The following is a 56,902-nucleotide window of genomic DNA, read 5'->3' on the forward strand; positions in this document are numbered from 1 at the left end:
AATGCCCGTTTCGATCTGTCGGCTCTTGACCCAACCCGTCAGGTTGAAATTGAGAGCTTTGACTCGCAAGAACTCCCTCAATCCGTGTGGATTCAAGCCGATCGCGATCGACTCCAGCAGGTACTGACCAACATCATCGGCAACATCGTGCGCTACACGCCTCGTTCGTCACCGGTTGAGATCGCCGTCGCGCAGCGCCCCTCCAACGTTCTCATCGAGTTCAGAGATCACGGTCCGGGTATCGCTAAGGAAGACTTCGAAAAAGTCTTCCAGCGTTTCTACCGCACAGAGAACTCACGCGCGCGATCCCTCGGCGGGTCGGGACTTGGTTTGTCGATTGTCTCGTCGATCATCTCAGCCCACGGCGGGCACGCGGAACTCGCCAAGACGCCGGGCGGGGGGCTGACCGTCCGCATCACCATGCCGATTGTGCAGTCCAAGGACCGCATCAACACACAGCCCGATGCATAAACGCGCTGGGAGATAACCGGGCGGGCGCTGTGTTGCCTCTGCGAGTTTTCTCGCGTTAAGATCACGGCCGTGCCAAGTGCCACGAAAGTGGCTAGCATGGCAAAGTAACATTGTCAGACTAGGAGTGAACGCTCATGGGTGCCGATGCACCTCAGTGGCTTTTTAGTTCCTTTGTGGACGCGATGCAAGAGATCGGGGCGAGCGCCCCGATTCCTGTTCTTGAGGCAGAAGCGCGTGACTTGATTTCTCGGTGGAACGCCCGAGGACGTTTTCTTCACAACACCCGCCACCTCCTGAAGACCCTGTCGCGTATTGACGAGATCGCTTCAACCGCGCACGATCCGGATGTACTTCGAGTTGCTCTGTGGTACCAGGGTGCAGTGCTCAATCGTAGTTTTGACATCTTCCGCCGCGGCGAAACGGGCGACGAGCAAGAGTTTGCGTCGCTGTATCACGCACGTTCACGCATGGAAACTCTGGGAGTGAGCGAGGATGTGATCTCGCGTATCCAAGAGCTCATGATGGCTCTCTTCACTCATCGCGCGGATCCTTCCGATATGGACGCTCAAGTCCTCATCGATGCGGATTTGGGAATGCTTGCCGCAAGCCCGCAAGATTTCAAGCGTTTCCGTGAGGCCTTGCGCCAAGAATGTACAGACTTGTGTGATCTTGAGTTCTTCCGCGCACGCCGGTTAGCAATTCGAAAGATCTTGAAGCGCGAGCAAATTTTCCACTCCCCTTTGGCCATCGGCTGGGAAGAAACGGCGCGCGCCAATCTTGAGGCTGAAAGCACGAAGCTGACGCGCCTCCTGAAGGACGCCGAGGCCGCCGGTGAGATCACCGATAGCGACGACGACTTCGACGTCGAGGACGGCCCGCAGGAGACTTCCCTTGATACTCCTGCTTCGGGAACCATGATCATCAGGCGCCGTCATCTCAATATCAAGAACCACGCCCAACCTTTTGACCGCGTCGATGAGGGGCTTTCCGCTCCTAGTCTGCCTTACGCAGTTGTTGAGTTACCAGAGTCAAAGATTGCGCTCACCTCAGAGGATCTTTCCACTGACGAGGCCGCCTCGCAGGAAACCCCTCAGGTGCAGCCGACCGGTGACCTTGGTGGTGTTTCTTCGCTGAGTGATGCTCCTACAGGTAGCCTCCCTGTGGATGCGACGCCGACAGATACTACGCTTGCTGGCGATGCGACCGTCAGTGCCGCGGCCGTCGGCAGCGCACAAGATGACGCTACTGAAGCAAGCACAACGCCTCTTGCCGGGGTTCCAACAGTCGAGCGTACTTTGGCTCCCGCCGCTTCAACAACGGGCTCTGAGATGGCTCCGAAGAATGCAGCGGACGAGGACGATACTTCGTCTTTGGAATCCGCTATTGAGGATCTTGATATTCCTGCACCCCCGCCGTTGTCCTGAGTGTTTTCTTATTTCATGTCTTGTGAATCGGATTTAAGGCGTTGAATCCTTGTATTTGTCCACAGTGCGCGGGTTAATCCTTTTATCCACAGTTCGCAGTACGCGCTCGGCGGCAGAACACTGATTATTCCTAGGCTGTGAGGACCATTTTTCTCACGCTAGGAGGAATTATGACCGTCTATTCGGTTGACTCTGGCCAGGTCGCATCCTGCGCCTCTCGCATCCAGGTAACTTGCGACAGCATTCGCGGGGAGGTTTCTGCTTTGATGCATGAGCTCCTTGCCCTGAAAGACTCGTGGCAAGGAGCTGCCTCAGCGCAGTTTTCGGAGTCTGTGTCGTCATGGCAAACCACCCAAGCGCAGGTCGAAACGTCTTTGGATCAAATATCGACTTCGCTTTCGCACGCCGCACAAGTCTATGCAGATGCCGAAGCGCAAAGTATGGGACTCTTTGCGCATTAAAAGCCGTTGGGGGGCGCGCCGCTTGGCGCGCCCCCCAACGGGACTTAACCAGAAATGGTGTCTGAATCCTTAGCGGATCAGTACATTCCGCCCATTCCGCCGTCAGCAGGTGCTGCAGCCGGTGCCGGAGGCTCAGGCTTGTCAGCAACAACAGCTTCGGTGGTCAGGAACATTCCGGCGATCGAGGCTGCGTTCTGCAGAGCAGAGCGGGTAACCTTGACCGGATCGGAGATGCCCTGGGTCATGAGGTCGCCGTACTCGCCGGTTGCAGCGTTCAGACCGAAGCCGGGCTCCATCTGAGCAACGCGGTCGGCGACAACGCCACCCTCGAGGCCAGCGTTCTCTGCGATCTGCTTGAGAGGTGCGGAGATTGCTTCGCGAACGATGTTGACACCGGTTGCTTCGTCGCCCGAGAAGTTGAGCGAGTCCAGAGCGGAGGAAGCAGCCTGGATCAGTGCGACACCGCCACCTGCGACCAGGCCCTCTTCGGAGGCTGCGCGAGCGTTGCGGATAGCATCTTCGATGCGGTGCTTACGTTCCTTGAGCTCAACCTCGGTTGCGGCGCCGGACTTGATGACGGCAACGCCACCGGAGAGCTTTGCCAGGCGCTCCTGGAGCTTCTCGCGGTCGTAGTCGGAATCGGTGGTTTCGATTTCCTTGCGCAGCTGGCGAATGCGAGCCTGGATGTCTTCCTTTGCACCGAGTCCGTCAACGATGGTGGTCTCATCCTTGGAGACGATGACCTTGCGTGCACGGCCGAGGTCTTCGAGGGTGGCGTTCTCAAGGGAGAGGCCAACGGTCTCGGAGACAACTTCACCTGCGGTCAGGATTGCAACATCCTTGAGGATTGCCTTGCGACGGTCGCCGAAGCCGGGGGCCTTGATGGCGACGGACTTGAAGGTGCCACGAATGTTGTTGACGACCAGGGTTGCCAGTGCTTCGCCCTCAACGTCTTCAGCGATGATGAAGAGGGGCTTGCCGGTCTGCATGACCTTCTCGAGGACGGGCAGCAGTTCCTTGGCGTTGGTGACCTTGGTGTCGACCAGGAGGACGTAGGGATCCTCGAGGACGGCCTCTTGGCGCTCTGCGTCGTTGACGAAGTAAGCGGAGAGGAAGCCGCGCTCGAAGCGCATACCTTCGGTGGTCTCAAGGGTGGTGTCGAAGGAGTTGGTCTCTTCAACGGTCACGACGCCTTCGGAGCCGACCTTCTCGAATGCCTGAGCAATGAGCTTGCCGATTTCGGGGTCGTTTGCGGAGATCGATGCGGTTGCTGCGATCTGCTCGGTGGTCTCGACGGGCTTGGAGTCCTTGTGCAGCTGCGCAACGATGGCCTCGACAGCTGCGTCAATGCCGCGCTTGAGGGCGATGGGGTTCGAACCGGCTGCAACGTTACGCAGGCCTTCGCGAACCAGAGCCTGAGCGAGGACGGTTGCGGTGGTGGTGCCGTCACCTGCGACGTCATCAGTCTTCTTCGCAACTTCCTTCACCAGCTCGGCGCCGATGCGCTCGAAGGGATCTTCGAGGTCGATTTCCTTAGCAACGGAAACGCCATCCTTGGTGATGATGGGGGCGCCCCACTTCTTGTCGAGAACGACGTTGCGGCCCTTGGGGCCCAGGGTGACCTTAACGGTGTCGGCGAGGAGGTTCAGACCGCGCTCCATGCCGCGGCGTGCCTCCTCATCGAAGTGAATGAGCTTTGTCATGTTCTTCTATCCTTCCGCGATGCGGATTGGACCGATGCCCGCGACGGACGACTCAGGTTCCTCCAGAGCCTCACCGGCCTTAGTGCTTATCACTCGGCACTCCCGAGTGCTAAGTCCAAGTCTGGCACTCTCAGCCTCAGAGTGCAAGACGGGCGACATGAGTTCACTGATAAAGAAAAACCCCGGTACCAAGTACCGGGGAGAAGCTCCCGCGACTGGATTCGAACCAGTAACCGTCCGATTAACAGTCGGATGCTCTGCCGTTGAGCTACGCGGGAAAGCGACAAAAAGAAATACTACCGATGAAGTGGGCCAAGAGCAAATCCGAAAAGGGCATTCACTCATGGCCTGCCTCACATACCAATCACACCCATTCAGGATTGTCGGTATCCACACCGCTAGCGCGAGCAGCACACTCGATTGCAGACGCGAGCCACCACGCAAAACCGTCGAGCTGCGAGTCGTAGTGCGAGCGGAAACGCTCGTCGTGAATGTAGGAACGAGAAATCACATAGTGCTTCGCAGGAGTCACCGGGAAAAACTCACTGAGTAATTCCCGATGCAAGGCGACAAGAGCTGCCGCCTCCTCACTATCGGGGGCAACACCCTTGCGAATGGCTTTGATCATATCCTTTTCGACCTGCTGAAAACGGTCAGCATTTCCCTGCCAGTCCGCTGCACTCCACGACGCAGTGCGGCGCTGAGATTCCTGCCAGTCTGCACTGTCACCGTAGAGTTGTTCAGCTTCCTCCTGATGCGCGGCAAAGTCAGCATCCCCAAGGATTGCCCCAACTTCTTCCACGCTGAGAGAATTTTCGTTCATTGCATCCTCCAATAAGGTATCGATTGCTGCGATCATCTTGTCCGTCTGGTGGCGATGGGCAATAAGGCTCTCTCGCTGACGTTTGAGGTGCACAATCGCAGAGTCATCGGATTCAAGGAGCTCCTTGATATCCATCAGTTTCATTCCCGTCGCTCTATAGATGATGATCCTTTGGACCCGAGCACAGTCCTCGACCGAGTAGAGCCGGTAGTTTGACCAGCTCCGTTCGACAGGCGCGAGGAGCCCCTGTGCCTCCCAGTGGTGAAGCGTTCGCACAGTCACCGAAAAGCGCTCAGCGACCTCACCAACGGTGTAGAGATTCTTGTCATCACTCATGTCACTCATTGTGAAGTCTCACGTCGCGTCATGGTCAAGTCGAGTGCGCACGTGGCTTGATTGCGTGGCCGGGTGCGGCGGCAGGGCCTGGCCGGGCTTCGAACCGACGCGCCGAGCGAAAGCTCGCAGCGCGGAAGGCGAGCGGGCGGGCCGTCGCACGCCGCTGCCGACGCTAAGCGGGCAGGCCGTCGCTGGCGCGGCCGGGTGCGGCGGCAGGGCCTGGCCGGGCTTCGAACCGACGCGCCGAGGGAAAGCTCGCAGCGCGGAAGGTGAGCGGGCGGGCCGTCGCACGCGGCTGCAGACGACAGGAGGGCGACCGCGGCTCACGGCGCGGCGTGAAACGCAAAGCGGAAACCCCGCCCTGCCGTAGCAGAACGGGGTTTCACAGCCCATGACGGGCGAAAGTCTGAATGAATCAGACGGGGAAAGTCACTTAAGGGTGACCTTGCCGCCGGCCTCTTCGATCTCAGCCTTAGCCTTCTCGGCGTCTTCCTTCTTGGCGTTCTCGAAGATGGTCGAGGGGGCGCCGTCAACCAGGTCCTTGGCTTCCTTGAGGCCCAGGCCGGTCAGAGCCTTGACGGCCTTGACGACGGCGATCTTCTTGTCGCCTGCGGACTCGAGGACAACCTCGAACTCGTCCTTCTCTTCAGCTGCGGGGGCATCGCCTGCGGCGGGAGCAGCAACGGCAACGGCTGCGGGAGCAGCAGCGGTGACGTCGAAGGTCTCTTCGAAGAGCTTCACGAAGTCGGAGAGCTCGATGAGGGACATTTCCTTGAAAGCTTCGATGAGCTCGTCGTTGGAGAGCTTAGCCATGATTGGCATCCTTTCGATTTTGGCCTGCTACGTGAGCAGATTGTGGATGTGATCGCAAAGGCGGTTGCCTTTGCGGGCCTGTCACGTCAGGCCGCTTCGCCCTGCTTTTCACGCAGAGCATCGATGGTGCGCACCGTCTTGGACGGGAGCGCGTTGAAGGCGTATGCCGCCTGAGAGATCTTCGCCTTGAGGGCGCCTGCGGCCTTGGCCAGCAGGACCTCGCGAGACTCGAGATCGGCAAGCTTCTTGACTGCCTCAGCGGAGAGCTGTGCGCCCTCCATAGCACCGGACTTCAGTACCAGCTGAGGATTCTCCTTGGCAAAATCACGCAGCGTCTTGGCAGCCTCAACGGGCTCGCCGGTGACGAAAGCGATAGCGGTCGGGCCCTTCAGGTCGGCCTCGAGGAAATCGAGACCAACTTCGCGAGCCGCCAGGATCGCCAGCGTGTTCTTTGCCACGGCGTAGGTCGCATTCTCGCCCAGGCCGCGACGCAGCTGCTTGAGCTGGCCAACGGTCAGGCCGCGGTACTCGGTCAGCAGGACAGCGTCAGCTCCGCGGAAACGCTCCACGAGCTCAGCAACTGCTGCTACCTTGTCGGACTTCGCCATGGTCCTCCTTTCAAAACTTCGCCGCCGGACGCGCAAAAAAGCCCGGCACGCAGGAAAGCGGCCGGGCTCAATAAAACCCACTTCGAAAGAAGTCACTCACCTGCGTCGGATGCTTTCGCACTTGGAATCCACCGAGGTGGATGACCGACGGTCTTCGGCAACGAATAGACTAACACGCCCACGCACATGAATCCACCCTGCCGAATGTGGATCAGCACACCTCAAGGAGGAGAACGAGCGCCAGCGGACCGTCTTCAGACGAGGCGCCATCCCGCTGCCCGCGAGCGAGCCTCCCAGAATTCTCGGTATTGCCCCTCAGTTTCCGCGAAGAGCTGCGCATGAGTACCAATTTGCGTAACACGCCCATTCTCGTCGAGGACGACGATCTGGTCAGCGGCCGTGATCGTATCAAGCTTGTGTGCAATAACGATGAGGGTTGCGTTACGACGCAATTTATCCATAGCGGCGGTCACACGGTGTTCGTTCTCGGGATCGAGGGCACTGGTGGCCTCGTCGAAAAGAACAATGGGAGAGTCTTTCAAGAGCGCTCGTGCGATGGATACGCGTTGGCGTTCGCCGCCGGAGAGTGCGCGGCCACCCTCGCCGACTGGGGTGTCCCACCCCAGAGGTAGGCGCGCGACGATTTCATCGACACCACTCAGGTGCGCAGCTTCCTCGATCTCGGCGGCACTTGCATCGGGACGACCGACACGGACATTCGCCTCGAGGGTATCGTCAAACAAGTAGACGTCTTGGAAAACCAGAGAGAGCTGGGCCATGAGTTTCGCAGTATCCCAGCTGCGAACATCTCGATCACCCACACTCACGACGCCACTATCCGCATCATAGAAACGGGCAATAAGACGGGCAATCGTCGTCTTCCCGCAGCCTGAAGGACCGACAATCGCAGTCATAGTGCCCGGCTCGACACGGAAGGAAACGCCTTGTAGGACGGGTTGATCGGCCTCGTAGGAGAAAACAACGTCCTCAAGCGCTACGGAAGCACTCAACTCAGTCGAATCGTCACTCTCCCCGTCTTCCGAGGCGGTGGGAAGCTCGGGCGCAGAAAGGATCTCATGACCGAGGTCAAGGACCGGGCGCCGGGTCTCGAAGGCGGAGGTGAGCATCCCAATATCAACAAGAATCTGCGTGAAACGCAGGAGCAGACCTATCGCAACAACTGCCTCCACAGGACTGACGCTTCCACCGACCGCCAGCAAGCCGATCGCACAGATCAGTGAGACGACAACGACTTGCGCGGCCATACCGTTGGTGATTTGTCCCAGTGTTTCCCGGATAAGCGAGCGTCGGGCGGCCGCCCCATACAATTCTTCCGCCCGCTGGAGAGGCTCATAGGAAGCGGAGCGCCCACAAGCGCGCAAGGCTCCCTGTTTCGTCGCGTATTCGACAATGCGATGAGACAACTCTCGGGCAGGAGCTTCTTTCAACGCCGACCCTGAAAGCAAGCAGCGGCGTGCAACCCATACTCCCCCAGCAACGATCGGAACTGACACAAGGCACACCACCCCTAGAACCGGTGAAAAAACGGTGATTCCCGCAAGCATTGTCAGCGAAGTAACGATCGCTGCGATCAGTGGCGAATACATGTGGGCAAAGATCTCGCCGAGCATCATAAGTTCGCGAGAGACAAGGCGCGAGGTCTTCCCAGCCGTATCCGCACGGAAAGCCCCAAGAGGCAGAGAGGCGATCTTATCTCCGATCGCGCGATGCATATTCGTGAGGAAATCGAAGGCCACCACGTAGGAGCGTATGGCTAGAAAGTACTCCAAGATAAACGAGGCCGCTGCACACACGGCGAGCGCGATGAGCCACCCACGTAAATCCATACCCCACGCTGGCTGCCCTGATGTCAGTGCAATCGCCGCCGGAATGAATGAAATCAGAGAGAAACCCCGAACGAGCCCGACAATACAGGACAGGTACATGACGTGGGAGAATCCTGCGCGCCCCTCAGGAGAGAGAGGCTCACGCAGCCTGGAGATCAGCTCGAACATGTCAGTGTCCTTTCCCGGGTGCAGAAAGTTCACGCAGATACGGATGATCTGCGAGTTCGTCGGGCGTACCCCGCGCAATGAGACGTCCCGCCTCGAGGATGGCAATTTGATCGACACCGATAATCGACGCAGCCCGGTGGGCGATCACCAGAACTGTTTTTCCTTGAACGAGGCGGGTGAGAGCCGCCTGGATCTCGGCCTCGGCTTCGGGGTCTGTGAAGGCGGTGGCCTCGTCGAGCACAAGGATTGGCGCGTCGACAAGCAGTGCGCGCGCAATCGCAATGCGCTGTGCCTGCCCGCCCGAGGGATGGGCGTCTTCTCCTATGACGGAGTCGAGGCCTCGTGGAAGGGAACGCACGTAGTCGTCAATGCGGGCAGCGGTAGCAGCTGCCCAGATTGCCTCGTCCTTGGCATCTGTCCTGCCCAGCGCAATATTTTCACGCACGGATATGTCAAGAAGCTGCGGATCTTGGAGAACAAAAGACACGTGCCGGTAGAGGACGTCGGGAGCAATGGCTCGCACATCAACGCCTCCGATACGCACACTGCCCTGGTCTGGATCAGCAAAGCGGGCAACCAAGGTTGCGAGGGTGGACTTTCCAGAACCGGATGGGCCGATGAGCGCGGTCACTGTCCCTTCGGGAACTGCCAGACTGACCTCGTCTAGGGCACGTGTAGAACCATAAGAGAAGGACACTTTGTCAACCTCGACATCTGCACCTGCCGGTTCTTCACTTCCATCCGCCGATAGAGGGGCAACGGAAAGAAGGTCAACAATGCGCAGTGCGGCAGCTCCAGCGATCTGATAGGACCAAACCGTCGAACCCAACACCTCGATTGCGGCCGGAATGACAAGGGCGATCAACGCGCAGGTAATGACTTGAACGGGGCTCACGATCCCAGTAGCTGCCAGCGCCGAGCCTCCCGCTGTCGATATCAATAGAATCATCGAGGGCGACACAGCAGCCTGTCCGAGTGCTGACCCCTTAAGCAAGGGACCACACCATGCAACGTAGAAGCGCGCAAAATCTTCAGCCGCGTGACTGAAGCGTTCATGTGCACGCCCGACAGTCCCAAATGCTTTTACGACGCTAATACCGGAAACAAACTCAACCATGGTTGCCGAGACACGCGTGAGGTACCGGTCCATCTCGGCAGTTTTCTCGCCCATGTCCCGCATCATCCAGGCATTAATGAGGGCGTAGATCGGCAAGGTGGCGATTGAGAGCAGGCCGAGGCGCCAGTCGATGATAAACGAGTAGATCAACAAAGAGAGTGGCGCGCTCACCGCAGCAGCAGATTCAACTGGTGCATGGGCGATGACCGTATGAACATCGTGGGTGTCGTCCTGGATCGCCTTGCGCACAGCCCCCGAGTTCGTCGAGGTGAACCACGCGAGGGGTGCTGAAGCGAGAACTTTCACCATACGCATGCGGACAAGATGACCGAAACGCACGTCCGCGAAATGAGTGACGCTCAAGGCGACAAAATAGATCCCATAGCGCATGCCAAATGCGCCAATGAGCCACATGAGCAGATTGATAACCTCACCGCGCTCAGGTGAGACCCCCGAACGCGCCGCAGCAAGAAGCACCTCACCTAGCTGGACGAGAATGACATAGGGAGCGACTGCAAGCGCACCGTAGAGGACGCCCAGTATCTGCGCCACGGTCATGGCCATACGGATGGGAGAAGTCAGCTCTTTGAACGCCTTTTGCCCAGCCTTATGTGCAGCGCGCGGGTCGTCGATTTGCACATCGCTAGTGGATGAACCGCGCTCTCCCATGCGGGCTTTCCTCTCCTGATCAGTGACAGTCATTAGTGCTCTCCTTCACAGGCACAGGTTTCACCTAACGGGCTGAGTGTGATGAGCCGATCTGCGCACGCCGAGGCAAACTCACCGTCGTGGGTGACAACGATGACGGCGGCACCTTCGTCGGCAATGCGTCGCAGGGTGGCGGTAATTGAATCAAGGTGTCTGGCATCGACTCCCGAGGTTGGCTCGTCGAGGATGACGATGGGGCGCCTCGCTGCGCGTGCGGCAGCAATGACGAGGCGTTGTTTCTGCCCTCCCGAGAGGCTCAGGGGGTGGCGATCACCTAGGTTTGCGAGGTCGAAGTCGGCCAAGAGTTTTTCTCCGGCTTCTCCGCCGGCATCCGAGGCGCCAATGGTTAGTTCGCCGCTAAGTGTGTCGGAAAAGAGTTGACGCCCGGTGTCTTGCATGACGAGTGCGCACGCCGCGCGCCTGTGCCTGCGCGAGCTAGTCACACCGTCCAAGGAGATCTCTCCAGAGTTCGGGGCCGCCAATCCGCACAGCATACGGACAAGAGTCGTCTTGCCGACGCCATTCTCCCCGGCGATGCAACTGATCTCTCCAGCGTAAAAATCAGCATTAAATTCATTGAAAATTGGGGTTTCCCCGTAGGAGAAGCTCAGGTTGCGGCACGAAAGACGGGGAGCCTCGTCAGGCGCGGACCCTTTCCCACGCCCTCGCGAGGTCACCCAAGTTTCTGGCGGCCCCGGATCAACGAGGGTACGCAAGCCAAGAGAACAGCGTTCTTCATCCGTCATGGAATAGAACTCCTCGCCGCTCCAACGCCTCGTCACCGCGCCAGCTTCCATGAGAAGAACCTGATCGGCAAGTCCCCTCAGGAAGTGAAGGCGATGCTCGACAACGACAATCGTCATGCCCTGTTCTTTGAGGGTGCCCAAAGCCTCGCGTACATCAGCGATGGCAGCGGGATCCAGGTTTGATGTCGGCTCATCGGCGAGGAGGACCGGAGCGCCAGATGCCAGCGCACACGCAAGAGCTACCTTCTGGAGCTGTCCACCCGACAGCGTCGAAAGCTTGCGATCCATGAGCTTGTAGATCCCCATGAGTGTGGCGGCGCGCTCGCTGCTCTCGATCAAGTCTGCACGGTCTCTGCCATAGTTTTCACCGCAGAATGCGAGTTCCTCTGCAACGGTATCGCAGAAAAATTGGGTGCGTGGGTTCTGGAAGACGGAGGAACACAGATGACCAACCTCGGTCAGGGGAACTTCGGAGAGGTCGCGCCCGTCGATCCGAACTGCCCCTTCCAGCTGTCCCGGAGTCATCTGCGGAACGAGGCCGGTGAGGGCCCGCATGAGCGTTGACTTTCCGCAGCCTGAGGAGCCACACACGAGGGTGAGGGTGCCCGGATGGGCAGACAGGTTGACCCCGCGCAGCGCATCGACGCGATCTCCCGTCAGCTCGCTGACGTAGGAGAACGACAGGGATTCAACATCAATCATGGGAGGACTCCCAAGTAACAGAAGAACTCAAGCACGATGACAACAGCCACGCACCCAAGGGCAAGAGCGTCCCAAACGGTTGCGCGTAGAAGCGTCAGAGAGGTCGGCCGCGTCGACCCGCCCAAGCCTCGTACAACGCTGGATGCTGCCAGGTCGTCGGCGACGCGCGCGATCGAGGAAAGCAGGGGAACGAGGAAGCGCTCAGCGATCACCAGCGGGTGACGCAGCACGCCGCGCATCCTCAGGTCCACTCCGCGCATCTCCATGGCCTCACGGATGGCCACTGCCTCGGCCCCCACAGTCGGAATGACGCGGAAGGCAACCACGAGCGCATCAATGAACACACGCGGTAGATGAATGGCACGCAGTGCCGCCTTCATCTGTCCAATTTTCGTCGTTCGATACACGTAGAGGGCGAGGCCGAAACCCGCGAAGAAACGTGCAAACCAGTACATGATCGCGCTGCACGTTCCGATGATGAGAACGATGCTCCGAGGCCAGCCGATCGACTGCATCCAAGCGATGAGAAAAGGGGAACCAAGGGTGACGACGTCGCAGATGAAGCAGCCGAACCCCGTGTGCAGCGCGGACCGAGCGCTCACCTCCCATGCGAGGGCAACCACTACCAAGAGCTGAACGGCAACAAGGGTTGTCGTGGGACTCGCACGCATGACGAGCGCATTGAGCACGAGAAGGGCTAAGAGTTTCGTGCGTGGGTCCAGCCTGCTCGACGACTCACCGGGAGCCGAATCGGCCGGCGAAATCTCAGGCAACGCCGGCCTTTGCGAAGTGCTTGCGAAGCAGGAAGCGCCCGATGAGTCCACCAATGCACGCAAAGATCATCGCAACAACGACCCATACGCTGATGACAGCGGGGCTAAAAAGGGCACGCATACCATCCGCGTAGTCCTGGCCCATCTGGGACGCGACATCCGCGTAGTAAGAGTCGGGAGCAAAGAAAATCGGAGCAAGCGGGCCGATCATCCACAGGGAGAAGAGCATGTATGCTGCGATGTTTCGAGGGGCGCTCAGATATCCACCGCTGTGGGCGATGAGGTCAGCCAGGAAACCGAGGACAAGAGCGAAGGGGACGGTCACCCATGCATGTCCTGTCACGACCATGAGGAAGGCGACGATGCCCGCCATGATCGTGACCGTCCCAAACATGCGCGAGCGCACCATCATCAGCATGATTACCGGCCCGTTAAGGAGAAGACCGACAATCCAGCCAACAAACATGAATGCTGGGCCGAAGAAGCCGAGCATTCCCGAACACCACATGAGAATGAAATAGACGGCAGTAAATGCGCCAATGGTGACAGCTGAGCGCGCCTTTGTAACGCCCGAGCTTGAAACCTGAGTCATGATCGCGACCTTTAATGATAATGAGGTTTATAGAATAAAGCTAAGGATAGCCTATCTTTATGTAGGATCGTAATTCCCTGCGCCTCATTGGAATAACACAAAGGCCCCCACGAGCGTTGCTCGTGGGGGCCTTAGAAAACGACTATCTGCCGTTAACCTCTAGTGCTTCAGGAAGCATCCTCGGAGGTCAGGGCGCGAGTCTTGGTGGCATCCAAGGGAATACCGGGGCCCATGGTCGTTGCGACCGTGGCCTTGATGATGTAACGGCCCTTTGCGGAAGCCGGCTTCAGACGCAGGATCTCATCGAGAACAACTGCGTAGTTCTCAACGAGCTGCTCGGCGGTGAAGGAAGCCTTACCGACGATGAAAGCCAGGTTGGCGTGCTTGTCGACACGGAACTCGATACGACCACCCTTGATCTCACGGACAGCCTTGGCGACGTCCATGGTCACGGTGCCGGTCTTGGGGTTCGGCATGAGGCCACGGGGACCCAGGACGCGGCCCAGACGGCCGACCTTGCCCATGAGGTCCGGGGTTGCAACGGCGACATCAAAGTCGGTGTAGCCCTTGGCAACCTTTTCGATGAGCTCGTCGCCGCCGACCTCGTCGGCTCCAGCGTCGAGTGCTTCCTGTGCACGCTCGCCAACGGCGAAGACCAAGACCCGAGCGGTCTTGCCGGTGCCGTGCGGCAGGGAAACGGTGCCTCGGACCATCTGATCCGCCTTGCGGGGATCAACACCCAGTCGCATAACAACCTCAACGGTTGAATCGAACTTGGTGACCGAGGTTTCCTTGGCCAAACGCATTGCGGCCAGAGGGCTGTACAGTTCGCCAGCGTGGATCTTCTCCGCCGCTGCGCGGTAGCTCTTAGAGCGCTTCGTCATTCTGCTTCTTCTCCTTGCAGGTGTGGGTGTCGGGCAGCGCCTGCCCTACCACGAGGTAATAAAGGGTCAGTCCTGAACAGTGATGCCCATGGAACGCGCGGTGCCCGCGACGATCTTGGAAGCGGCATCAATGTCATTGGCGTTGAGGTCAACCATCTTGGCCTGGGCGATTTCGCGCACCTGATCCATGGTGATCGATCCAACCTTGGCGGTGTTCGGGGTACCCGAACCCTTTGCAACACCTGCAGCCTTCTTGATCATTTCGGAGGCCGGAGGGGTCTTGAGGACGAAGGTGAAGGAGCGATCTTCGTAAACGGTGATTTCAACCGGGACGATCGAACCGCGCTGCGATTCAGTTGCAGCGTTGTATGCCTTCGTGAATTCGACGATGTTAACGCCGTGCTGGCCCAGTGCGGGACCAACGGGCGGAGCAGGGGTCGCGGCGCCTGCAGCGATCTGCAGCTTAATGAGGCCGGTGACCTTCTTCTTCTTCGGTGCCATATTTCGGGTCTTTCTATTTCTTACTGGGCCGCGGAGACTACCGCGGCATGCATCCACGTGGCGCCCACAGGAAGAGCAACCTGCGGACATAGTCCACCCAGACGCACGAATCTACATCATAACGCGATGTCGGCGCTCCCCCAAGTCTTGGTGCTCGAGGTCACGCCACGAGGCGTTTACTCTTCGATCTTCTCGACCTGATCGAAGGTGAGTTCCATGGGAGTCTCACGCTCGAAGATGGTCAGGAGGACCTTCAGACGCTGGGTTTCAGGCATGATCTCAGAAATCACAGCGCTCATGGTGGCGAATGCGCCGTCGATGACGGTGACAACCTCGCCGACCTCGAATTGGGTCTGAATTTCCTGGACGGGGGCGGGAGCGCTCTTCTCCTCTGCAGCCGCGGCCTCGAGAACATTCGGGGTCAGCAGCATGACGACCTCGTCGATCGAAAGCGGGACCGGGTTGTGCTGGTCGCCCACGAAGCCAGTGACCGCGGGGGTTTCCTTCACCACACGGTAGGAGTCTTCGTTGAAGTCCATGCAGACGATGACATATCCGGGGATACGCACGCGACGAACGCGCTTCTTCGCGTTTCCGCGGTACTCCATAACGTACTCATCGGGAACCTCGACCTGGAAAATCGAGTCTTCCATGTTCTGGTTGGTAATACGCTGCTCAAGGTTTGCCTTCACCTTGCGCTCGTGACCGGAGTAGGTGTGAATGACGTACCAGTCACCGGGAGACATGTAGAGTTCGCGGCGCAGCTTTTCTACCGGATCGTCTTCTGACGAGGCCGCCTGCTCGGCTGCCTCTTCAACGCCGGCTTCCGCTTCGCCTTCTTCACGTGCTTCCTCGCGCTCGACGGGAGCATCTTCAAGGCGCTCTGCCACGTCGTCTTCGCGCTGTGCGGCGGTTTCCAGATCAGCTTCGGGCGCGATTCCACCGTCAAAGGTGTCGATCGGGGCCTCTTCGATATTGTCTAGGCTCACGGGTTTTCCTCCTGTGCTTAACGCTCACGCGGTGTTCGCGGCCGAGCCGTAGAAGAAACCCGCCTGCATTCCTGCGGGCGGGTTAACGGTTTCAGCCAAATACCAATGAGTTCAGTCTACCGAATAAGAAATCAAGAAGGCCAGTGAAAGCCATAATTGCGGCAACAAACACAATGACGACGAGGAAGTAGGTCCAGGTCTCAGAACCGCTGGGATAAATGACTTTCTTCATCTCAGCGATCACCTGAGAGACGAAGATCACCATACGCTTGAAAATATTCGGGCGCTTTTCCTTGGTTTGAGGTGCGCCATCGCGCGAGGGGGTTGCACGCTTCTTCGTACGATCCACCCGCGGGGATTCTTCACGGCGAGCCTGGGATTCGCTCATCGTTCCTCCAATAGTTATGCACCTGAGTGGCAGGGCAGGCGGGACTCGAACCCACAACCGCCGGTTTTGGAGACCGGTGCGCTACCAATTGCGCCACTGCCCTACTGCAACTCTTTCGAAAAAGACTTGCTCGGTTGAGTTTAGGGGAGAAGAGGCCTCCTGTCCAACTCACCGCGATGCGCGTGCCGCATAAGTGCTCAAATTGTGACTCACACCAATAAATGGATCTATCCATGCCACAATGTTCGCGTGGACACTCAATCAGCTTCCCGCGTCTCAGTGCGCTTCGCAAATATCACTCCCTCAGCAACCCTTGCCGTCGACGCTAAGGCTAAGGCGCTGAAGGCTCAGGGACGCCCCGTCGTTGGTTTCGGTGCTGGCGAACCTGATTTCGCTACCCCCGATTACATTGTCGAGGCCGCACTCGAAGCGGCGCGCAACCCTGCGATGTACCGCTACACCCCGGCCTCGGGACTTCCCGCCCTCAAGGAAGCAATCGCTCGCAAGACTCTTCGCGATTCCGGATACGAGGTCAGCCCGGACCAGGTTTTGGTGACCAACGGTGGAAAGCAAGCGGTTTTCCAGGCCTTCGCCTCGCTGCTCAACCCCGGGGACGAGGCAATTTTGCCGACTCCCTACTGGACCACCTACCCCGAGGTCATCAAGCTCGCCGGGGCGACTCCCGTTGAGGTTTTCGCGGGCGCCGACCAGGACTACAAGGTCACCGTTGACCAGCTCGAGGCCGCGCGCACCCCTCGCACAAAGCTTCTTCTGCTGTGCTCTCCGTCGAACCCGACGGGAAGCGTCTACACCCGCGAGGAGATCCGTTCGATCGGTCAGTGGGCACTCAAGCACGGCGTGTGGGTGATCACCGATGAGATCTACGAGCACCTGCTCTACGACGGTGCGCAGAGCGCGCACATCGTTGCCGAGGTTCCCGAACTTGCCGACCAGACCATCGTGTTGAACGGTGTTGCGAAGACCTATGCGATGACCGGTTGGCGTGTGGGCTGGATGATTGGTCCTCGCGACGTCATTCGCGCTGCGACGTCCTTCCAATCGCACCTGACTTCGAATGTCAACAATATTGCTCAGTGTGCGGCAATTGCTGCCCTTAACGGTCCGCTTGATGTGGTTGAGCACATGCGCGAGGCTTTCGATCGCCGCCGTCAGACCATGGTGAAGATGCTTCGTGAGATCGACGGACTGGAGGTCCCAACTCCGCGTGGCGCGTTCTACGCCTACCCCAGCGTGAGCAATCTCCTTGGTCGCTCGATTCGCGGCAAGGTTCCTACAACTTCCTCCGAGCTGGCAGATCTGATCCTCGATGAGGTTGAGGTCGCGGTTGTCCCCGGCGAAGCCTTCGGCCCCTCGGGCTTCATTCGGCTCTCCTACGCCTTGGCCGATGATGATTTGGTCGAGGGCGTGGGACGAATTCAGGAGCTTCTTTCACAGGCTCGCTGACTGAGTGTTCCACTATGAAATCCCGCGCGGTAGGCACATTGCTCGCCGTGCGGGATTTTTCTTACTCTTCGTCAACTTACACCCCAATATCGCTACCCAAATGACGCCTTGAGCTGTCACAATTGACACATGGACCTTTCAACTCGGCGCACTCACCTCGATCAGCCTCGCGGGCATGTCCTCATTGCCCATGGTTACGGCGAGCATTCGGGACGTTTTGAAGGACTCAGCACCGCTCTCCTCCAGGCGGGCTACGACGTGTCCACTTATGACCACTACGGTCATGGCACTTCTCCCGGTCCTCGCGCCCAGGTCGACGTAGGTCTATTGATCAAGGACCACATCAGTGCACGCCAAGAGGCTCTTCAGGATTCACGCTGCGATGAATTGATCCTCTTCGGACACTCGATGGGTGGTTTGATTACCGCCGCTTCTGCGCTGATCTACCGCAAGGATCTGCGCTGCATGGTCCTCACCGGCCCCGCTTTCATCCCACTCCCCGAGCTTCCCTCGCCGGTGGTTGGCGGCCTCAGGAAACTGGCTCGCTATCTGCCGGGAGTGCAGATTCCTGCGGCCCAGTCCACGCCCGAGCACTCTTTGCTTTCGCGAGATCCCAGCGTCCAGGAAGCTTTCGACGACGATCCGCTCAACTACCACGGCGCTCCCCCGCTTCTGACGGCCTCGACCATGGTGATTCAAGGCAAGAAGGCACTCGAGCACGCGGATCGCCTGACCTGCCCCACGCTGATTTTCCATGGCAGTGCTGATGAACTGACCTCACCGGAGGGCTCTGCAGAGTTTGTTGCGCGCGTGCTCGAGGCTCACCCCGACGCAGATATTCACCTGCGCGTCATCGATGGGGCTTGCCACGAGGTTCTCAACGAGCCTGAGAAGGCCATGGTCCTACGCGACCTACTCCTGTGGGTCGAGAAGCACTGATGGAGCAGCATCAAGCATCTCGCCAGCTTTCACTAACGGTCCCAGCACCGACTCCCCCCGGGCGTCGGCCGTTGTCCACTCTGCCAAAAGCGCACCTGCATCTGCACTTCACGGGTGCGATGCGACCGCAAACTCTGATCGATATGGCCCGCGAGAAGGGCACTCGCCTTCCTCCCCACCTGCTTGATCTTGATCCCTTAACCGTGCCCGCGGATGCCCGCGGATGGTTCCGTTTCCAGCGCTCCTACGATGCCGCGCGAGCTTTGGTCCGTTCCGAAGCCGCGATGCGACGGATCGTTGCCGAGGCCGCGGAAGATGATGCAGCCGAGGGCTCGCGTCGCCTCGAAATGCAGGTCGACCCCACGTCTTATGCCCCTTGGGTTGGCGGGATTACTCCCGCTTTGGAGATCATCATTGACGAGGCCATCGCCGCGGGGAAGCGCACGGGCGTTGAAGTTGCCTTGATCGTTGCGGCCTCGCGAATTCGCCATCCCCTTGACGCGCGCACACTTGCTCGTCTGGCAGTTCAGTATGCCGGTGACGGGCCCGGACAGGTTGTGGGCTTTGGTCTGTCCAATGATGAGCGCGTTGGCGATACCTCAGCGTTTGCACCCGCCTTCCGTATTGCCCGCGAGGGCGGTTTGGCCTCGGTTCCTCATGGCGGGGAGCTTTTGGGCCCGGAGTCTGTGATGAATGTTGTTTCAGCCCTGCACCCGACGCGTTTGGGTCACGGCGTGCGCACCAGTGAAGATCCCGATTTGCTGCGGCGTTTGGTTGACGCGGATATTTCTTTCGAGGTGTGTCCGACCTCGAATATTCACTTGGGGGTCTTCCCAGATTTTGCGTCGGTTCCGCTCATGCGCTTTATCGAGGCCGGCGCGCGCGTTGCTCTTTCGGCTGACGACCCCCTGTTATTCCATTCGCGCGTGGTTGCCCAGTACGAGGCCGCGCGCGATGTTTTCGGGCTTTCTGACGTTCAGCTGGCAGATTTGGCACGTCAGTCTATTGATGCTTCTTTGGCTAGCGAGGCCTCGAAACGCGTGTGGAAAGCGGAAATCGATCAGTGGCTCGCGGCCCCGCCCGCGGTGTGAGCGGCATTCCGTTCAATAAATTTGCTCGCTAGCTTGTGGACCTGTCGAGTTTCCTTGCTTTCCAGATCCCACGCGCTTAATTCGGTTGCAACCAGGTCTGGGAACCTCTTACTGATATCGCGTAGAGCGTTTCCCACAGATTTTCTGACGTACTCGCTCGGGTCATTTCGAAGCGCCGAAAGCCTCTCGATTGCCTCACATGGGTGCTCTTTAAAATAGGGGCGACTGGTCCATATCCGTAGTCCTTCAGTGACAGCTCTACGAACATTTGGATTGGAATGAGCCAGCCACTCGTCGATCACTGAAAGAGAGTGCTCATACCCCGTAGTGGCGCAGAAAAAGTCAAAGGCTTTCGCCAGGATTTCTTGAACTCTCCAGTTGTCATCCTGGGCGATATTTTCCCTCAAGAAAGTAAGTACTTCCTGATCCTGCGAGAGATACCCGAAGAGGAAAACCGCGTACATTCGCACCTGGTAAACCTCGGAGCGGTATGCGCAATACGCAATTTCCAAAGCCTGGTCGCGATCATGAGAGTCGTAGTCGCTGCGTGCCCGCCGCTCTTCTTCTTTGAAGCCTCCCTCGATCGGGGAAAGGTCTCTTTCCAAGCTCGCAAGGTACTCGTTCACGGCGGTCCTCCTCAGCTCGTTGAAGATAGCCCGAACTACCACTCAATGCCGATGGCAACAGGCTCAGGAACAAGAGTCACGCCATAGGCGTCAAATACGCGCCTGCGCACAGCGCGCGCCAAGGCCTCGATGTCTGCACCGCTTGCGCCCCCGCGGTTCGTCAGCGCCAGCACGTGCTTGGTCGACAAAGATGCACGAGGCGGGTCGCCGGCCTCGGGAAGATGGAAACCCTTGGAGCAGCCCGCGTGGTCAATGAGCCAAGCGGCGCTGGTTTTCACGAGCCCCTCCCCCGCCGGGAAACGAGGAGCCTCTTCTGGGAGCACGGCAGCCACGGCCTCGGGGAGGATGGGGTTGGTGAAGAAAGATCCCGCGCTCCACGTATCGTGGTCCTCCGGGTTTAAGACCATTCCCTTCCCCGCGCGCAGCTCAAGCACGGTCGAGCGGACCAGGGAAGCCTCGGCACGCTCCCCAGCTTCCACTCCCAGGCGCCGCGCAAGTTCGGAATACATGACGGGCGCACTCAAGGATGAGCGCTCGAGGCGGAAGTCGACGCTCAACACGACCCAACGCCCCGTCGGCCCCCACACGCGGCCTGGAAGACCGGGCTGACCAATGCTGTGCTTGATCGCGGAGGAACGGTAGGCAAAACCTAGCTCTGAGGGAAGCAGACGGACGATGCGCTGCTCGAGGCGGTCGTAAGCCTCGACGCTGTGGATTGTTTCAGCGACCTCGTGTCCGTAGGCGCCCACGTTCTGCACCGGGGATGCCCCCGCGCTTCCGGGGATCCCCGACAAGGCCTCGATACCGGACAAGTGTTCGTCGACGCTCCACGCAACAAAGTCATCCCAGACCGTCCCGGCCCACACACGGACGATCACCGAGTCAGCCGCGTCTTCTTCAACGATCCGTGCAATCTCTGCGCCCGGGCGCACAGCAACGACAGTTCCATCAAATGGAGCATCGGATGCAAGCAGATTCGATCCACCGCCCAGGACTAGAAGCTGGCGCTGCTCCTCATCGGCCGCGCGAACGGCAGCAACCAATTCCTCACTGGAAGTCACGCGCACAAGGCGAGAAACCTCTCCGCCCACGCGAAAGGTCGTCAATTCAGCAAGAGTCGTCATGACTCAAGATTAGTCGTCAAGAGGTGCAACGGCTCGCACGCGCCCCCGCTGGTCCGGAACCTGACCGGCCAAGACGATAGCCAGACACACCGGGAGCACAACGAAAACGAGCGCACGGTGGTAGCCAACGTGATCCGCAATAAGACCTAAAATCGGCGGTCCGATGAGCGCCGAACCATAATTCACGGTCGAAAGGACCGACACTCGCGCAGGTGTCATGACGGGATCAACGCTCAGGGCGGAAATACCCAGAGGGAACACCAAGGACGCACCGATACCCCACAAGGCAACACCGACAAGCGCAAGAATATGATGTGGCGCAAAGGCAACAAGCGTCAGGCCGATGATCGCGCAGCCCATGGTAAATCGGAGCAGATGCGGCGCTCCGAAACGCCTCTCCAAACGCGGGGATCCGAAACGCATGATCGTCATCATCAGCAAGAAGAAGGCAAAGATCGCCGACGCGGAAGAAGTCGCAAAACCATAACCGTCGACCATCGACAGGTTCAGCCAGTCGTTAGCGGCGCCTTCCAGGAGTCCGCCACTCATCACCATGAGCGCGATCAGAACCGTGCGACGCTCGCGCCAAGCCAAGCGGGTCAAGCCCTTCTTCGCATTGCCTGCCGAGGCCTCGTCCCCTTCACCCACGAGGCTGTCCTTTGCGGGTTCAAGAGCGGCGACCTCGTCCTGACTGAGGTAGAAGCCAACGGAAACACCACAGACAATAAGCTCAAGAACAGCAAGACCATAAAGGTGCGCTCCGAGTGGAACTCCGACCCGCGAGGCAAGTGCTCCAAGCAATGCGCCACCGAGCATGCCAACCGCGTACATCGCTTGAATCACAGGAACGACGAGGCGTCGGACAGCAGCCTGAACCAGGCCAGCCTCGATATTCATGCTCGATCCCCACAGGCCCGTCCCGGCGGACATGAAAACGAGGGAAGCGGTAAAGAGCACGAGAGAATTCGCAAGCGTTCCCGTCGCTGCTCCGGCGATACCCAATGCCCAGATCGATACACCGATGCGCCCCGCCCAACGTGCGCCGATCTTCATGACGATCGGGCCGGAAGTGGGAAGCGTCAACAAAGAGCCCAAGGAGGCAATCAAGAGCATCATGCCGATGGTTCCCGGAGTCAATCCCAGGTGGTCACGCACATCTGGCAGACGCGAGAGCCATGCTGAGGTTGCAGAACCCAGGCCAGCGTAGACCACAAAGGTTGCACGAAGGGCACTGTGAGCGCGAGCTGAGGGGATAGACATGGTTCGCAATTTTACGCGCGTTCACGCACGTAGATAAAGGCTGAATACAGCGGTGCCCGTGTGAAATACATCCACACGGGCACCACAGAAATTCGGGACGAATCAGCCTTCGACGGCGGCCTTAAACCAGCCGGTGACCGAAGTCGGGTGAGTAATCGCGGTACCCACGATCACTGCGAATGCGCCGAGCTTCATGGCAGCGGCGGCGTGCTCCGGAGTGTGAATACGTCCTTCGCAGATCACGGGAACACCCGGGAATGCCTGGACCGTCTGCTCGAGAAGCTCCAAGTCTGGGCCGTCGGTCTTCGGGCGATCGCCGGTGTAGCCAGCAAGAGTCGTTGAAACAATATCGACACCGGCATCAACAGCGCGCTGTGCATCTTCAAAAGAGCCACAGTCAGCCATCACCAGCGTCTCTTCTTCGCGCAAAGCCGCAACGGTTTCAGCAAAACTACGACCGTCAAGGCGCGGGCGACCCGTCGCGTCTAGAGCCACGATATCGGCACCCGCCATGACGCAGGCGCGCGCGTGACGCAACGAGGGGGTGATGTAGACACCCTCGTGGCCTTCCTTCCACAGACCAATCACCGGGACATCGACACGTCCCTTGATCGCGGAGATATCCGACAGCCCCTGGCAACGGATCGCCGCAGCGCCACCGATTTCAGCGGCGCGCGCAATCTGAGCCATAGTCTCGGGGTGACGCATGGGTTCCCCCGGGTAAGCCTGAACAGAAACGATGAGCTTTCCTTTAAGACCGGCAATAAGCGGATGCATGATGAACTCCTATGCGTTGAGGAAGAAAGAAACAGCCCCGAGCAGCGGCGCATCGCCACCAAGGGAGCCAACAAGAATGGGGGTAGCTGCAACGGGCGTCATGGCGCTGGCTGAAAAGCCCTCGTTGAGACCATCCCACCAGATATCCCCCGAGCGAGTCATCGAACCGGAGATGATGACGACGGCGGGATCCATACAGTTCACTAACGAGGCCGTGGCCTCGCCCAGTGCGTACGCGGAACGCGCGAAACACGCTTGTGCGAGGGGATCGCCAGAATCGGCGAGCTCTTGGAGAGCGCGTCCTCCGTCAACTTCCGGCTTGTCTTGTGGACGCAGCGAGTTATACCACGTGGTAATTCCTGACCCGGAGCAGAAGGATTCGATGTGTCCCAAGCGCCCACACGAACAAACCATGTCCGGAGCGAAATGGTGGTGAACGTGACCCACGTGTCCCGCAATACCGCGAGAACCGAAGGCAACGCGACCGTCTTCGACGAAGGCACCACCGATCCCCGTTCCCACGGCAATAGATAGAACGCTTCGATAGGGACGCCCTGCACCCAAAGTGGCCTCGCCAAGCCCGTGTGCGTGCACGTCGTTGAGGACACGAACCGGGAGCTGCGTATGCGCGGAAAGTAGGTCACCGAGTTTGGTTCCCGCCCAACCGGGCATGATGTCCGTTGCGGACACGATCGTACCGGTCGCCGGGTCGACAACTCCGGCGCTTGCGACCGCGATACCTGTAATAGCCGGGTGCGACTCGATCAGTTCCGAGGCCAGTGCGCAGATTCGCGCAGCAACATCAGCACCGCCCTGAGCGGCCAAGGTCGGGATTGATCCGCGTTCGGTAACGGTGAAGCTGGCTTCGGCCTCGACAATGCCCCAACCGATCTTCGTTCCACCGATATCAAGAGCAAGGAGCGTAGTCATGAAAATTCTCCAAAAGGCGACGGAAGAGAAGACTAATCAGCGAGGCCAAGGCGGGCGCACGCTCGCACGCACGCGAGAGGAAGTACCGCCTCGGCCTCGCTGATGATCAGGAGAGCAGACCAACCTCACGAAGGACGGAGGCGACATGCTCGACGTTTGCACCTTCAAGAGCCTTCACGGGGCGAGGCATCTCGTTGGAATCAAAGACACCGAGGAGCTGCAGAGCAGTCTTGAAGGCACCAACACCGGCGCCAAAGCCCTGAACGCCCTGCACCAAAACGATGCGCATGAGGTCCGCGAGGCGGTCCTGCTCCGCGCGCACAGCTTCCCAGTCGCCGCGCTCGAAGGCCTGCCACTGACGGACGTAGCCCTCGGGGTCGACGTTTGCCAGACCGGGGACGGAACCATCCGCACCCGACATGTAGGCGCCATCAACAACCACTTCGTGGCCGGTCAGCAGCTGCAGCGGGTGGCCAGCGGCCTCGTTCGCGCGAGAAAGCCAGCGGAAGCCCACATCGTCACCCGAAGAATCCTTCACGCCATCCAGGACGCCTTCCTTGCCCAGGCGAAGAACAAGGTCGTTCTGCAGCTTGGTGTGCACGCACACGGGGATGTCGTACGCCCACAGCTCCAGGTCGGTGTTCTCCTTAAGGATGCGGAAGTGATTCTCGATCTCAGCCTGTCCGCCCAGTGCGTAGAAGGGAGCGGTTGCAACCACGCCGCGCGCACCGCCGATTTCCTCGACAGCCTTGATGTTCTCAATGACGCGCTCAGTTTCGGTGTCGATGACACCAACCAGAAGCGGGATGCGGCCGTCGACGATGCGAACAACCTCACGCTGGATCTGCTGACGACGCTCAGAGGTCGAGAAAGCAACCTCACCGGTTGAACCGGAGACGAAGAGGCCGTTCAGCCCCGCGCCAATCATGCGATTGATATGACGCTCCAGCGACACAACATCCAGCTCGCCGTCCTTCAGCGGGATAGCAAGGGGCGGGACAACGCCACGAATCTGCGAAGTCATCAGTTCTCTCCTTCGAGTGTTGGGTGCAGCAGTGAGGGCGCAGCCCCCAGCAGCTTGCGGGTGTAGGGATCCTTCGGGTCAGCAAGCAGTTGCGCAGCAGGCCCTTCTTCAACGACCTTCCCGCCGTTCATGACGGCGATGCGGTCCGAAACGTAACGAACCGTCTGAATGTCGTGTGAGATGAAGACCATCGCCAAGCCCAGTTCACTCTTGAGGTCCGTGAGCAGGTTCAGGATCTGTGCGCGCACCGAAACGTCCAGTGCGCTCGTGGGCTCGTCAGCGATGATCGCGTCGGGGCCGATGGACAGGGCGCGAGCAATTGCAACGCGCTGACGCTGACCGCCGGAGAGCTGACCGGGGAGCGCATCCAAGGCACTCGAAGGCAGACCCACCAAAGAGATCAGTTCTTGCACGCGCTTGGCGCGCGAGGCCTCGTCACCGATACCGTGCACGCGCAGCGGATCAGCGAGCTGATCGGCGACGTGCATACGCGGGTTCAGAGCGGTTGCCGGATCTTGGAAGACCACTGAGACGACGCGTCCGATACGCCGACGCGCATCTGCACCACGCTTCGTGACTTCCTCACCGTTGAAGAACACCTTGCCCTTCGTCGCCATCTGCAATCCGCACATGACGTTCGCAGTCGTGGACTTGCCACAGCCCGATTCGCCAACGATACCCAGCGTCTGTCCACGCTCAATGCGCATGTTGACACCGCGAACCGCGTGCACCTTGTTGGGGCGGAACAGCGAGCCAGTGCGGGAGTTGAAGGTCACCTCAACGTCTTGCAGTTCGATGATCGGGGGTTCGGGTGTCGCGATCACCGTCTCGGTTTCAACAATCAGAGTTTCGGGGCTCATCGCGCGTCCTCCTGACCTTCTTCAATGACGACGGATTCGCTTGCGACACGAACCTCTTCGCGCGGTGGCAGTGCCGCGTAGACGTGCTCGGGACCCACCTCGGTGAGGACCGGGCGAATATCGAGGCCGTAGTCGGGGTGCGAAGAACGAGGAGCGAAGCGGTCGCCCTTCGGGAAATCTCGAGGCGAGGGAACAGTTCCGGGAACCTGGTGGAGGCGTCCGGAGCCGGCTTCGATCGAGAGGACTGCGCCCAGCAGGCCGCGAGTGTACTCGTGGGTCGGGTGCTTGAGCAGTTCCTTGGTCGGCGCCTGCTCGATGACCTGACCGGCGTACATGACGGTGATCTTGTGAGCCACCTCGGCGACAAGCGCCAAGTCGTGGGAGACGAAGATCATTGCGAAGCCAAGCTTCTCACGCAGCTCGTTGAGCAGGTTGATGACCTGCTTTTGAACGGTCACGTCCAGAGCGGTGGTCGGTTCGTCCGCGATGATGAGCTTCGGGTCGCGGGTCAGAGCCATAGCGATGAGAACGCGCTGACGCTGGCCACCGGAAAGCTCGTGCGGGTAGGACTCGAGGGTGCGCTTGGGATCCAGGCCCACCAGTTCGAGGAGTTCCTCTGCGCTGCGGGTTCCGCCGCGCTTGGTCAGCTGCTTCATCTGTGCCTTGATGAGCATTGCCGGGTTCAGCGAAGAAAGCGCATCCTGGTAGATCATTGCCATCTCGTGGCCCAGAAGCGCACGACGCTCTTCAGGCTTCATCTCCAGGAGGTTCTTGCCTTCGTAGAGAATTTCGCCGGTGATCTCTGCCTTGGGATCGATCAACCCCATGATGGTCAGAGCCGTGATCGACTTACCACAGCCGGACTCACCGACAAGACCCATGGTTTCGCCAGCGCGAACCTTGAAGGATACGTGATCGACAACGTTGACATCACCGTGGCGCTCGAACTTGATGCACAGATCCTTGACCTCCAGGAGAGGCTCTCCGGTGAAGTCATCTTCGAAGCGGTCGGTGCGCTTACCTTCGACAGATTCCAGATCGTCGAGGCGTGCCTGCAGGGATTCTGCCTGCTCGGCGTAAGCGCGGCGAGGATCGAGAAGGATACGATCGGCCTCGCGCTCAGAGTTCTTATCGACTTGGGCAACAGCTGCCGTGGAGGGAGCCGCGACCATGGCGTCCGTGATGCCTTCCGAGAGGATGTTCAAGCACAAGACGGTGATCATGATGAACAGGCCGGGGAAGAAGGCGGTCCACCAGTAGCCCAGCAGGACCGAGAGGTAGGACGAGGCCTCGGACAAGATATTGCCCCAGGTGGGAACCATGGTTGCAGGAAGGCCTGAACCGATGAAGGTCAGCGAGGCCTCGAGGATGATCGCATCTGCGACCAAAACCGTGGCGAAGACCAGAACCGGAGCAGCAGTGTTACGCATGACGTGCTTGATGAGGATCCACGGTGCACGAGCACCGGAGACGATCACTGCACGCACATAGTCTTCACCGTATGCGGCCATCACGTTTGCGCGAACAATACGTGCCAGCTGCGGGATGTAGACGAATGCGATCGAGAAGATAATGACGAAGACAATGCCCATCTTGTTGTCGGACTGGGCAAGTGTGCGTCCGAAGACCAGAACCGTGACGGCCGCCATTGCGATACCGGGGACAGCCATGATGATGTCCAAGATGCGCATGATGGTCTCGGAGATGGCCTTGCGCGTCACAGCTGCGATCGATCCGATGATGGCGCCGAAGAAGAGCGCGATCACGGTTGAGCACAGGCCGATGAGCAGCGAGTAGCGACCACCGAAGAGGACGCGAGAAAGAATGTCTCGACCCGCGTGGTCAGTACCAAAGAGGTGAGCCGACGACGGCCCCTGCCACGGCGTATCGATGAATTCGGGCGAATAGGGTGCCACGAAGGGCGCGAGGATTGATACAAGAACGACCAGTGCCAAAACACCGATTGCGATCTTGGATCCCAAAGACATCGCGCTGATGCGTGAGAAATGCGCACCCTTCGCGGTGACCTTTGCGAGTTTTGCTTTTTGGTTCATGACTCACACCGACCTAATACGCGGGTTGATGAGCAGGTAGAGCATGTCAACGATGATGTTGACGATGATGAAGGCGATTGCGACGACCAAGGCGCCACCTTGCACCAGGGTCACCCAGTTCTCTTGGATGCCCTTGAGGAGCACGAGCTTACCCATGCCATCAATGGCGAAGATGATTTCAATGACGACGGCACCACCCATGAGGTAGCCGATACGCAGACCGAGAACAGTCACGGGAGTGATGAGCGCGTTGCGCAAAACGTTGCGGGCAACGACAACACGCTTGGGAATGCCTGCACCGATTGCGGTACGGACGTAGTCGCGGTCGAGTTCCTCAACCATTGAGGTACGCACGACGCGGGTCATTTGTCCGATCACAGGGACAGCCAGTGCGATAGCGGGAAGAAGTAATCGAAGGAACCAACCCGAGGGATCGACGCCGAATGCAGGAATAGGACCGGAAACCGGGATGGAACCACCGACGAAAGCCAAGACCAGCAGCGCTGCCAGCCAGAAGGAAGGGGTACCAATGCAGATCACCGAGATCACGCGGATCAGCTGATCGGGCCAGCGATCGCGGTAGAGAGCAGCAATGACGCCGAGGGGGAAAGCGATGACGACTGCGAACAACAGACCCAAGAAGGTGAGTTGAAGAGTGACAGGCAGCGCCTGCGCGACCAGATCGCTCACGTGGTAATCCGTGCCAGTTGCGTACAGACCGAGGTCACCGTGAAGCATGTTCCACAGATACGTTCCGTATTGGGTGAAGAAGGGCTCGTTGAGTCCGCGTTCAACGCGGTACGCTTCGAGAGCTTCGGGAGTTGCTGTCTCGCCCAGTGCCGAGTAGGCGGGGTCAATGGGAGACAGCGACATGATAAAGAAGACGAGGAATGACACGCCGACCACCATGATCGGCAGCGCCACCAGTCGTCGCGCGATAAGGCGCAGAAGGTTATTCACTGCTAGACCTCCATGTCAAGCGGAATTGAGCAAAATGAAGGAGGGGTGGGGTCCCACTGTGGCATTAGCCCAAGGTGGGCATCCCACCCCTCCTTTCGTCGAAAGCCTGCTAGGGCTTTACTTCGCGCTTACTCCAAGCAGCTGCAAGCCGGTGGAGGAAATCGCCTTGAATCCGTCAACCTTCTTGGGGTTGGAGGCGGTGATCATGTTGCGGAAGACCAGCGGGTAGATCACGGTCTGCTCGGCGAGCAGATCCTGAACCTCGCCCCACTTAGCCTTGGCAGCGTCACCGTCAAGCTGAACAGCCTCATCCATGAGTCCCTGCAGCTTCTTGAAGGAATCGGGATCCGAAACCTGCCAACCGTCACGCTTCTTGGTCCACACGTTGTCACCGTTCCACCAGGAAACGATGATGCCAGGGTCGGTGCCGAAGACCGAGGGGTCACCGGGGGCCAGGACGACATCGTAGGTCGGGTTGTCGACATCGGTCACGGTCGAGTAGAGAGCCGAGGAAGCCATCTGCTGGTGGTTGACCTTCAGGCCCAGTGCCTCGAGATCGGACTTGATCTGGGGAACCAGGGAGAGAACCCACGGGTGGTCCGTCGTCACTAGGTTGACCGTCATATCGGAAGCGCCGGCATCGGCAAGTAGCTTCTTAGCTGCGTCCTTGTTGTAGGACAGGTCGGTTGCGGGCTTCTTGTAGGCCGGGTTTGCTTCGGGCAGGAAGGACTTGGCTTCCACAGCCTGACCGTTCAGAGCCGAAGAGATCAGCTTCTGCTTGTCGATGGCCTTGATGAATGCGCGGCGCACCTCAGGCTTGTCGAAAGGAGCCTTCTGGGTGTTGAACATCATGAAGGGGTTGCCGTAGCCGGGCTTGGCTTCGACGTTCCAGCCTGCTGCCTTGAGCTGATCCTGCGCTGCGGCGGGAACGGCTTCCATCACGTCAATGCTGCCACCGAGGGCGGCGGACAGGCGCGCTGCGTCATCCTTGAGGGCGCTCCACTTGAGGGTGGCTGCCTTCGCGGGGGTCTTGCCGTTGTAGTGCTCGTTGGGAACAGCGGTGATTTCGGTCGCCGAGATTGCCTCGTACTTGTAGGGGCCGGTGCCAACGGGCTTGGCCTTGAGTGCGTCTTCGCTCATGCCCGAGGGAACGACGTGAACGTTGACGAAGCGTTCCTTCAGGTTGGAGAAGGGGTACTTCAGCTTGACGGTGACGGTCTTGTCATCCTTCGCGGAAACGGAATCCACGAAGGTGAAGAACTGACGGAAGATGGACTTGTCGCCAGTGGTGCGCTCGTAGGAGCTCACAACGTCTGCTGCCTTGACATCGGTGCCGTCAGAGAACTTGGCTCCGTCGCGCAGGGCAATCTCGTACTCGGTGTCGGAGACCTTCACGGGGTCACCGGCTGCCAGCGCGGGGCTGACCGAGTAGTCGGACATGTCGAAGCGGTACAGGCCTTCGAGGACCTGCCAGTTTGCGCCCATGCCGAGTGCCGAGGTGGTGATCGGGCTGTAGTCAGTGGTCTCGTAGGCAGAACCAACGGTGATGGTACCCTTGGGCGCGCCTGAGTCTGAGCTACTGCTGCTGGTTGATGGTGAAGTGGAAGATCCGCCGCCACAGGCGGTCAGGACCATGGTTGCCGCTGCTGCCATTGCAGCACCGGTTGCGAAGTGTTTGCGCATACGCATGTTCTCGCTCCTCATCTTCGAGAAATGGGATGTGCGGTCCGTGAATCACGCCCGCTGAAGCAAGCATATGTTGTCTGACAAATTTCCGCAAGGGGTAAATCGACATTCGCGAAAAAACTCCAAAGACGTGCGCAAACACTCGCAGAAAGCTCAGGAAACAGCTGCCTCACTCACGCACACAACCGCCTCCCACACACCACAATTGCGCTCAAAAACAACCACAGCCTCGTCTCCGGAAAGAATCGCATCACTGTAGCCAAAGCCCCCAAACCCAAGAGAAGCAATGCAATCGGCATGCACCGCACCTTCCCACGGAGGCGTTAAACGCAGGATCGAGCCACGCTCCCGTGCGGAAAGCGAATGCGGGTGGACAAAGAGATCCCCCATCGCCTTCGCATTGCACCCGGGGTCCTCGCACTCCCACAGCTGCCCGCCAGCCCAGCTACGGCCATCCCCCCAGGCAAGGTAGCGCCCGCCTGCGCCTCGTCCTTCAAATCCTTGGAGGCGACAATTCGCAACAACGCGGCCATCCCACACCGTGAGCGTTGTTTCGTCGAGCAGGACACGCTCAGGACCCACGAGAGGATCTGAAATCCATTCAATACTCCCCGCTCGAAGAGCGACGACTCGAATATGAGTCTCCTCCCCAACGCGCACAACATAAGGAATCAAAACCGCGCCATCGAAACTCACTGTTGACCCAGAGGTCGCGAAGAGGGCATCTGCTCCGGTCTCCCGGTAAAGCTCATCCGTCAGATCAGTCAAACGCAGGTCCTCCGGGGAAGGTCCCCACGCGAGGATCGCTTGTAGGCGATCACCATCGGCGCGCGAGTCCATGTAGCCGACTCGCCCTTCGCTTGAGGCGCATGCGAGGTGCAGGAAGCCATCGCCGTCCACTCCCACGCAGGCATCTGAGGTAATCGCGGGCAGCGTCGCGGGAAGGTCCCGAGGAGTCGACCACTCCCCCGTCGCGCTGCGTTCCATCCAGCGAATTTTGTTCGGGTTGGGTAGGTCCGAGGCCATGGTCAGCCCGTTGAAGTCCGATCCATTTCCCGAGGCCGGGGCTGGGCGTTCGTCATAGAAAAGAATTGTCCGCCCGCTGGCCACAGTGACAATCGCCGGAATACGCACCTCACCTGAGCCGATGGGGGCAAGGATCTGACGGGGTTCACCACGAGTAGTCATAGGCGAAAGAATAAACCACCAGCGCCGCCGGGATAACAAAAATCCCCGAGGACCTTACGTTCCTCGGGGTTAGCGCGACGCTGTCAGCGGGTCTCGCGGTGAAGCGTAGACTTGCGGCAACGCGGGCAGAACTTCTGCAGTTCAAGACGATCCGGCGTGTTACGACGGTTCTTCTTAGTGATGTAGTTGCGCTCCTTGCACTCCGAGCATGCCAGAGTGATCTTGGGGCGAACGTCCTGAGACTTGCTTGCCACGGTGATTCCCCTTTTGCTTTTGCTTATGTCGGCGTGCGACTCTTCGTTGGTCTGGTAGCGGGGGCGGGGCTCGAACCCGCGACCTCACGATTATGAGTCGTGCGCTCTGACCAGCTGAGCTACCCCGCCGCAGCGGCTGCGGCTGTAGCCGCGACCTGAGCCCCGAAAGGGAATCGAACCCTTGACCTTCTCCTTACCATGGAGACGCTCTGCCGACTGAGCTATCGGGGCAACGCCGAGAAGCCTAACTCAAAATGGAACCACAATGCAATTCCTGTGATTGAGAATGACATCACAACGAGTCTCGAAGAGACTGTGGCAGGTGAGGGATTCGAACCCCCGAAGCACGAAGCGTCTGATTTACAGTCAGATCCATTTGGCCGCTCTGGAAACCTGCCATGCGCCGAAAAAATCGGTGCTGTGGAAGAATAGCAGAATGACCCGGCACTGCGCCAATCAAAGTGACCGAAGTGCGCCACAGCGCACAAAGAAAGGATGATCATGGCAGATTCATCGTTTGACATCGTTTCCAAATTGGACCGCCAGGAAGTCGATAATGCGGTCAATCAAGCCGCAAAAGAGGTCTCAACTCGCTACGATTTCCGCAATGTTGACGCCTCGATTCGACTGGTTGGTGATGCCATCGAAATGGAGGCGAACACCCCCGAACGCGTCATGGCTATTGTCGACGTCTTGCAGACGAAGCTTATTCGCCGCGGAGTTTCACTTAAGGCGCTTGATCTCAAGGATCGCGAACCCAAGGCACAGGGCAAGATCTACCGCCTCGTTGCCCCTCTGCGCGAAGGAATCGAGCAGGATGTTGCGAAGAAGATCACAAAACTGATTCGCGACGAGGGCCCCAAGGGAGTGAAGGCACAGATCCAAGGAGATGAAATCCGTGTTTCTTCCAAGTCGCGCGATGATCTTCAGGCAGTGATCGCCCTTCTCAAAGGCCCTTCCGGAGAAAAGCTTGACGTAGCTCTTCAGTTCGTGAACTATCGCTGAGATTCCTCGAATATCGCAAAGCTGTGGGGGCATCTAGCACTACGCTAGATGCCCCCACATACGTCTATTCAGTTGCCGCACAAGCTTACGCGGCTCAGCTTGATCAGCTTTGCTGACACTGAACAAAGCATGGCATTAGTAACCCGCAATCTGCTCGAGGCGTGCGATTCTCTGATCCATTGGCGGGTGCGTCGAGAAGAGATTACGAATTCCCCCGCCCCTGAAGGGATTGGCAATCATCATCGCCGAGACATTCTGCGTCTGCGGGGTGGCCGCAAGGGGATACTGTGAGTTTCCACTCTCAAGCTTCTTCAATGCAGAAGCGAGCGCCAGCGGGTCTTGCGTCAGAAGGGCACCATCTTCATCGGCATCAAATTCGCGCGTACGCGAGAGAGAAAACTGGATGAGCGTCGCAGCAAAAGGCGCAACCAAGGCAAGGACAAGTGAACCAATCACTGCCAGTCCCCCTCCCTCACGATCACGACGATTACCACCACCGAAGAACATGAGGAACTGAGCAATCGAGGTCACCACACCCGCCATCGCTGCCGCAACGGAGGAGGTCAAAATGTCGCGGTTGTAGACGTGCATGAGTTCGTGTCCCAGTACTCCACGCAACTCGCGCTCGTTCAGTAGCTGCAAGATCCCTTCCGTGCAGCACACTGCAGCATTCGCGGGGTTACGTCCTGTCGCAAAAGCATTGGGAGTCATGGTCGGTGCGACCCACAGCGTGGGCATCGGCTGCCCAGCCGTTTGAGAAAGCTCGCGGACAATGCGATACATAGCTGGTTGCTGAGCTTCGGTGACCGGGTAGGCGTTCATCGAACGCAGGGCCATGGTCGCCGAATTCCAATAGGACCATGCCGTCTGAACCAAGCCGATTCCTGCGAAGATGAAAATCCACACCGCGCGGCCGGTTCCATAGGCGATGCCCGAGCCGATGAGCAAGAGCAGAGCCCACATTCCCCCAAGGAGCAGGGCGGTCTTGAAACCGTTGTGATAGTGACGCGTGCGCATAATCCTCCTTTGCGCGACCGATCCGCTAGATGCGGCTGGGACCCGAGTAATCCTCGAAACGCTCGGGGGCAGAAGGAACTCCCATCTCCCCCATCTGACCGATGAGGTCCTCGTGCACCTGATCCTTACCCAAAGACACATCGGTCATCGCGCGACGCGAAACAACCTTGATGCGTTCACGCACGCCGCGGCCACCGGGAAGCTCACCATACTTCTCACCCAGCGCGGCCTCGTAAGCGTCAAGAAGCTCCCACCCTTCCCAGGTGGTGAACTCCACGCCACGCTCACGAAGCAGAGCAACCATGGCCTCGTGACCGACCTCAGAAGAAGTTGCATGCAGGCGACCTGCCTCCGCGTCCTCAACGAGGTGAGAAATAGTCTGCTGAGCATCCGACTTCGTCGAACCGATCAGGCCAACAGGGCCACGCCTAATCCAACCGGTCGCGTACACGCCCTGGACCACCGGCGCATTGGGGTCTTGTGTTGTGTCCGAATCGATAACGCGTCCTTCAACGTTGGGGACAACGCCTGCACGCTTGTCGAAAGGAAGCCCCGGAACCGGCGAAGAATAGTAGCCAATTGCGCGATAAACCGCCTGAACGGGCCAGGTGGTGATGACACCGGTTCCGCGTACGGAACCATCTCCCGTGAGCTCAGTGCGCTCGGTGCGAATTGCGCTGACATTTCCGTCCTCATCGGCAAGGATCTCGACCGGAGACTGGAAAAGGTGAATGTGGATGCGACGCGAGGCGGTGTGCGATTCGGGATCCTCCATCGCGTAGTTGGTCAAGGTCTTGACGACCTGACGCTGCTGGTTCGAGGCGCGCAGTGCCTCTTCGGAGCCCTCATCGAAGTCGAAATCGTCCTCGGACACAATGATGTCAACGTCAGGAACGTGCCCCAATTCGCGCAATTCCAAGGGGGTGAACTTCACCTGCGCGGGGCCTCGGCGACCAAAGACATGTACGTCAGTAACCGGGTTTTCAGCCAAGCCCTTGGCGACGTTTTCGGGGATCTCAGTGACGAGCATGTCTTCGACGTGCTTGGCCAAGACACGCGAAACATCCAGTGCAACATTTCCGACGCCCAGCACGGCAACGGACTTTGCTTCAAGAGGCCACGTGCGGGGGTAATCCGGATGCCCGTCGTACCAAGACACGAAATCGGCAGCGCCGTAGGACTGCGGAAGGTCAACGCCCGGAATATTCAGCGGAGCATCACGATCTGCGCCCGTGGCAATGATGATTGCATCGTAGTGGGCGTGGAGGTCCTCGATGGTGATATCGCGGCCAACCTCAACATTACCCAGCAGACGGATATCGCCGCGCTGAAGAATCTTGTAGAGGGCGACAATAATCTGCTTGATTCGCGGGTGGTCCGGGGCAACGCCGTAGCGCACCAAGCCGTAGGGGGCGGGAAGGCGTTCGAACAGATCGATATTCACGTCCAAACCAGACTTGGACAGAATGTCAGATGCATAAATGCCCGCAGGGCCTGCGCCGATAACGGCAACGTTGTAGGTGCTCACGCGTGATCCTCTTCTCCGGCTGCGCCCACGCGCAGCCCTCATCCTGCTCCAATCCTACAAGCACACGACCTGAGGAGCAGCCGAGAGGACTTAGGCGACGCGATCCACCATCAAGTGCGCAAAGGCAATAAGCGCCTGCTTTGCTTCCCCCTCGGGAAGATCGGCGATGCATTCCAGTGCGCTTTCGCACCACTCATGAGCAAGCTCACGGGTCTGGGCGACGACCTGATGCTCACGCAGCCGTGCAACCAAAGCAGCCAAGGCCTCGTCCGAGGACAAATCCCCACTCAGCATCGACAAGATCTTCTGGCCTTCGGGATCCAGATTTCCGTTGGACTGTGCGCGGCGAAGCAGCAGCACGGGAAGGGTATCCACGCCTTCGCGAAGATCCGTTCCAGGGGTCTTGCCTGACTGCCCTTCTGCAGGACCCAGGTCGATGACGTCATCTGCGATCTGGAAGGCAACGCCCAGGCGCTCACCGAAGTTCGTGAGCGCTTCGATGGTTGCCTGATCCGCGCCCGCGTGCATCGCACCGAAAGCAGCAGCAGATGCCACTAAGGAACCGGTCTTATCGGCAAGAACCTGGAGATAGAAAGTCAGCGGGTCATCGCCCTCTTCGGGACCGAAAGTCTCATTGAGCTGGCCCATGCACAGGCGCTCGAAAGTGACGGCATGGTGGCGAACCGTTTCATCACCCAAAGTCGCGATCATCGCAGAGGCACGAGCGAAAAGAATATCGCCGGCCAAGATCGCGCGGTTATTGCCCCACAGGTGTTGAGCCGAAGGAACTCCACGGCGGGTGGGAGCAGAATCCATGACATCGTCGTGGTAGAGCGATGCCAAGTGCGTGAGTTCAATGCCGGTTGCTGCGGTAAGGACCTCATCGCTCAGAGCGCGCTGGGGGTCGCCGAATTGCGCTGCAACCAGCGTGAGCAAGGGACGCATGCGCTTGCCACCGGCCTGAGCCAGATGACTGGTGAGTTCAGTGACCAAGTCCCTGGAATCACTGACGGAACGGTGCAAACGGTCCTCAACGGCCTCGAGGCCCGGAAGAATTCGGGCCTCGAGATCAGGAACGTGTAAATCGATTACGGCGCTCACGGGAGAAGCACAACCACCTGATTGAGTAGAGACAGAACCGGACTCGGGAAGAGCCCAAGGGCAATCGTACCCACAGCACACACGGTGATCGCAACACCAGCGAAACCTTCAGAGCGAACGACCGCAACATCCTCACGCGGCTGCATGAAGAACATCACGCGAACCAGACGGAAGTAGAAGAATGCCGTGACAGCCGAGCAGGCAAGCGCAAGCGCGACCAGCCAGACGTATCCACCCGCGAAAGCATCCGAGAACACGACGAACTTCGCAATGAAGCCGCCCGTGAAAGGAATACCCGCAAAGGAGAGGAGGAAGATCAACATTGCCGAGGCCAAGCCGGGGTTGGTCTTCCCCAGTCCCGCCCAGCGGCGCAGATCCGTCACTTCGCCGCCGATATTTCCCTCGCTGTCATTGGAACGAACAAGGGTGATCACGCCGAAGGCTCCAACGGTCGCCACCGCGTAGGCCAAGACATAGAAGAGTACGTGACCAGCTGAGTAGCGCACCAGCGAGAGAATGCCCAAGAGGATGAAGCCCGCGTGAGCGATCGACGAGTAGGCGAGCATGCGCTTGACGTCCATTTGCACGAGGCCGGCGAAAGTTCCAACCAGCATGGTCAAGACAACGACAACGATCATGATCGGAATCAGGCTCCACTGCAGGGGAGCTGCCACAACCTGGAAGAAACGGAGCATTGCGCCGAAGGCTGCGAGCTTAACCGCGGCGGCCATGAAGCCCGTCACGGGAGTTGGAGCACCGGTGTAAACATCGGGAGTCCACGCGTGGAAGGGAGCTGCGCCGACCTTGAAGAGCAAGCCGACCATCACCATGACAGTGCCCATCAGCAAGAGCACGTGCATTCCAGCCGTCTGCGGGGTCGGGGTAGCTGCATCGGAGATGATGAGCGAACCGGAGTAACCGTAGAGGAAAGCAGAACCCATGAGCATGAAGCCCGAGGAGAACGCACCAAGAATGAAGTACTTCAGCGCAGCTTCCTGCGAGAGCTGACGACGCCGACGCGCGGTCGCAGCCAGGATGTACAGAGGAAGAGACATCACTTCGAGAGCAACGAAAAGTGCAATATAGGAATTCGCTGCCGGGAAGATCATCATGCCGCCGGTTGAGAAAAGAACCAGAGCGAACATCTCAGAACGCTGGTATCCCTTCGCGTCCGAGCGCTCCTCATCGGAAGAACCCGGGCGGTCCGAAGGCTGTCCGGCAAAGGCGCCGTCGCCGGCCTCGGAACGATCAGCAATGACGAGGACTGCGAAGAAGGCAATCAGGACAAGAATGCCTTGCGCGGCGATCGTCAAAGGATCGTCAATGTACTCCCCCAGTGACGAGGGGGTCACTGTGACCACTGCCCAGCGCATGACCAGGGCAACCGCCGAAGCAATGAGTGCAACAAGAGCGATTCCGATGACGCTCGAGCGGCGCGCACGCACCGGCACGAAAGACTCAGCGAGAACCGCGAGGACACCGCCACCAAGGACGCACAGGATGGGCGCAAGTGCAGCCCAGGAAATCTCGGGGACCGTGAACGTCACGGCTGTTGCCACAGAATTCACTGTGCGCTCCCTTCACTCAAAACTGCACTTGCAGCGGTCATCAGCTGTTCGCCCTGCGTCGCAATCGGCGTCAGAGCGGAAACCAGCGGCGCCGCCCAGATGCCCAAGACGAGCATCGCAATGACTAGCGGGGTCATAACGGTCTTCTCACGTCCATTCAGATCAGCAATCTGGTCCTTCCCAGCTCGCGGCGGACCGGTGAAGACACGCTGGTAAGGCATCAGCATGTACAGCGCGGCCAGAATCACGCCGAGTACTGCGAAGAGCGCGAGCATCGTCGAGACCTTCCAGGTTCCCATGAGGACCAGGTACTCGGGGACGAACCCGGACAGGCCGGGAAGCGCAACCGAAGCTAGACCCGAGAAGAGCCACAAGCCTGCCAGGACCGGGCTCACGCGCTGCATACCGCCGTACTCACGCATGTCCTGGGTGCCGCCTCGTGCGGAAAGCCAACCGGAAAGGAGGAACATCGCTGCGATCGACACACCGTGGGCGACCATGTAGACCATGGCGCCGGTCAGCGCGATCTGCGAGCCGATGAAGATACCGAGGACCATGAAACCGAAGTGCGAGACCGAGGTGTAGGACACCAGACGCATAATGTCGTTTTGTCCGATGGCAGCCAGGCCGCCCCACAGAATCGAGGCCACGGCGAAGCCGCAGATCCACCACTGCAGGCTGGCCGCTCCCAGCGGGAACAAGCGCAAGCACAGGGTGATCATGCCGAAGGTTCCGACCTTGTCGAGAACGCCAACGAGGAGCACCGAGGTACCCGGACGAGCATTCTGAGCAGTATCAGGAAGCCAGGTGTGAACCGGGACCATGGGAGCCTTAATCGCGAAGGCGATGAAGAAGGTCAGGAAGAGACCGACTTGAATGCCCACGGGAAGGTTCACTGTCCCCGAAGCGAGCGAATCGAGGCGGAAGAGGGTATCTCCACGGCGAGCAGCCAGCGCCCAGATGGCAACGAGGCCACCGAGCATCACCAGACCACCGGCCAGAGAGAAGAGAAGGAACTTCATCGCAGCACGCTGACGTGCCTTCTTTTCACCGACTCCGTAACGACCGATCATGACGAAGAGAGGAACGAGCATTCCTTCGAAAGCCAAGTAGAAGAGCAGGACATCGGAAGCCGCAAAGATCAGCACCATGAAGGCCTCAAGAAGCAGCACCCATCCGAAATAAGCTCCAGCTTTTGCCTCGTCTTCATCGTCGTTCCAACCGGCCAACACGACCAGGGGAACCAAGGCAACGGCAAGAAGAATCATAACCGCGCCCAGTGCATTCACGGCCAGCGCCCAACTCAGGCCCATCTGGGGAATCCAAGAGTAGGCCTCGGAAAGCTGATAGGTGGAGGAAGACGACCAATCGAAGGCGCTGACAAATGCCACGATGGCCGCGGCAAGTTCACACACCGACAAGATCAGGGCGAAGGTACGTCCGGCGCGACGCAGGGCGGGGACCATCGCGAGCATCAAGGCACCCAGCGCGGGAAGCGCGACAAGAATCGACAGCCACGGAAGTGGCGCGCTGGTCATTTGAGAAATCTGCATAACTCTTACTTCCTCACAGCGTGAATGCCAAGACGGCGGCCAGGGCAAGGACTACCCCGCCAAGAATGTAGGAGGCATAGGTGCGCACGCGTCCGGATTGGGTAGCACCCACCGCACGTCCAGCACCCGTTGATGCCTTTTCCACCACGTGAACGATGCCGTCAATCGCCTTGTCATCGCCAAGAGTTGCGGCCTTAACCAGGGCAATACCCGGAGTCATGAAGAGCGCCTCATTCACCGAATCCTGATAGAGATCCTGGCGAGCAGCACGCGTGAGCGCATTACCCGCAGGAATTGCGGTGGGAACCTCACGACGTCCGTACATCATCCACGCAAGGCCAGCGCCCGCAAGCACCAGCAGCAAGGTCACGACCTGAATTGCGATCTCTGGGGCAACGGGATGAGCGTGCTCAACCTCGCCCAGCGAAGGCTGGAGCCACGTCGTAAAAGCGTTTCCGATTGAGAGCACTCCACCGATAGCGGCGGCCGCGATCGCCAGAATGATCATCGGGACGGTCATCAAAGGAGAGGATTCATGCGGATGCACGCCCGAGCCTTCAGCTTCGGTCGTCCAACGAGCGGTGCCGTGGAAGGTCATGAAGAACAGTCGCGACATGTAGAAAGCGGTGATTCCAGCGCCAACCATGGTGACGATGCCGAAGACCCAACCGGCCCAGACGGCCTCGTGGCCGGCAAAAGTGGTCGCACCGAAAGCGGCTTCGATGATCTTGTCCTTGGAGAAGAAGCCCGAGAAGGGCGGGACTCCCAAGATCGCCAACCAGCCAAATGCAAAGGTGATCCACGTGACCTTCATGGCGGTGCGCAGTGCACCGAAGCGACGCATATTGACCTGATCGTTCATGCCGTGCATGACCGAACCCGCGCCAAGGAACATCAGGGCCTTGAAGAAGCCGTGGGTGAAGAGATGGAAGATCGCGAAGGCCCAACCGATGGGGCCAAGACCTGCACCGAGCATCATGTAGCCGATCTGGCTCATGGTGGAGGCCGCGAGCACCTTCTTCATATCATCCTTCGCGCAGCCGACGATCGCGCCGAAGAGCAGCGTGATCGCGCCGACGATGACGACCGCGGTCGCCGCAATCGGTGACGCTTGGAAGATCGCACCCGAGCGAACGATGAGGTAGACACCGGCGGTGACCATCGTTGCCGCGTGGATGAGAGCGGACACGGGAGTCGGGCCAGCCATTGCATCGCCGAGCCACGCCTGCAACGGGAACTGAGCGGACTTACCGCACGCACCCACCAGGAGGAAAAAACCAATGATGGTTGCTTGAACCGGCGAGATCGAAACGACCATCGAGTTGACCTTCTCCATGTTGACGGTCGAGAAGTTCGCGACCATTGCCATCATGGCGATGAGCAGGCCCATATCGCCCACTCGGTTCATGACGAAGGCCTTCTTCGCGGCAACCGCATTGGCGGGAACGTGGTTCCAGAAGCCAATGAGCAGGTACGAGGCCAAGCCCACGCCTTCCCAGCCGACGAAGAGCCCCGCGTAGGAGTCCGCCAGAACCAGGATCAGCATTGCGGCGATGAAGAGGTTGAGGTAGGCGAAGAAACGACGACGATCAGTATCGTGCTCCATGTACGCAATCGCGTAGACGTGGATGAGAGAGCCAACGAAGGTGACCAGCATGACGAAGGTCATCGACAGCGGGTCGAGCATCAATCCGAAGTCAACGGAGAAGTCTCCCGCGGGAATCCACGAGAACAGGGGAAGCGTGATTCGCTGTCCTTGGGCAGGAAGGGAGAGCATTGTGGCAATAACCGCCACGCCCACCGCGAAGGCGGCCCATGATGCCAAGGTTGCCAGCAGGTGACCCCAGCGATCGCTGCGGCGTCCCAACACAAGAAGAAGCGCACTGGATGCAGCTGGAATTGCGATCATCAGCCAAGCCCAGGAGAAGACTCCCGTAGCCTCGACTGGAGCTGCGGCTTGGGCCGCAGCATTCAGCAGTGTAAAGGTCATTCCGGCTTACTCCTCAGTTCTTCAGAAGATCGAGGTCGTCAACGTTGGTGGTAACGCGTGACTTGAAGATGGACACAACGATTGCCAGTCCGACCACGACTTCAGCCGCAGCAACAACCATGACGAAGAAGGCCATGATTTCTCCACTGACGTTTCCGTGGATTCGCGCGAAGGTCACGAAGGCAAGATTGGCGGAGTTGAGCATGAGTTCGACTCCCATCAAGGAGATCACTGCGCTGCGACGGACCAGAACAATCGCTGCACCGATCGCAAAGAGGATCCCCGAGAGCACGAGGTAAGCTGCAAGGCTCATTCTTCTTCCTTCCCTTCTTCACTGTTATCGCTGGCAAGGGGCTGGTTCAAGCCGCTCGGGGCGGGCGCACCGGGCATGCCCCAAGCCTGCGAACGCTGACGAGTCTGCGGGTGTGTGGGATCGAAGATCGTGTCCTCAAGAGCACCGCTCTTGGCAAGTGCCAAGGACTGCGCGACTTCGGGTTCGACCTGTCCAACGACACGCTCCAGACCGCGCACGCGCAGCACCCTGGGGACCGAGGCCTCGACCGGGCCGTGCGTCTCGCCGGAGATTGCCGGAACGTCGACCGCGTTGGAGTGCGCGTAAACACCGGGGGCGGGAAGCTGACCAATCCTGCGTCCCGAGGCCTTAAAGGCGCGCATCTTCGCTTCTGCGGTTGCACGCTGGGTGAGGACCGGGCCGAGCTGATCGGAGTGAGTGAGCAGCATGGCGCCGATGGCCGCGGTGATGAGCAAGATTCCCGCAAGTTCCATTGAGAACCAGTAGCGCGAGAACAGCGTTGCTGCAAGGTCGGTGATCGGAGCATTCGAGTAGGGCTCTGAACTCAAGGAATTAGAGGAGCCTGTTGCGCGCGAGCGGGCAACAGCTCCAATAACGACAGCTGCCAAGCCCAGAGCGATGAGCACCGAAGTGATGATGCGCCCGCGCGATTGCTGCGCGTAATTGTCGGATGCACCCAGACCGATCATCATGATGACGAAGAGGAAGAGAACCATGATCGCGCCGGTGTAGACGACAACCTGAACGGTTCCCAAGAAGGCTGCTCCGTGCATGAGGTAGAGGACGGCCAATCCGAGCATGACTCCGACCATGCAAATCGCACAGTGGACGGCTTTCTTGAAGAAGAGCACGCCCAGGGCGCAGGCAATCATGAACACTGCCACGCAGCCAAAGAGGATCGCCTCCCCCGTTGATGCCATTTCGGGCCAATTCATGAGGGTCATGACTGACGTGCCTCCTCGTAGACGGGACGTGCAGTAGCAAGGGAAGGATCATCGGGACGATGCTCGCGCACCCAGTCGATCTGCGCCTGCGTGGGGCCGTGGACTTCGCCTCGGTAATAGTCGCCGTCGGAGAGTCCTTCAACCTGTGGGTGAGGAGGTTGCAGCATTCCCTCGGAGAGGGGAACTAGGAGCTGTTCCTTCTCGTAGATATCGTCTGCGCGAGTGTATTCGGCCAGTTCGAAGTCGTGACCCATCGTCAGTGCACGAGTCGGGCAGGCCTCGATGCAGTAACCGCAGAAAATACAACGTAGGTAGTTGATCTGGTAGACGCGACCGTAGCGTTCCCCGGGACTGTACTGTTCCTCGGGAGTGTTGGATGCGGCCTCGACGTAGATCGCATCTGCGGGGCACGCCCACGCACACAATTCGCAGCCGACGCACTTTTCGAGGCCGTCGGCATAGCGATTGAGCTGGTGTCGACCGTGGAAACGCGGTTCAACGAAGGGCCCCTCGAAGGGGTACTGCTCGGTAACGGTCGGGCGGAAGAAGGAGGACAGGGTCACTCCGTACCCCGCGAAGGGTGCGAAGAACTGACCGATCGGTCCCTTGGGATCCTGCTCGTAGCGCAGGTTCTCGCTTTGGTTCTGCTCAGTCATTCGTCTCCTCCATTACTGCGTTGACCACGCGAGAAGCGCGCGGCGAGGGCGGGAGCTTTTGTCCGGGAAGCGGAGGTACCGGGAAGCCGTCGGCCATCGGATCGAAGTTCTCGAGGCGTGCGCGCGCTTCTTCTTCCTTCGCTGCTTCCTTACGGGCATCAGCCGAATCTGCGAACCACATGATGATCAGCGCGACAACGAAGATGCCGGCGACCGCGCCGATGAGCTGAGGCAGGGTGAGGGACACCCACTGCGTTACGGCGCGAATGACGGCGACCATGACGAGCCACGCCAAGGAAATCGGGATGAGGCGCTTCCAGCCCAGCTGCATGAACTGGTCGTAGCGGAAACGCAGGAGGGTGCTTCGTGTCCAGATCATGAGGATCATGAAGAACCACATCTTGAGGAAGAACCACAGCATGCCGAACCAGCCGCTATTGAGGAACTCGATGTGCGACAGCGGCCACGGAGCGTGCCATCCGCCGAAGAACATGGTCGTTGCCACCGCTGAAACGTTGAACATGTTGACGTATTCAGACAGGTAGAACCAACCGAACTTCATCGAGGAGTACTCGGTCATGTGACCGGCGACCAATTCGCCTTCAGCTTCGGGGAGGTCAAAGGGAAGACGGTTCACTTCGCCGACCATCGAGATCAGGTAGATGACGAAGGCCGGTGCTAAGGGCAGGAACCACCAGGTTTGCGCCTGAGATGCGACGATCTGCGAGGTCGACATCGAGCCGGCCATGAGGAAGACCGCAACCAGGGACATTCCCATTGACAGTTCGTAGGAGATCACCTGCGCCGAAGAACGCACCGCGCCGTAGAGCGGAAGCGTTGAGGACGCGGACCAACCACCCAGAACGATGCCGTACAAGCCCAGCGAAGAAATCGCAAGGATATACAGGGCAGCGACCGGCATATCTGCCAGCTGCAGGGGCGTTGAGTGGCCGAAAATCGAAACATTCGGACCCATCGGGATGACGGCGAAGATGCTGAAGGCCGCGAATGCGGAGACCGAAGGCGCAAGCAGGTAGATGAACTTCTCGGACTTGCGCGTCCACATGTCTTCCTTGAAGAGCAGCTTCACGGCGTCGGCAATTGCTTGGAACAAGCCGAAGGGACCGGCGACATTCGGGCCGGGACGAGTCTGCATGCGTCCGATCGTTCGACGTTCAACCCACAGTGCGAGCAGAACGTTGAGGATCAGGAAAACAATGATGAAAACGGCCTTGAGGACTGTTAACCACCAGGTTTCCTGCGAGAAGTCCGCGGGAGAATAGTTGGGAACTTCCATGGGGATCATGTTCATCGGGCCACCTCCCCCTTTGCGCTCAGGGTGACAGAAGAACCGAAGTTCCCCAGTGATTCGTGGACGAGGGAGCCTTGGGAGCACTCGGGCACCCAGACGACTCCTTCCGGAAGATCAGCAAATTGCAGGGGAAGCGTCACGCTTCCGCGCGGGCTGCTCAGCGTGAGCAGTTCCCCTTCGTCGAGGCCGAGGCCCGCTACCGTCGCGCGCGCCGCGAAGACGACGGGGCGACGTGCGCTTCCAGCCAGCATGTGTGCACCATCTTGCAAGCGACCGGCATCGAGCATCGGCTTATGGGTGGCGAGGAGCGCCTGTCCCTCTGCGAGCTCAAGTAGCGGCGAGGCTTGAGCAGGAGCGAATTCTTCGCGCTCACCCGCCCAGTTCATAAGCGGGTTGACCTGGTCGTAAAGGCTCACCAGATCGGAAAGACCAAGATCAGCGCCGAATTCGCGAGCAAGAGCATCGAAAACAAGGCGGTCGGTCTGTGCACGAGAAGCGATTGCCTGACCGAAGGGACGCAGGCGTCCTTCCCAGTTGATGAAGGTGCCGTTCTTTTCAAGAGGCGGTGCGACCGGCAAGATCACATCTGCACGATCAGTTACCTCGCTGCGGCGAACTTCAAGGCTGACAAGGAAGTCGACTCGGTCGAGGGCATCGCGCGCAGCGGCCGGATCGTCGAAATCGCGCAGGTCAACGCCACCGACGACGAGGGCCTTGACGCGGCCTTCAGTTGCAGCTTCCAGCATCTGCGAAGCGTCGAGTCCGCGAGTTGCGGGGATTTCGCCCCACGCAAGGCTCTCACGCGCATCTGCGCCAGACACCGGACGACCAAAGGGCAGGAGTCCGGGAAGGAGACCGGCCTCGAGGCCACCGCGTTCACCCGCACGACGAGGCACCCACTGGATGCGTGCCTTGCAGCGCTGGGCAAGACGGACAACTTCGCTGAGCAGACCCGGGGTGCGGCTGGCGCGCTCACCGACCAGGATCACTCCCCCGTCAAGACGCGAGGCGAGATCGGCGAACTCACCACCTTCACGGATCTCAGCAGCAACCTCGACCTCGGTACCCGGAGCGCAACGGAGCAGCTCTCCAGAAAGCTTGGCGAGGCCTCGGGAAGTCATGGGGGCCAAAGAAGCAACGCGAAGCTTGCCCTTGCGAGTGGCCTTGCGCATCCGCAGGAAGAGCGCACCACACTCATCCTCGGGCTCGAGTCCAACCAAAAGGACCTGGCCGGCACTCTCAAGCTGCGAGTAAGTAACGCCCAAACCGCTGCCTGCCACGTGGGAAGCAAGGAATGAACGTTCTTCTTCACTGTGGCTACGCGAACGCATATCGATGGAATCGGATCCCACGACGGTGCGTGCGAACTTCGACCATGCCCAAGCATCTTCAAAGCTCAGGCGGCCACCGGGAAGGAAACCAACCTGATCACCGGAAAGGCCGGCAAGTGCGCGGTAGACACGATCCAAGGCATCCGACCACGAGGTCGGGACAAGCTGACCGTTCTCGCGAACGAAAGGAGTATTGAGGCGCTCAACGCCCGACCACCTGAAGGCAAAACGATCCTTGTCGGTGATCCACTCTTCGTTGACCTCGGGATCATTTCCAGCGAGGCGTCGCAGAACTTCACCGCGGCGAATATCCACGCGGATCGCACTACCGGAAGCATCGTGCTCGGTCACCGAAGCGGTCGAAACCAAGTCGAAGGGGCGTGCACGGAAGCGGTAGTCATTCGAGGTCAGAGCGCCAACCGGGCAGATCTGAATAATGTTGCCCGAGAAGTACGAGGCGAATGCGCGGCCCGAAACATCACGATCGTTGGGGGCAAGATCGCCTTCATTGAAGGAGCCAATAATGCCTTCTTGACCGTAAGGACCCGAAATTCCTGCCTGAACGTTGTCCTTTTCCTGCGGATTGAAGTAATCCAAGACCGCGGTATCGAAGGAGCCAACCTGCTCACCCATGAAGTGGTGGTGTTCGGTCGGCGCGGTGCCACCGCCTCGTCCCTGAAGGTCCAGGAACACGTCGCCCGCAATTTCCTTTCCGAAGCGCACGCAGCGCTGGCACAGGATGCAGCGCTCGCGGTCCAGCAGGATCTGCGAGGTGAGCTTCAGGGGCTTGCGGTAGGTGCGCTTTGCGTCAATGAAGCGCGAGCTCTCGCGGCCCTCGCTCATCGCCTGGTTCTGCAGGGGGCATTCGCCACCCTTGTCACAAATTGGGCAATCCAGCGGGTGGTTGATGAGCAGGAATTCCATCACGCCTTCCTGGGCGCGACGGGCAACCTCGGAGGTGCGCTGGGTCTTCACCACCATGCCGGGGGTGACCGTCTGAGCACATGAAGGCTGAGGCTTGGGCATGAAACGCAGCTCGCCCGTATTGCGATCGGGCATTCCGACCTCAACCAAGCACTGACGGCATGCAGCGACAGGCTCAAGCAGCGGGTGATCACAGAATCGCGGGATGCGGATTCCAGCCTTCTCGGCCGCGCGGATCACCAGGGTGCCTGCGGGAACGTCCAATTCGACGTCGTCGATTGTGACCTTCACTAGGTTCTCGCTCATCGAACTCCTCCCTTGGCAAAGTTGCTCGAGGCCTCGTAGGGGAACAATTCGCGCGCGGGCGTGGTCAGCCCGGCCTCGAATTCTTCGCGGAACTTCTTAATTCCCGACATGATCGGGGTTGCCGCTGCATCGCCCAGGGCGCAGAAGCTTCGACCGAAAATATTGTGTGCGATTTCGTCCAGCAGATCGATATCGCCTTCCTGTCCCTTACCTGCTTCAAGGCGGAGCATGATCTGCTTAAGCCAGTAGGTTCCTTCGCGACAGGGCGTGCACTTACCGCAGGATTCGTGCTGATAGAACTCAATCCAGCGGGTGATCACGCGAACCACAGAGGTCGTTTCATCGAAGACCTGCAGGGCTCGGGTACCGAGCATCGAACCGGCAGCACCGACGGATTCGTAATCCAGAGGTGTGTCAAGTTCGGCTTCGGTGAAGATCGGAGTCGAAGAGCCACCGGGAGTCCAGAACTTCAGCTGGTGTCCTTCGCGAATACCGCCGGCAAGCTCAATGAGCTCACGCATGGTGATTCCGAAGGGGGCCTCGAATTGACCCGGGTTCTTCACGTGGCCAGAGATCGAGAACAGACCGTGTCCCTTGGACTTTTCTGTTCCCATCGAGGCGTACCACTGCGCGGAGTGCTGGAAAATTCCCGCCACCTGGCTGATCGACTCAACGTTATTAATAACGGTCGGGCGAGCATACAGACCCGCAACAGCAGGGAATGGGGGCTTCAGACGCGGGTGACCGCGGAAGCCTTCCAGGGAATCCAGAAGAGCGGTTTCTTCACCACAGATGTATGCGCCGGCACCCGCGTGAGCGGTAATGCGAAGATCGCCCAGCAGACCGGCCTCGGTTGCTTCCTTTACCGCATTCATCAGGCGACGGTAAACGTGAACGACCTCGCCGCGCAGGTAGACAAATGCGTGGTGGCAATTGATGGCCCGCGAGGTAATCGCAATGCCCTCAATCAACACGTGAGGGTTCGCCATAATCGTCGGGATATCCTTACAGGTTCCCGGTTCCGATTCATCGGCGTTAACCACCAGGTAACGAGGAAGACCGTCATCGGGCGGAAGGAAGGACCACTTCAGGCCAGTGGGGAATCCAGCGCCACCACGGCCTCGCAAGCCAGAGGCCTTAACGGTCTCAACGATCTCGGCGGGCTCCATGGTATTGGCCTTCTTGAGTCCCTCGTAGCCGCCTCGGCTCAGGTAAGACTCCAAAGTCCACGAGCGATCGCTTCCCCAGCCGCGGGTCAGAATCGGGGTCAGTGCCACGGTTGCTTCACTCACCGTCCGTCTCCTTTCCTTCTTCCGCGGGAACATCGGCCGGAGCGCTCCAGCCGCGTTCTTCGGCGATCCTCAGTCCCAGTGTCGAGGCCTGGCCTGCGCTGGGTCCTTCGTGTTCGTGACCGTCGAGGAAGCCCGCAAGAACATGCTCGGTCTCCTTGAAGGTCGGCAGCACAGCGCTTCCGCGCGTGGGGTGCAGGGGTTTGCCGGCCTCGATGTCATCGATGAGGGCGCATGCCGACTCGGGGGTCTGGTTGTCGAAGAATTCCCAGTTCACCATGACGACGGGCGCGTAATCGCAGGCCGCATTGCATTCGAGGCGCTCCAGGGTGATGGTTCCGGCCTCGTTGGTCTCATCGGTTCCGACGCCAACCTTTTCGCTGACGGCTTCCCAGATTTCGTCTCCGCCCATGACAGCGCACAGCGCATTGGTGCACACGCCCACGAGGTACTCGCCCGTGGGGTGACGCTTGTACTGGGTATAGAAGGTCGCAACTGCCGAAACTTCCGCACGGGTGATGCCCAGAAGCTCGGCGCACAGCGCGATTCCATTAGCGCTCACATAGCCGTCTTCAGACTGAACCAAGTGCAGCATGGGAAGCAGTGCGGAGCGAGCGTGGCCCTCAGGGTAGCGCGCGATGATTTCGCGTGCCTCACCTGCAAGGCGCTCATAGGTTTCCACGGGATAGCTCATCGATCAACGCCTCCCAGAACGGGGTCGATAGTGGCCAGTGAAACAACGACGTCGGCGAGCTGTCCGCCTTCCGTCATCATGGCCAGAGACTGCAGATTTGCGAATGAAGGGTCGCGGAAGTGTGCGCGGAAGGGGCGGGTTCCACCAGCAGACACCAGGTGGACACCCAAGATGCCCTTGGCGTGTTCAACGGTCTGGTAGACCTGGCCGGCGGGGACCTTGAAACCTTCGGTGACCAGCTTGAAGTGGTGGATCAGGGATTCCATCGAGCTTCCCATGACCTTCGCGATGTGTTCCGCAGAGTTACCCTGGCCGTCCGTTGCGACCGAGAGCTGTGCGGGCCACTTGATGTGCGGGTCAGAAACCATAACAGGCTGACCTTCGGTTTCTTCGAGGCGACGCAGGACCTGCTCGACGATGCGCAGCGACTGGTAGCACTCGTCGAAGCGGACGCGCACGCGGTTGTAGGCATCATTCGAGTCATAGGTCGGGACATCGAATTCGAAGTTCTCGTAACCGCAGTAGGGCTGGTCCTTACGCAGGTCTTGAGGCAGACCCGCGGCTCGCAGGGAGGGGCCGGTCAGTCCCAGGGCCATCATCGCGGAAAGGGGCATGTAGCCCACCCCGATAAAGCGCTGCTTGAAAATGGGGTTGGCCAAAACCAGGTCCTGGAGTTCGCCGATGTCGTGGCGGACCTTGGGGAGCTTCTCGCGGATATAGGGAACCATACCGCTGGGCAGATCCTGGGCAATGCCACCGGGGCGCACAAATGCGTGATTCATACGAAGGCCGGTGATGCGCTCGAAGATTCGCAAGATCTCTTCGCGGCCCCTGAATGCGATGGTCATCATGGTCGTCGCGCCCAGCTCGTTACCACCGGTACCGATAGCAACGATGTGCGAGGCAATGCGGTTGAGTTCCATGAGGAGAATACGAACCAGGTTCGCGCGCTCGGGAACATCATCCGTAATACCAAGAAGCTTTTCGACGGCCAGGCAGTACCCGACTTCCTGGAAGAAGGGAGCAACATAGTCCATGCGGGTGCACAGTGTCACGCCCTGTGTCCAGGTGCGGTATTCCATGGTCTTTTCGATACCCGTATGCAGGTATCCCGTATCGACACGAGTTTCACGAACGGTTTCGCCATCCAGCTCGAGGATCAAGCGAAGAACGCCGTGGGTCGAGGGGTGAACGGGACCCATGTTGAGAACGACGCGCTCGTGGTTGATGCGCTCGATTTCGGCGATGACGTCATCCCAGTCGCCGCCTTGAGCCAGGACCTCGGGGACATCTTCAATGTCCAGGCCCGCACTTGATGCTGCCGCATGCAGTGAAGGAGTAGTCATTAGTTGTACGACCTCCGGGTGTCGGCAGGGGCATTGACTGCTCCCTTGAATTCCACGGGAATACCACCCAGGGGGTAGTCCTTGCGCTGGGGGTGCCCTACCCAGTCATCGGGAAGAGCGGTGCGCGTCAGCGAGGGGTGTCCATCGAAGACGATGCCCATCAGGTCCCAGGTCTCGCGCTCTTGCCAGTCGTTCGCCGGGTAGATATCGACGATCGAGGGGATGTGCGGGTCGGCGTCCGGGCAGGTGACTTCCAGACGAATCATGCGATTATGCGTGATCGACATGAAGGGGTAAATGGCGTGAAGCTCGCGGCCGCGATCTTCGGGGTAGTTCACGCCATTGGTTCCCAAGCACATTTCGAAACGCAGATCTTGGTCATCGCGCAGGTATCGCACAACGCGGCGGATGTACTCGCGCGGAATGAAGATGCTGAGTTCGCCGTGTTCGATGACGACCTTCTCGATGACATCGGTGACGAGCAATCCATCGGCTTCAATGAGTTCCTCGAGGACGTCCACGATCTGGTCAAAGTAGGAACCGTAGGGACGAGTGGCGGCAGGGGCACTCAGAGCAACGGTTTCAAGTTCAGAAAAGCCCGTGGTATCGCCCTGGTCGGCGACCCCGAACATTCCCTGACGGCTCTTGATCACCGAGGGTTCTGCCGCGCCAAAACGGCTGATTTCTTCGCTCATGCCAGCAATCCCTTCATGTCGTGAGTGGGGGTTGCCGCAAGCGCTGCAGCCTCAGCCTTGCGTGCGATTTCGCGACGGTGCGCGCCCAGGGGCTCGCTACCGATCTGCTCACGCAGAGTCAGGATTGCGTGAATCAGCGCCTCGGGACGAGGCGGGCAGCCGGGAAGGTACACATCGACGGGAACGATGTGGTCGCATCCCTGGACGACGGCGTAGTTATTGAACATGCCGCCCGAAGATGCGCAAGCTCCCATGGAGATCACCCACTTGGGATCCGCCATTGAGTCATAGACACGGCGAATAACCGGGGCCATCTTGTGGGAGACTCGTCCGGAGACGATCATGAGGTCGGAGTGACGCGGCGAAGCGCGGAAAACTTCCAGGCCGAAACGCGACATGTCGAAACGGGGAGTTCCGGCTGCCATCATTTCAATTGCGCAGCATGCCAAGCCCATGGTGACCGGCCACTGACTGTGCTTTCGAGCAAGACCGAGGATTTTCTCCATGCTTGCCAGGGCAATGCCTGCAGGCAGGCTCTCTTCAATTCCCATTGTTTTCCTCTTACCTCAGTAATCCAGTCCGCCGCGGCGCCATTCGTAGATATAGGGGACGGTGATCACCGCGATGAAGGTCAGCATGGCGACCAGTCCGAAGAGTCCCAGCTGGTTGAAGCTGACGGCCCACGGGTACATGAACACCACTTCGATGTCGAAGACAATGAACGTCATGGCAACCAGGTAGTAGCGAACGGGGAAGCGTCCGCGTTCCAGGTGCTGTTCGGTGGGTTCGATACCGCATTCGTAGTTATCGGCCTTCGTCCGGTTCTTGCGCGTTGGCCCCAGAATTGCGGATGCGCCTAGCCCGCCAAGCGCAAGGACCATGGCGGCTGCAGCCATGATCAGCAGCGGAACATAGGGATTGGTCATCGTTCCTCCCACATCGGGTGTACCTTCGTGGCCATCATGCTGATGGCACCATCTTGGATAGGGTCGTAATCAGTCGGTCATCGAAATCGCCGCCTTGGCGTTCGAATCCATCCGACAGAAGCTTGTGAACCAGTGTCATCAGGCGCGGGACGGGCAGACCGTAGGTCGTGCACAGACGCATGATCTTGGGGTTTTCAATGAGTCGGACAAAGATGCGCCCAAGCTGGTAGTAGCCGCCGTATTCGTCGCGAACTCGCTGCGGATAGGCGCTCATCGCGCGGTCTACTCCCGCCCGGTGAGTCCGCGAGAGAGCCTGAGCCATCGCTTCGGCGGCGTAGCGCCCCGCCTTCATCGCGGGCGCGATTCCTTCGCCGTTAAAGGGCGAAACCATTCCACCGGCGTCCCCAACAAGAAGGAATCCATTGGTGTAGTGGGGCTTGCGGTTCAAGCTCATGGGAAGCGCTGCACTGCGGAGCTGGCCGATCTGGTTTTCGGCGGTGAATCCCCATTCTTCGGGGAGGTTAGCAACCCACTGCTCGAAAACCTGGCGATAGGGCAGGCTCGTCGCGCTGGCCGTTGAAGATACCGACCCCAGTCCAACGTTGACGATTCCGTCCCCCATGGGGAAAATCCACCCGTATCCGGGCAGAAGATCAGAGTGCCCGGGTTCTCCGGCCCACAGTTCCAGGTGGGATTCCATCCACTCTTCGTTTCCACGAGGACTGCGGAAGTAGGTGCGCGCGGCAACGCCCATGGGGCGCTTGGGATTCTTTTCAATTCCGAGGCGGGTGGCGACCTTTGCGGACACTCCCCCGGCGTCGACAACCAGCTTGGCGCGGATGGCCACATCCTGGGTCTTTGCGCCACGGCCTCGGCGCGCACGAACACCGCACACCCGGTGGGCAGAATCTTGGATCACCTCGGTGACGGTGAGTTCTTCTTCGAGGCGAGCTCCCGCACTCTGCGCACGCTGGACCAGCGCGTGGTCGAGTTCCATGCGTGCACGGGTCATTCCGTATCCGGGAAGCGAGGCCTGGTCTGGCCACTCCATGTGGATTGTGTGGCCGCCTCCAATCACCGTCAGTCCTCGGTTACGAGCCCAAGTAGAGGTATCGACACCCATGAGGATGAGCTCTTGAACGGCGGCAGGAGTAAGCCCATCACCGCAGATCTTGTCACGCGGGAAACGGGCCTTATCAACGAGGAGAACATCAATACCAAGGGTCGCCAGGTGGTAAGCGGTCGACGCACCGCCGGGGCCGGCGCCGACTACGACGACGTCGGCACTCATGTCCTGGGCCTGCTGGCTCACCAATCCTCCTGAACGCTCCATATGACACCCGAATTTCAATCAGGGTCCATTAGACGACGATAGTCACGGCGTCCACAAAGGGCGAAAGAACGCCAAAAAGTCCGTGAGCACAACACTTTGAGGCCGTGAGCGAGCGCACACCCTTATTTAATTTACGCACACATACGTTGCGTTAATGATGTGAAGGACAAGTTCAGGAGAAAACAGCGCCATCTCAAAGCTCTTGAGAGTGCTTCCAGTTGCAACTCAGGAATCCCCAACCACCTGCTCTCCGTCGCAGATTCCCTCAGTTCTTTTCCAGCCAAAAACCGCAGATCACGCGGCTTTCACCCACTCTGAGCACAGTGCAGAGCAAGCTTCGGTAGATATTGTTGCTCAGCGCGCATAAAGGCCAAGGAAAAGACATTTTCGTGAGCACCGAGCTCACCCTAGTGAAAGACCTCTTTGACGATGAGAAAACTCAGCGCATGTGCACTCGCAAGCGCACTCGCAGCCTCGATCTTTGCCGCCTCACTCCCCGCAGAAGCAACCGAGGGGTCAGGCGAAGGACAATGGCAGGAGCTTGCCGGCGCAGACGCTCCCATTTCTAATCCTCTTAAAGGTTTTCTCCCTTTTGCTCCCGAGGTTGGAAGCGAGCCGGATCTTGCTGATCAACCACTCCCCTACACGATGGAGTTCGCACTATTCCCGGTCAACTCTGTTGTCACAGACAAGGGCAGATACAACTGGGAAAACGTCGATAAGATGCTGGACTCCATTGCGAGCCGCGGACACCAGACAGTTCTCCGCTTCTACCTCGACTGCCCCAAGAAGGAGAGCGGAGTCCCCTCCTATCTCATCAAAGAAGGCATCGACACTTCGCGCCAGTACAGCGTTTACGGGAACACCGATTCTTTCTCTCCCAACTACGACGACCCTCGAATCCAAGAGATGCTCGTCGATTTCATTAAAGAGTTCGGCAACAAGTACGACGGCGATCCACGCATTGGCTACATCACTGCTGGCTTGATCGGTTTCTGGGGAGAAGACCACACATACCCCATGAACGGAGAGAAGAGTCCGGAGAACCCAAAGGGCGAAAACTGGATGCCCTCGGGCGAAACCCGCGCGCGCCTCGTCGAAGCATGGGACGACGCTTTTGACACCACTCCCGTTCAATTCCGTCACCCAACCGCCGCGACGAAAGCCCACCATATGGGCTATCACGACGATTCCTTCGCCTACTCGACCCTTCCCAACGTCAGCTGGCACTTCCTGTCGCATCTCAAGAAGAACGGGGAAGAAAACGCGTGGCAACAGGTTCCAATCGGAGGCGAGCTCTACCCATCACTCCAGACCTGCATTTTCTCCGAGCCCCTCAACTGCCCCGATCTTGAAAAAGAGAAAGCGCAAGGACGCAACTACGATGCAGTGACCTCCATCGAGGAAAGCCATGCAACATGGCTCATCAACCACAATGGATTCAGCATCGGTTACACGGGTGAAGACCGCGAGCGCGCCGCTGGAGCGAGTGCTCTGATGGGTTACACATTGCAGGCAAAGAAGACTCGCCTGATCTCCCAAGGAACTTCCGTCACCGTCGAAGCAGAGATCGCCAATACGGGCCTTGCTCCTTTCTACGCCTCGTGGCCCATTGAGTTTGCCTTGGTGGATTCGCAGGGGCACATCGTTTCATCAACTCGCATCGATTCGCCGCTGCCTTCCCTTGAGCCGCAAAGCTCCACCATTGTCGAGGCCACGCTGAACCTCGGCGAAGAATCGGAAGTTTCCCCCGCGCCAAGTTCTGCTTCGGATAACGGACTCACCGCGGTTGTGCGCGTTGTCAACCCTCTACCCAATGGCGTTCCGCTTGCTTTCGCAAATGAGGCGATGGGCGAGACTCTTCCCGGATACCTCACCCTTGGGAAAGTCTCCCCTTCCGCGCAGGAACCTTCTGCCCAGGAAGCTCCCTCTCAAGCCGCTCCTTCCGCAAGCGAGCAAAGCGATACCCAGCCCTCTCCCACGGCCACGGCTACGGCCTCGGCAATGGATAGGGAAAGCACCACGGAGAACTCCAGCGACCTCGCACGCACAGGAAGGATCAACGCTGCATTACTGAGCATTTTCGCTTTCCTAGCGAAGATTGTCTCTTCCTTCAGCGGCTACACATTCGGCTAGCCTCTAGCCGTTCATCACGCGAATCTTTACCGGTGGCCTCGCTCTTGGTTGCCCTCAAAATAGGCAGCAATGTGCGGGGCCACCCGTGGTACATCGAAGGGAATATTGCCCTCGCGTAGCGACTTCGTTGCAAGAACCCCCGCAGCAACGGCCTCGCGCGCACCCAAAGGTGTCGTATCTGTTTGATCTCCGTGAGCAACAAAACGCAAGAATTCGTCCATTGTTGCGAGGTCGGCATCATCGTGACCACGAGCATCACCCCGGATCGGAATTTCAATGTCGCCTTGAGGTTCCCAGCGACTCCGGTGCTTCCACACCCGCACCACTCCGCCGTCACCGTCGCCGAAGTTCTCTGCGCGCCCTCGGGTTCCAATGACGGTGTAGTTTCTCCAGTAATCCGGAGTGAAGTGGCACTGCTCGTAGGAAATCATGGTTCCTGAGACCTGTCTCATCATGAACATCGAGAGGTCTTCAACGTCAATGACGGGGTTGAGTCCCGTGAGGGATTCCGGCGGCCAGTTTTCATAGGAAAACCAGTCACCCATAACGCGATCACGGCCCTGACCACTGCGATCTGTGAGCTTTCCGTAAACCATGAGGTCCCCCATTCCGACGACCCGCTCGGGCACAGAATCGGAGAGCCA

52 protein-coding genes and 5 tRNA genes (2 of these 57 only partly in view) are annotated in these 56,902 nt (G+C 59.1%); 8 read left to right on the forward strand and 49 right to left on the reverse strand.

The window, feature by feature from the left end; genetic code table 11:
* From ACWNMW_RS03215 to ACWNMW_RS03225, 3 genes are all read left to right on the forward strand, one after another.
* Positions 1-471, forward strand: partial view of a sensor histidine kinase gene (locus ACWNMW_RS03215; RefSeq protein WP_034502240.1) — the end only. 1,029 nt of this gene lie to the left of the window's left edge; only the last 471 of its 1,500 coding nucleotides appear in the window; its start codon lies beyond the left edge, outside the window; it ends in the stop codon at positions 469-471.
* A 134-nt stretch (positions 472-605) separates the two neighbouring features.
* A complete protein-coding gene (locus tag ACWNMW_RS03220) occupies positions 606-1,895 on the forward strand; it encodes an HD domain-containing protein (protein WP_449490016.1) in 1,290 nt (429 codons plus the stop codon).
* Between the two features lie 170 nt (positions 1,896-2,065).
* Entirely contained in the window at positions 2,066-2,356 is a 291-nt protein-coding gene (locus ACWNMW_RS03225) for a WXG100 family type VII secretion target (RefSeq protein WP_034502245.1), read from the forward strand.
* A 77-nt stretch (positions 2,357-2,433) separates the two neighbouring features.
* Here the strand turns inward: ACWNMW_RS03225 and groL are convergent, their stop codons facing one another.
* The 15 genes from groL to ACWNMW_RS03300 all read right to left on the reverse strand — a co-directional run bounded on the left by groL (position 2,434) and on the right by ACWNMW_RS03300 (position 16,157).
* Positions 2,434-4,059 carry a chaperonin GroEL gene (gene groL / locus ACWNMW_RS03230; protein ID WP_034502247.1) on the reverse strand — a complete coding sequence of 542 codons (1,626 nt, stop codon included), beginning with the start codon at positions 4,057-4,059 and terminating at the stop codon, positions 2,434-2,436.
* Between the two features lie 206 nt (positions 4,060-4,265).
* Positions 4,266-4,337: transfer RNA gene (locus ACWNMW_RS03235), tRNA-Asn, on the reverse strand.
* A gap of 86 nt (positions 4,338-4,423) precedes the next feature.
* Positions 4,424-5,218: a MerR family transcriptional regulator gene (locus ACWNMW_RS03240; protein WP_449490017.1), complete on the reverse strand. Its 795-nt coding sequence runs from the start codon at positions 5,216-5,218 to the stop codon at positions 4,424-4,426.
* Between the two features lie 429 nt (positions 5,219-5,647).
* Complete coding sequence (gene rplL / locus ACWNMW_RS03245; RefSeq protein ID WP_019126974.1) at positions 5,648-6,031, reverse strand: 50S ribosomal protein L7/L12; 384 nt, start codon at positions 6,029-6,031, stop codon at positions 5,648-5,650.
* Between the two features lie 86 nt (positions 6,032-6,117).
* On the reverse strand, positions 6,118-6,639 hold the full coding sequence (rplJ, locus tag ACWNMW_RS03250) for a 50S ribosomal protein L10 (protein ID WP_034502250.1): 522 nt from the start codon (positions 6,637-6,639) through the stop codon (positions 6,118-6,120).
* A 254-nt stretch (positions 6,640-6,893) separates the two neighbouring features.
* Positions 6,894-8,654, reverse strand: a complete 1,761-nt coding sequence (locus tag ACWNMW_RS03255) for an ABC transporter ATP-binding protein (RefSeq protein WP_449490018.1) — start codon at positions 8,652-8,654, stop codon at positions 6,894-6,896.
* A 1-nt stretch (position 8,655) separates the two neighbouring features.
* Complete coding sequence (locus tag ACWNMW_RS03260) at positions 8,656-10,440, reverse strand: ABC transporter ATP-binding protein (protein ID WP_449490158.1); 1,785 nt, start codon at positions 10,438-10,440, stop codon at positions 8,656-8,658.
* A gap of 32 nt (positions 10,441-10,472) precedes the next feature.
* A complete protein-coding gene (locus ACWNMW_RS03265; RefSeq protein ID WP_449490019.1) occupies positions 10,473-11,927 on the reverse strand; it encodes an ABC transporter ATP-binding protein in 1,455 nt (484 codons plus the stop codon).
* Complete coding sequence (locus tag ACWNMW_RS03270; RefSeq protein ID WP_448750475.1) at positions 11,924-12,700, reverse strand: energy-coupling factor transporter transmembrane component T family protein; 777 nt, start codon at positions 12,698-12,700, stop codon at positions 11,924-11,926. The genes ACWNMW_RS03265 and ACWNMW_RS03270 overlap by 4 nt, the downstream gene beginning before the upstream one ends.
* Positions 12,693-13,292 (reverse strand): MptD family putative ECF transporter S component, encoded by a 600-nt coding sequence (locus ACWNMW_RS03275; protein WP_034502257.1) that lies wholly within the window; start codon positions 13,290-13,292, stop codon positions 12,693-12,695. Before ACWNMW_RS03275 ends, ACWNMW_RS03270 begins: the two co-directional genes overlap by 8 nt.
* A gap of 167 nt (positions 13,293-13,459) precedes the next feature.
* On the reverse strand, positions 13,460-14,176 hold the full coding sequence (rplA, locus tag ACWNMW_RS03280) for a 50S ribosomal protein L1 (protein WP_034502260.1): 717 nt from the start codon (positions 14,174-14,176) through the stop codon (positions 13,460-13,462).
* A 66-nt stretch (positions 14,177-14,242) separates the two neighbouring features.
* Positions 14,243-14,677, reverse strand: a complete 435-nt coding sequence (gene rplK / locus ACWNMW_RS03285) for a 50S ribosomal protein L11 (RefSeq protein WP_009408634.1) — start codon at positions 14,675-14,677, stop codon at positions 14,243-14,245.
* Positions 14,678-14,853: 176 nt separating this feature from the next.
* The gene (gene nusG, locus ACWNMW_RS03290; protein WP_399540539.1) at positions 14,854-15,666 is read right to left on the reverse strand and encodes a transcription termination/antitermination protein NusG; all 813 of its coding nucleotides are present in this window, start codon (positions 15,664-15,666) and stop codon (positions 14,854-14,856) included.
* A 91-nt stretch (positions 15,667-15,757) separates the two neighbouring features.
* Positions 15,758-16,054 carry a preprotein translocase subunit SecE gene (gene secE, locus ACWNMW_RS03295; protein WP_299061426.1) on the reverse strand — a complete coding sequence of 99 codons (297 nt, stop codon included), beginning with the start codon at positions 16,052-16,054 and terminating at the stop codon, positions 15,758-15,760.
* Between the two features lie 27 nt (positions 16,055-16,081).
* Positions 16,082-16,157, reverse strand: a tRNA-Trp gene (locus tag ACWNMW_RS03300).
* Positions 16,158-16,303: 146 nt separating this feature from the next.
* Between ACWNMW_RS03300 and ACWNMW_RS03305 the strand changes: the two genes are divergently transcribed.
* The 3 genes from ACWNMW_RS03305 to ACWNMW_RS03315 all read left to right on the forward strand — a co-directional run bounded on the left by ACWNMW_RS03305 (position 16,304) and on the right by ACWNMW_RS03315 (position 19,548).
* Positions 16,304-17,518, forward strand: a complete 1,215-nt coding sequence (locus ACWNMW_RS03305) for a pyridoxal phosphate-dependent aminotransferase (RefSeq protein WP_449490020.1) — start codon at positions 16,304-16,306, stop codon at positions 17,516-17,518.
* 129 nt (positions 17,519-17,647) lie between these two features.
* Positions 17,648-18,457, forward strand: a complete 810-nt coding sequence (locus ACWNMW_RS03310; RefSeq protein WP_449490021.1) for an alpha/beta hydrolase — start codon at positions 17,648-17,650, stop codon at positions 18,455-18,457.
* Entirely contained in the window at positions 18,457-19,548 is a 1,092-nt protein-coding gene (locus tag ACWNMW_RS03315) for an adenosine deaminase (protein WP_449490022.1), read from the forward strand. Before ACWNMW_RS03310 ends, ACWNMW_RS03315 begins: the two co-directional genes overlap by 1 nt.
* Here the strand turns inward: ACWNMW_RS03315 and ACWNMW_RS03320 are convergent.
* The 15 genes from ACWNMW_RS03320 to ACWNMW_RS03390 all read right to left on the reverse strand — a co-directional run bounded on the left by ACWNMW_RS03320 (position 19,518) and on the right by ACWNMW_RS03390 (position 32,689).
* On the reverse strand, positions 19,518-20,174 hold the full coding sequence (locus tag ACWNMW_RS03320) for a DNA alkylation repair protein (protein ID WP_052040874.1): 657 nt from the start codon (positions 20,172-20,174) through the stop codon (positions 19,518-19,520). The two genes, ACWNMW_RS03315 and ACWNMW_RS03320, sit on opposite strands and share 31 nt — an antisense overlap.
* Positions 20,175-20,209: 35 nt before the next feature.
* Entirely contained in the window at positions 20,210-21,298 is a 1,089-nt protein-coding gene (locus ACWNMW_RS03325; RefSeq protein WP_449490023.1) for a UDP-N-acetylmuramate dehydrogenase, read from the reverse strand.
* A gap of 9 nt (positions 21,299-21,307) precedes the next feature.
* On the reverse strand, positions 21,308-22,558 hold the full coding sequence (locus ACWNMW_RS03330; RefSeq protein WP_449490024.1) for an MFS transporter: 1,251 nt from the start codon (positions 22,556-22,558) through the stop codon (positions 21,308-21,310).
* Positions 22,559-22,660: 102 nt separating this feature from the next.
* A complete protein-coding gene (locus ACWNMW_RS03335) occupies positions 22,661-23,335 on the reverse strand; it encodes an N-acetylmannosamine-6-phosphate 2-epimerase (RefSeq protein WP_034502280.1) in 675 nt (224 codons plus the stop codon).
* 9 nt (positions 23,336-23,344) lie between these two features.
* Positions 23,345-24,265, reverse strand: coding sequence for an ROK family protein (locus ACWNMW_RS03340; RefSeq protein WP_449490025.1), 921 nt, complete (start codon positions 24,263-24,265; stop codon positions 23,345-23,347).
* 106 nt (positions 24,266-24,371) lie between these two features.
* Complete coding sequence (locus ACWNMW_RS03345) at positions 24,372-25,289, reverse strand: dihydrodipicolinate synthase family protein (RefSeq protein WP_448750485.1); 918 nt, start codon at positions 25,287-25,289, stop codon at positions 24,372-24,374.
* The gene (locus tag ACWNMW_RS03350; RefSeq protein WP_449490026.1) at positions 25,289-26,149 is read right to left on the reverse strand and encodes an ABC transporter ATP-binding protein; all 861 of its coding nucleotides are present in this window, start codon (positions 26,147-26,149) and stop codon (positions 25,289-25,291) included. The genes ACWNMW_RS03345 and ACWNMW_RS03350 overlap by 1 nt, the downstream gene beginning before the upstream one ends.
* Positions 26,146-28,203 carry a dipeptide/oligopeptide/nickel ABC transporter permease/ATP-binding protein gene (locus ACWNMW_RS03355; protein ID WP_449490027.1) on the reverse strand — a complete coding sequence of 686 codons (2,058 nt, stop codon included), beginning with the start codon at positions 28,201-28,203 and terminating at the stop codon, positions 26,146-26,148. The genes ACWNMW_RS03350 and ACWNMW_RS03355 overlap by 4 nt, the downstream gene beginning before the upstream one ends.
* Positions 28,204-28,206: 3 nt before the next feature.
* Entirely contained in the window at positions 28,207-29,163 is a 957-nt protein-coding gene (locus tag ACWNMW_RS03360; protein WP_449490028.1) for an ABC transporter permease, read from the reverse strand.
* A 117-nt stretch (positions 29,164-29,280) separates the two neighbouring features.
* Positions 29,281-30,852: an ABC transporter substrate-binding protein gene (locus ACWNMW_RS03365; protein ID WP_449490029.1), complete on the reverse strand. Its 1,572-nt coding sequence runs from the start codon at positions 30,850-30,852 to the stop codon at positions 29,281-29,283.
* Between the two features lie 150 nt (positions 30,853-31,002).
* Positions 31,003-32,037 (reverse strand): sialidase family protein, encoded by a 1,035-nt coding sequence (locus ACWNMW_RS03370; RefSeq protein WP_449490030.1) that lies wholly within the window; start codon positions 32,035-32,037, stop codon positions 31,003-31,005.
* An 83-nt stretch (positions 32,038-32,120) separates the two neighbouring features.
* Positions 32,121-32,291, reverse strand: a complete 171-nt coding sequence (rpmG, locus tag ACWNMW_RS03375) for a 50S ribosomal protein L33 (protein ID WP_034502432.1) — start codon at positions 32,289-32,291, stop codon at positions 32,121-32,123.
* A 52-nt stretch (positions 32,292-32,343) separates the two neighbouring features.
* Positions 32,344-32,420, reverse strand: a tRNA-Met gene (locus ACWNMW_RS03380).
* Positions 32,421-32,449: 29 nt separating this feature from the next.
* A tRNA-Thr gene (locus ACWNMW_RS03385) sits at positions 32,450-32,522 on the reverse strand.
* 85 nt (positions 32,523-32,607) lie between these two features.
* Positions 32,608-32,689, reverse strand: a tRNA-Tyr gene (locus ACWNMW_RS03390).
* Positions 32,690-32,792: 103 nt separating this feature from the next.
* Between ACWNMW_RS03390 and ACWNMW_RS03395 the strand changes: the two genes are divergently transcribed.
* Entirely contained in the window at positions 32,793-33,296 is a 504-nt protein-coding gene (locus ACWNMW_RS03395) for a YajQ family cyclic di-GMP-binding protein (protein WP_072457802.1), read from the forward strand.
* 135 nt (positions 33,297-33,431) lie between these two features.
* Here the strand turns inward: ACWNMW_RS03395 and htpX are convergent, their stop codons facing one another.
* From htpX to ACWNMW_RS03485, 18 genes are all read right to left on the reverse strand, one after another.
* A complete protein-coding gene (htpX, locus tag ACWNMW_RS03400) occupies positions 33,432-34,313 on the reverse strand; it encodes a zinc metalloprotease HtpX (protein WP_295893302.1) in 882 nt (293 codons plus the stop codon).
* A 25-nt stretch (positions 34,314-34,338) separates the two neighbouring features.
* Positions 34,339-35,841, reverse strand: coding sequence for an FAD-dependent oxidoreductase (locus ACWNMW_RS03405; RefSeq protein WP_299059134.1), 1,503 nt, complete (start codon positions 35,839-35,841; stop codon positions 34,339-34,341).
* Positions 35,842-35,931: 90 nt separating this feature from the next.
* Positions 35,932-36,942, reverse strand: a complete 1,011-nt coding sequence (locus tag ACWNMW_RS03410; protein ID WP_034502296.1) for a polyprenyl synthetase family protein — start codon at positions 36,940-36,942, stop codon at positions 35,932-35,934.
* The gene (gene nuoN, locus ACWNMW_RS03415; protein WP_449490031.1) at positions 36,939-38,510 is read right to left on the reverse strand and encodes an NADH-quinone oxidoreductase subunit NuoN; all 1,572 of its coding nucleotides are present in this window, start codon (positions 38,508-38,510) and stop codon (positions 36,939-36,941) included. The genes ACWNMW_RS03410 and nuoN overlap by 4 nt, the downstream gene beginning before the upstream one ends.
* Entirely contained in the window at positions 38,507-40,048 is a 1,542-nt protein-coding gene (locus ACWNMW_RS03420; protein ID WP_449490159.1) for a complex I subunit 4 family protein, read from the reverse strand. Before ACWNMW_RS03420 ends, nuoN begins: the two co-directional genes overlap by 4 nt.
* Positions 40,049-40,076: 28 nt before the next feature.
* Positions 40,077-42,053 carry an NADH-quinone oxidoreductase subunit L gene (gene nuoL, locus ACWNMW_RS03425; protein ID WP_449490032.1) on the reverse strand — a complete coding sequence of 659 codons (1,977 nt, stop codon included), beginning with the start codon at positions 42,051-42,053 and terminating at the stop codon, positions 40,077-40,079.
* A 13-nt stretch (positions 42,054-42,066) separates the two neighbouring features.
* Positions 42,067-42,366 (reverse strand): NADH-quinone oxidoreductase subunit NuoK, encoded by a 300-nt coding sequence (gene nuoK / locus ACWNMW_RS03430; RefSeq protein ID WP_009408608.1) that lies wholly within the window; start codon positions 42,364-42,366, stop codon positions 42,067-42,069.
* Positions 42,363-43,310 carry an NADH-quinone oxidoreductase subunit J gene (locus ACWNMW_RS03435; protein ID WP_034502302.1) on the reverse strand — a complete coding sequence of 316 codons (948 nt, stop codon included), beginning with the start codon at positions 43,308-43,310 and terminating at the stop codon, positions 42,363-42,365. The genes nuoK and ACWNMW_RS03435 overlap by 4 nt, the downstream gene beginning before the upstream one ends.
* Positions 43,307-43,966: an NADH-quinone oxidoreductase subunit NuoI gene (gene nuoI, locus ACWNMW_RS03440; protein WP_449490033.1), complete on the reverse strand. Its 660-nt coding sequence runs from the start codon at positions 43,964-43,966 to the stop codon at positions 43,307-43,309. The genes ACWNMW_RS03435 and nuoI overlap by 4 nt, the downstream gene beginning before the upstream one ends.
* The gene (gene nuoH, locus ACWNMW_RS03445) at positions 43,959-45,278 is read right to left on the reverse strand and encodes an NADH-quinone oxidoreductase subunit NuoH (RefSeq protein WP_034502307.1); all 1,320 of its coding nucleotides are present in this window, start codon (positions 45,276-45,278) and stop codon (positions 43,959-43,961) included. The genes nuoI and nuoH overlap by 8 nt, the downstream gene beginning before the upstream one ends.
* The gene (locus ACWNMW_RS03450) at positions 45,275-47,839 is read right to left on the reverse strand and encodes an NADH-quinone oxidoreductase subunit G (RefSeq protein ID WP_449490034.1); all 2,565 of its coding nucleotides are present in this window, start codon (positions 47,837-47,839) and stop codon (positions 45,275-45,277) included. The genes nuoH and ACWNMW_RS03450 overlap by 4 nt, the downstream gene beginning before the upstream one ends.
* On the reverse strand, positions 47,836-49,131 hold the full coding sequence (gene nuoF / locus ACWNMW_RS03455) for an NADH-quinone oxidoreductase subunit NuoF (protein WP_449490035.1): 1,296 nt from the start codon (positions 49,129-49,131) through the stop codon (positions 47,836-47,838). Before nuoF ends, ACWNMW_RS03450 begins: the two co-directional genes overlap by 4 nt.
* Positions 49,124-49,822 (reverse strand): NADH-quinone oxidoreductase subunit NuoE, encoded by a 699-nt coding sequence (gene nuoE, locus ACWNMW_RS03460; protein ID WP_034502312.1) that lies wholly within the window; start codon positions 49,820-49,822, stop codon positions 49,124-49,126. Before nuoE ends, nuoF begins: the two co-directional genes overlap by 8 nt.
* Positions 49,819-51,168, reverse strand: coding sequence for an NADH-quinone oxidoreductase subunit D (locus ACWNMW_RS03465; RefSeq protein WP_299059152.1), 1,350 nt, complete (start codon positions 51,166-51,168; stop codon positions 49,819-49,821). The genes nuoE and ACWNMW_RS03465 overlap by 4 nt, the downstream gene beginning before the upstream one ends.
* A complete protein-coding gene (locus ACWNMW_RS03470) occupies positions 51,168-51,863 on the reverse strand; it encodes an NADH-quinone oxidoreductase subunit C (protein ID WP_449490036.1) in 696 nt (231 codons plus the stop codon). Before ACWNMW_RS03470 ends, ACWNMW_RS03465 begins: the two co-directional genes overlap by 1 nt.
* Positions 51,860-52,414, reverse strand: a complete 555-nt coding sequence (locus tag ACWNMW_RS03475; protein ID WP_034502318.1) for an NADH-quinone oxidoreductase subunit B — start codon at positions 52,412-52,414, stop codon at positions 51,860-51,862. The genes ACWNMW_RS03470 and ACWNMW_RS03475 overlap by 4 nt, the downstream gene beginning before the upstream one ends.
* A 15-nt stretch (positions 52,415-52,429) precedes the next feature.
* Positions 52,430-52,789: an NADH-quinone oxidoreductase subunit A gene (locus ACWNMW_RS03480; protein WP_295895509.1), complete on the reverse strand. Its 360-nt coding sequence runs from the start codon at positions 52,787-52,789 to the stop codon at positions 52,430-52,432.
* Between the two features lie 34 nt (positions 52,790-52,823).
* Positions 52,824-54,122: a geranylgeranyl reductase family protein gene (locus ACWNMW_RS03485; RefSeq protein WP_448750457.1), complete on the reverse strand. Its 1,299-nt coding sequence runs from the start codon at positions 54,120-54,122 to the stop codon at positions 52,824-52,826.
* Positions 54,123-54,551: 429 nt separating this feature from the next.
* Here ACWNMW_RS03485 and ACWNMW_RS03490 point away from each other — a divergent pair, with 429 nt between their 5' ends.
* Positions 54,552-56,258: a DUF4832 domain-containing protein gene (locus tag ACWNMW_RS03490; RefSeq protein ID WP_449490037.1), complete on the forward strand. Its 1,707-nt coding sequence runs from the start codon at positions 54,552-54,554 to the stop codon at positions 56,256-56,258.
* Positions 56,259-56,284: 26 nt separating this feature from the next.
* Here ACWNMW_RS03490 and ACWNMW_RS03495 read toward each other — a convergent pair whose 3' ends face one another.
* Positions 56,285-56,902, reverse strand: partial view of a Gfo/Idh/MocA family protein gene (locus ACWNMW_RS03495; RefSeq protein ID WP_449490038.1) — the 3' portion only. 567 nt of this gene lie beyond the right edge of the window; 618 of the gene's 1,185 nt are visible here — the last part of the coding sequence; its start codon lies beyond the right edge, outside the window; its stop codon occupies positions 56,285-56,287.

Source organism: Actinomyces sp. Marseille-QA0893 (assembly GCF_976954355.1).

What these genes read in the sequence shown, in the direction of transcription:
- ACWNMW_RS03220 (WP_449490016.1), top strand. Translation starts at nt 606, where the DNA reads ATGGGTGCCGATGCACCTCAGTGGCTTTTTAGTTCCTTTGTGGACGCG.
- ACWNMW_RS03225 (WP_034502245.1), top strand. Translation starts at nt 2,066, where the DNA reads ATGACCGTCTATTCGGTTGACTCTGGCCAGGTCGCATCCTGCGCCTCT.
- groL (WP_034502247.1), bottom strand. Translation starts at nt 4,059, where the DNA reads ATGACAAAGCTCATTCACTTCGATGAGGAGGCACGCCGCGGCATGGAG.
- ACWNMW_RS03240 (WP_449490017.1), bottom strand. Translation starts at nt 5,218, where the DNA reads ATGAGTGATGACAAGAATCTCTACACCGTTGGTGAGGTCGCTGAGCGC.
- rplL (WP_019126974.1), bottom strand. Translation starts at nt 6,031, where the DNA reads ATGGCTAAGCTCTCCAACGACGAGCTCATCGAAGCTTTCAAGGAAATG.
- rplJ (WP_034502250.1), bottom strand. Translation starts at nt 6,639, where the DNA reads ATGGCGAAGTCCGACAAGGTAGCAGCAGTTGCTGAGCTCGTGGAGCGT.
- ACWNMW_RS03255 (WP_449490018.1), bottom strand. Translation starts at nt 8,654, where the DNA reads ATGTTCGAGCTGATCTCCAGGCTGCGTGAGCCTCTCTCTCCTGAGGGG.
- ACWNMW_RS03260 (WP_449490158.1), bottom strand. Translation starts at nt 10,440, where the DNA reads ATGGGAGAGCGCGGTTCATCCACTAGCGATGTGCAAATCGACGACCCG.
- ACWNMW_RS03265 (WP_449490019.1), bottom strand. Translation starts at nt 11,927, where the DNA reads ATGATTGATGTTGAATCCCTGTCGTTCTCCTACGTCAGCGAGCTGACG.
- ACWNMW_RS03275 (WP_034502257.1), bottom strand. Translation starts at nt 13,292, where the DNA reads ATGACTCAGGTTTCAAGCTCGGGCGTTACAAAGGCGCGCTCAGCTGTC.
- rplA (WP_034502260.1), bottom strand. Translation starts at nt 14,176, where the DNA reads ATGACGAAGCGCTCTAAGAGCTACCGCGCAGCGGCGGAGAAGATCCAC.
- rplK (WP_009408634.1), bottom strand. Translation starts at nt 14,677, where the DNA reads ATGGCACCGAAGAAGAAGAAGGTCACCGGCCTCATTAAGCTGCAGATC.
- secE (WP_299061426.1), bottom strand. Translation starts at nt 16,054, where the DNA reads ATGAGCGAATCCCAGGCTCGCCGTGAAGAATCCCCGCGGGTGGATCGT.
- ACWNMW_RS03310 (WP_449490021.1), top strand. Translation starts at nt 17,648, where the DNA reads ATGGACCTTTCAACTCGGCGCACTCACCTCGATCAGCCTCGCGGGCAT.
- ACWNMW_RS03315 (WP_449490022.1), top strand. Translation starts at nt 18,457, where the DNA reads ATGGAGCAGCATCAAGCATCTCGCCAGCTTTCACTAACGGTCCCAGCA.
- ACWNMW_RS03325 (WP_449490023.1), bottom strand. Translation starts at nt 21,298, where the DNA reads ATGACGACTCTTGCTGAATTGACGACCTTTCGCGTGGGCGGAGAGGTT.
- ACWNMW_RS03330 (WP_449490024.1), bottom strand. Translation starts at nt 22,558, where the DNA reads ATGTCTATCCCCTCAGCTCGCGCTCACAGTGCCCTTCGTGCAACCTTT.
- ACWNMW_RS03335 (WP_034502280.1), bottom strand. Translation starts at nt 23,335, where the DNA reads ATGCATCCGCTTATTGCCGGTCTTAAAGGAAAGCTCATCGTTTCTGTT.
- ACWNMW_RS03340 (WP_449490025.1), bottom strand. Translation starts at nt 24,265, where the DNA reads ATGACTACGCTCCTTGCTCTTGATATCGGTGGAACGAAGATCGGTTGG.
- ACWNMW_RS03345 (WP_448750485.1), bottom strand. Translation starts at nt 25,289, where the DNA reads ATGACTTCGCAGATTCGTGGCGTTGTCCCGCCCCTTGCTATCCCGCTG.
- ACWNMW_RS03350 (WP_449490026.1), bottom strand. Translation starts at nt 26,149, where the DNA reads ATGAGCCCCGAAACTCTGATTGTTGAAACCGAGACGGTGATCGCGACA.
- ACWNMW_RS03355 (WP_449490027.1), bottom strand. Translation starts at nt 28,203, where the DNA reads ATGAACCAAAAAGCAAAACTCGCAAAGGTCACCGCGAAGGGTGCGCAT.
- ACWNMW_RS03365 (WP_449490029.1), bottom strand. Translation starts at nt 30,852, where the DNA reads ATGCGTATGCGCAAACACTTCGCAACCGGTGCTGCAATGGCAGCAGCG.
- ACWNMW_RS03370 (WP_449490030.1), bottom strand. Translation starts at nt 32,037, where the DNA reads ATGACTACTCGTGGTGAACCCCGTCAGATCCTTGCCCCCATCGGCTCA.
- ACWNMW_RS03395 (WP_072457802.1), top strand. Translation starts at nt 32,793, where the DNA reads ATGGCAGATTCATCGTTTGACATCGTTTCCAAATTGGACCGCCAGGAA.
- htpX (WP_295893302.1), bottom strand. Translation starts at nt 34,313, where the DNA reads ATGCGCACGCGTCACTATCACAACGGTTTCAAGACCGCCCTGCTCCTT.
- ACWNMW_RS03420 (WP_449490159.1), bottom strand. Translation starts at nt 40,048, where the DNA reads ATGACCAGCGCGCCACTTCCGTGGCTGTCGATTCTTGTCGCGCTTCCC.
- nuoL (WP_449490032.1), bottom strand. Translation starts at nt 42,053, where the DNA reads ATGACCTTTACACTGCTGAATGCTGCGGCCCAAGCCGCAGCTCCAGTC.
- nuoK (WP_009408608.1), bottom strand. Translation starts at nt 42,366, where the DNA reads ATGAGCCTTGCAGCTTACCTCGTGCTCTCGGGGATCCTCTTTGCGATC.
- ACWNMW_RS03435 (WP_034502302.1), bottom strand. Translation starts at nt 43,310, where the DNA reads ATGACCCTCATGAATTGGCCCGAAATGGCATCAACGGGGGAGGCGATC.
- nuoI (WP_449490033.1), bottom strand. Translation starts at nt 43,966, where the DNA reads ATGACTGAGCAGAACCAAAGCGAGAACCTGCGCTACGAGCAGGATCCC.
- nuoH (WP_034502307.1), bottom strand. Translation starts at nt 45,278, where the DNA reads ATGAACATGATCCCCATGGAAGTTCCCAACTATTCTCCCGCGGACTTC.
- ACWNMW_RS03450 (WP_449490034.1), bottom strand. Translation starts at nt 47,839, where the DNA reads ATGAGCGAGAACCTAGTGAAGGTCACAATCGACGACGTCGAATTGGAC.
- nuoE (WP_034502312.1), bottom strand. Translation starts at nt 49,822, where the DNA reads ATGAGCTATCCCGTGGAAACCTATGAGCGCCTTGCAGGTGAGGCACGC.
- ACWNMW_RS03465 (WP_299059152.1), bottom strand. Translation starts at nt 51,168, where the DNA reads ATGACTACTCCTTCACTGCATGCGGCAGCATCAAGTGCGGGCCTGGAC.
- ACWNMW_RS03470 (WP_449490036.1), bottom strand. Translation starts at nt 51,863, where the DNA reads ATGAGCGAAGAAATCAGCCGTTTTGGCGCGGCAGAACCCTCGGTGATC.
- ACWNMW_RS03475 (WP_034502318.1), bottom strand. Translation starts at nt 52,414, where the DNA reads ATGGGAATTGAAGAGAGCCTGCCTGCAGGCATTGCCCTGGCAAGCATG.
- ACWNMW_RS03480 (WP_295895509.1), bottom strand. Translation starts at nt 52,789, where the DNA reads ATGACCAATCCCTATGTTCCGCTGCTGATCATGGCTGCAGCCGCCATG.
- ACWNMW_RS03485 (WP_448750457.1), bottom strand. Translation starts at nt 54,122, where the DNA reads ATGGAGCGTTCAGGAGGATTGGTGAGCCAGCAGGCCCAGGACATGAGT.
- ACWNMW_RS03490 (WP_449490037.1), top strand. Translation starts at nt 54,552, where the DNA reads ATGAGAAAACTCAGCGCATGTGCACTCGCAAGCGCACTCGCAGCCTCG.